The 57,671-nt window shown below is 57.9% G+C and carries 45 protein-coding genes and 2 pseudogenes (2 of these 47 cut by a window edge); 35 read left to right on the top strand and 12 right to left on the bottom strand.

What is annotated here, in order from left to right:
- Positions 1-446 carry the 3' portion of a response regulator gene (locus IDH41_RS04620; protein ID WP_190858744.1) on the top strand. The gene continues 205 nt to the left of window position 1, outside the view, so only the last 446 of its 651 coding nucleotides appear in the window; the start codon falls outside the window, past its left edge; it ends in the stop codon at positions 444-446.
- A gap of 16 nt (positions 447-462) precedes the next feature.
- Here the strand turns inward: IDH41_RS04620 and mobB are convergent, their stop codons facing one another.
- A complete protein-coding gene (gene mobB, locus IDH41_RS04615) occupies positions 463-978 on the bottom strand; it encodes a molybdopterin-guanine dinucleotide biosynthesis protein B (RefSeq protein ID WP_190858712.1) in 516 nt (171 codons plus the stop codon).
- Positions 979-1,119: 141 nt separating this feature from the next.
- Here mobB and IDH41_RS04610 point away from each other — a divergent pair, with 141 nt between their 5' ends.
- Positions 1,120-2,445 carry a molybdopterin molybdotransferase MoeA gene (locus tag IDH41_RS04610; protein WP_190858710.1) on the top strand — a complete coding sequence of 442 codons (1,326 nt, stop codon included), beginning with the start codon at positions 1,120-1,122 and terminating at the stop codon, positions 2,443-2,445.
- Between the two features lie 104 nt (positions 2,446-2,549).
- On the opposite strand, the gene IDH41_RS04605 is transcribed toward IDH41_RS04610, so the two are convergent.
- Together IDH41_RS04605 and IDH41_RS04600 are read right to left on the bottom strand one after the other, a co-directional pair.
- On the bottom strand, positions 2,550-3,200 hold the full coding sequence (locus tag IDH41_RS04605; protein WP_190858708.1) for a hypothetical protein: 651 nt from the start codon (positions 3,198-3,200) through the stop codon (positions 2,550-2,552).
- A 146-nt stretch (positions 3,201-3,346) separates the two neighbouring features.
- Positions 3,347-3,706, bottom strand: coding sequence for a hypothetical protein (locus IDH41_RS04600; RefSeq protein ID WP_190858706.1), 360 nt, complete (start codon positions 3,704-3,706; stop codon positions 3,347-3,349).
- 117 nt (positions 3,707-3,823) lie between these two features.
- Here IDH41_RS04600 and IDH41_RS04595 point away from each other — a divergent pair, with 117 nt between their 5' ends.
- From IDH41_RS04595 to IDH41_RS04555, 9 genes are all read left to right on the top strand, one after another.
- Positions 3,824-4,678, top strand: coding sequence for a YwmB family TATA-box binding protein (locus IDH41_RS04595; RefSeq protein ID WP_190858704.1), 855 nt, complete (start codon positions 3,824-3,826; stop codon positions 4,676-4,678).
- 114 nt (positions 4,679-4,792) lie between these two features.
- Positions 4,793-6,349 carry a glucose-6-phosphate dehydrogenase gene (gene zwf, locus IDH41_RS04590; RefSeq protein WP_190858702.1) on the top strand — a complete coding sequence of 519 codons (1,557 nt, stop codon included), beginning with the start codon at positions 4,793-4,795 and terminating at the stop codon, positions 6,347-6,349.
- Between the two features lie 39 nt (positions 6,350-6,388).
- Positions 6,389-7,975 carry a peptide chain release factor 3 gene (locus tag IDH41_RS04585; protein ID WP_190858700.1) on the top strand — a complete coding sequence of 529 codons (1,587 nt, stop codon included), beginning with the start codon at positions 6,389-6,391 and terminating at the stop codon, positions 7,973-7,975.
- A gap of 232 nt (positions 7,976-8,207) precedes the next feature.
- The gene (locus tag IDH41_RS04580) at positions 8,208-9,275 is read left to right on the top strand and encodes an undecaprenyldiphospho-muramoylpentapeptide beta-N-acetylglucosaminyltransferase (RefSeq protein ID WP_190858699.1); all 1,068 of its coding nucleotides are present in this window, start codon (positions 8,208-8,210) and stop codon (positions 9,273-9,275) included.
- Positions 9,276-9,356: 81 nt separating this feature from the next.
- Positions 9,357-9,638 (top strand): AAA family ATPase, encoded by a 282-nt coding sequence (locus IDH41_RS04575; protein WP_190858697.1) that lies wholly within the window; start codon positions 9,357-9,359, stop codon positions 9,636-9,638.
- A 483-nt stretch (positions 9,639-10,121) separates the two neighbouring features.
- Positions 10,122-11,138, top strand: coding sequence for a LacI family DNA-binding transcriptional regulator (locus tag IDH41_RS04570; protein ID WP_317890678.1), 1,017 nt, complete (start codon positions 10,122-10,124; stop codon positions 11,136-11,138).
- A gap of 22 nt (positions 11,139-11,160) precedes the next feature.
- Complete coding sequence (locus IDH41_RS04565) at positions 11,161-12,324, top strand: Gfo/Idh/MocA family protein (RefSeq protein WP_190858695.1); 1,164 nt, start codon at positions 11,161-11,163, stop codon at positions 12,322-12,324.
- 42 nt (positions 12,325-12,366) lie between these two features.
- Positions 12,367-13,089: a ThuA domain-containing protein gene (locus IDH41_RS04560; protein ID WP_190858693.1), complete on the top strand. Its 723-nt coding sequence runs from the start codon at positions 12,367-12,369 to the stop codon at positions 13,087-13,089.
- Between the two features lie 47 nt (positions 13,090-13,136).
- Positions 13,137-14,237, top strand: coding sequence for a Gfo/Idh/MocA family protein (locus IDH41_RS04555; RefSeq protein ID WP_190858691.1), 1,101 nt, complete (start codon positions 13,137-13,139; stop codon positions 14,235-14,237).
- Positions 14,238-14,303: 66 nt separating this feature from the next.
- Here IDH41_RS04555 and IDH41_RS04550 read toward each other — a convergent pair whose 3' ends face one another.
- From IDH41_RS04550 to IDH41_RS04540, 3 genes are all read right to left on the bottom strand, one after another.
- Positions 14,304-15,170, bottom strand: coding sequence for a glycine betaine ABC transporter substrate-binding protein (locus IDH41_RS04550; protein WP_317890677.1), 867 nt, complete (start codon positions 15,168-15,170; stop codon positions 14,304-14,306).
- A 140-nt stretch (positions 15,171-15,310) separates the two neighbouring features.
- Positions 15,311-16,147 (bottom strand): ABC transporter permease, encoded by an 837-nt coding sequence (locus IDH41_RS04545; protein WP_190858689.1) that lies wholly within the window; start codon positions 16,145-16,147, stop codon positions 15,311-15,313.
- Entirely contained in the window at positions 16,134-17,342 is a 1,209-nt protein-coding gene (locus IDH41_RS04540) for a quaternary amine ABC transporter ATP-binding protein (RefSeq protein WP_190858687.1), read from the bottom strand. Before IDH41_RS04540 ends, IDH41_RS04545 begins: the two co-directional genes overlap by 14 nt.
- A 239-nt stretch (positions 17,343-17,581) precedes the next feature.
- Here IDH41_RS04540 and IDH41_RS04535 point away from each other — a divergent pair, with 239 nt between their 5' ends.
- The 3 genes and pseudogenes from IDH41_RS04535 to IDH41_RS04525 all read left to right on the top strand — a co-directional run bounded on the left by IDH41_RS04535 (position 17,582) and on the right by IDH41_RS04525 (position 20,713).
- The gene (locus IDH41_RS04535) at positions 17,582-18,136 is read left to right on the top strand and encodes a GbsR/MarR family transcriptional regulator (RefSeq protein WP_190858685.1); all 555 of its coding nucleotides are present in this window, start codon (positions 17,582-17,584) and stop codon (positions 18,134-18,136) included.
- Positions 18,137-18,263: 127 nt separating this feature from the next.
- A pseudogene (locus IDH41_RS04530) lies at positions 18,264-18,597 on the top strand (thioredoxin reductase); the annotation flags it as partial.
- 115 nt (positions 18,598-18,712) lie between these two features.
- Positions 18,713-20,713 carry a glutaminase family protein gene (locus tag IDH41_RS04525; protein ID WP_190858682.1) on the top strand — a complete coding sequence of 667 codons (2,001 nt, stop codon included), beginning with the start codon at positions 18,713-18,715 and terminating at the stop codon, positions 20,711-20,713.
- A 68-nt stretch (positions 20,714-20,781) separates the two neighbouring features.
- Here IDH41_RS04525 and IDH41_RS04520 read toward each other — a convergent pair whose 3' ends face one another.
- Positions 20,782-22,320: a sulfatase family protein gene (locus IDH41_RS04520; protein ID WP_190858680.1), complete on the bottom strand. Its 1,539-nt coding sequence runs from the start codon at positions 22,318-22,320 to the stop codon at positions 20,782-20,784.
- Between the two features lie 171 nt (positions 22,321-22,491).
- On the opposite strand from IDH41_RS04520, the gene IDH41_RS04515 reads away from it, so the two are divergent.
- Complete coding sequence (locus IDH41_RS04515; protein WP_223829442.1) at positions 22,492-23,721, top strand: alpha-D-ribose 1-methylphosphonate 5-triphosphate diphosphatase; 1,230 nt, start codon at positions 22,492-22,494, stop codon at positions 23,719-23,721.
- Here the strand turns inward: IDH41_RS04515 and sspI are convergent.
- Positions 23,715-23,948 carry a small acid-soluble spore protein SspI gene (gene sspI, locus IDH41_RS04510; RefSeq protein WP_190858678.1) on the bottom strand — a complete coding sequence of 78 codons (234 nt, stop codon included), beginning with the start codon at positions 23,946-23,948 and terminating at the stop codon, positions 23,715-23,717. The two genes, IDH41_RS04515 and sspI, sit on opposite strands and share 7 nt — an antisense overlap.
- An 84-nt stretch (positions 23,949-24,032) precedes the next feature.
- Here sspI and IDH41_RS04505 point away from each other — a divergent pair, with 84 nt between their 5' ends.
- The 4 genes from IDH41_RS04505 to IDH41_RS04490 all read left to right on the top strand — a co-directional run bounded on the left by IDH41_RS04505 (position 24,033) and on the right by IDH41_RS04490 (position 29,149).
- Positions 24,033-24,755: a potassium channel family protein gene (locus tag IDH41_RS04505; protein WP_397327446.1), complete on the top strand. Its 723-nt coding sequence runs from the start codon at positions 24,033-24,035 to the stop codon at positions 24,753-24,755.
- An 8-nt stretch (positions 24,756-24,763) separates the two neighbouring features.
- Positions 24,764-25,573: a TrmH family RNA methyltransferase gene (locus tag IDH41_RS04500; protein WP_190858674.1), complete on the top strand. Its 810-nt coding sequence runs from the start codon at positions 24,764-24,766 to the stop codon at positions 25,571-25,573.
- 246 nt (positions 25,574-25,819) lie between these two features.
- A complete protein-coding gene (locus IDH41_RS04495) occupies positions 25,820-27,850 on the top strand; it encodes a tachylectin-related carbohydrate-binding protein (protein WP_190858672.1) in 2,031 nt (676 codons plus the stop codon).
- A gap of 252 nt (positions 27,851-28,102) precedes the next feature.
- A complete protein-coding gene (locus IDH41_RS04490) occupies positions 28,103-29,149 on the top strand; it encodes a chitobiase/beta-hexosaminidase C-terminal domain-containing protein (protein WP_190858670.1) in 1,047 nt (348 codons plus the stop codon).
- A gap of 38 nt (positions 29,150-29,187) precedes the next feature.
- On the opposite strand, the gene IDH41_RS04485 is transcribed toward IDH41_RS04490, so the two are convergent.
- Positions 29,188-30,081: a LysR family transcriptional regulator gene (locus IDH41_RS04485; protein ID WP_190858668.1), complete on the bottom strand. Its 894-nt coding sequence runs from the start codon at positions 30,079-30,081 to the stop codon at positions 29,188-29,190.
- Positions 30,082-30,277: 196 nt separating this feature from the next.
- Between IDH41_RS04485 and IDH41_RS04480 the strand changes: the two genes are divergently transcribed.
- The 4 genes and pseudogenes from IDH41_RS04480 to IDH41_RS04465 all read left to right on the top strand — a co-directional run bounded on the left by IDH41_RS04480 (position 30,278) and on the right by IDH41_RS04465 (position 36,836).
- Positions 30,278-31,018 carry a sulfite exporter TauE/SafE family protein gene (locus tag IDH41_RS04480; protein ID WP_190858737.1) on the top strand — a complete coding sequence of 247 codons (741 nt, stop codon included), beginning with the start codon at positions 30,278-30,280 and terminating at the stop codon, positions 31,016-31,018.
- Positions 31,019-31,118: 100 nt separating this feature from the next.
- The gene (locus IDH41_RS04475; RefSeq protein WP_449867040.1) at positions 31,119-34,460 is read left to right on the top strand and encodes a DUF5107 domain-containing protein; all 3,342 of its coding nucleotides are present in this window, start codon (positions 31,119-31,121) and stop codon (positions 34,458-34,460) included.
- 280 nt (positions 34,461-34,740) lie between these two features.
- A pseudogene (locus IDH41_RS31195) lies at positions 34,741-35,385 on the top strand (DUF2278 family protein); the annotation flags it as partial.
- Between the two features lie 512 nt (positions 35,386-35,897).
- Positions 35,898-36,836, top strand: a complete 939-nt coding sequence (locus IDH41_RS04465) for a phosphotransferase family protein (protein WP_190858663.1) — start codon at positions 35,898-35,900, stop codon at positions 36,834-36,836.
- A gap of 87 nt (positions 36,837-36,923) precedes the next feature.
- Here IDH41_RS04465 and IDH41_RS04460 read toward each other — a convergent pair whose 3' ends face one another.
- Entirely contained in the window at positions 36,924-37,835 is a 912-nt protein-coding gene (locus IDH41_RS04460; protein WP_190858661.1) for a DMT family transporter, read from the bottom strand.
- A 100-nt stretch (positions 37,836-37,935) separates the two neighbouring features.
- On the opposite strand from IDH41_RS04460, the gene IDH41_RS04455 reads away from it, so the two are divergent.
- From IDH41_RS04455 to IDH41_RS04420, 8 genes are all read left to right on the top strand, one after another.
- On the top strand, positions 37,936-38,826 hold the full coding sequence (locus IDH41_RS04455) for a LysR family transcriptional regulator (RefSeq protein WP_190858659.1): 891 nt from the start codon (positions 37,936-37,938) through the stop codon (positions 38,824-38,826).
- Between the two features lie 201 nt (positions 38,827-39,027).
- Positions 39,028-40,443, top strand: a complete 1,416-nt coding sequence (locus IDH41_RS04450; protein WP_190858657.1) for an alpha-L-fucosidase — start codon at positions 39,028-39,030, stop codon at positions 40,441-40,443.
- Positions 40,444-40,594: 151 nt separating this feature from the next.
- The gene (locus tag IDH41_RS04445) at positions 40,595-42,832 is read left to right on the top strand and encodes a helix-turn-helix domain-containing protein (RefSeq protein WP_223829448.1); all 2,238 of its coding nucleotides are present in this window, start codon (positions 40,595-40,597) and stop codon (positions 42,830-42,832) included.
- Between the two features lie 385 nt (positions 42,833-43,217).
- Positions 43,218-44,099, top strand: coding sequence for an ABC transporter permease (locus IDH41_RS04440; protein WP_223829447.1), 882 nt, complete (start codon positions 43,218-43,220; stop codon positions 44,097-44,099).
- Positions 44,100-44,112: 13 nt separating this feature from the next.
- Positions 44,113-45,015, top strand: coding sequence for a carbohydrate ABC transporter permease (locus tag IDH41_RS04435; protein ID WP_190858653.1), 903 nt, complete (start codon positions 44,113-44,115; stop codon positions 45,013-45,015).
- 107 nt (positions 45,016-45,122) lie between these two features.
- Complete coding sequence (locus IDH41_RS04430; RefSeq protein WP_190858651.1) at positions 45,123-46,763, top strand: ABC transporter substrate-binding protein; 1,641 nt, start codon at positions 45,123-45,125, stop codon at positions 46,761-46,763.
- Positions 46,764-46,917: 154 nt separating this feature from the next.
- Positions 46,918-47,625: a response regulator transcription factor gene (locus IDH41_RS04425; RefSeq protein ID WP_190858649.1), complete on the top strand. Its 708-nt coding sequence runs from the start codon at positions 46,918-46,920 to the stop codon at positions 47,623-47,625.
- The gene (locus tag IDH41_RS04420) at positions 47,622-48,623 is read left to right on the top strand and encodes a sensor histidine kinase (RefSeq protein WP_190858647.1); all 1,002 of its coding nucleotides are present in this window, start codon (positions 47,622-47,624) and stop codon (positions 48,621-48,623) included. Before IDH41_RS04425 ends, IDH41_RS04420 begins: the two co-directional genes overlap by 4 nt.
- A 14-nt stretch (positions 48,624-48,637) precedes the next feature.
- Here IDH41_RS04420 and IDH41_RS04415 read toward each other — a convergent pair whose 3' ends face one another.
- Positions 48,638-49,492, bottom strand: coding sequence for a deoxyribonuclease IV (locus IDH41_RS04415; RefSeq protein ID WP_190858645.1), 855 nt, complete (start codon positions 49,490-49,492; stop codon positions 48,638-48,640).
- 178 nt (positions 49,493-49,670) lie between these two features.
- Here IDH41_RS04415 and IDH41_RS04410 point away from each other — a divergent pair, with 178 nt between their 5' ends.
- The gene (locus IDH41_RS04410; protein WP_190858643.1) at positions 49,671-50,441 is read left to right on the top strand and encodes an ABC transporter ATP-binding protein; all 771 of its coding nucleotides are present in this window, start codon (positions 49,671-49,673) and stop codon (positions 50,439-50,441) included.
- Positions 50,416-52,338 carry an FtsX-like permease family protein gene (locus tag IDH41_RS04405; protein WP_190858641.1) on the top strand — a complete coding sequence of 641 codons (1,923 nt, stop codon included), beginning with the start codon at positions 50,416-50,418 and terminating at the stop codon, positions 52,336-52,338. Before IDH41_RS04410 ends, IDH41_RS04405 begins: the two co-directional genes overlap by 26 nt.
- A 414-nt stretch (positions 52,339-52,752) precedes the next feature.
- Here the strand turns inward: IDH41_RS04405 and IDH41_RS04400 are convergent, their stop codons facing one another.
- Entirely contained in the window at positions 52,753-53,220 is a 468-nt protein-coding gene (locus IDH41_RS04400) for an SRPBCC family protein (protein WP_190858639.1), read from the bottom strand.
- 490 nt (positions 53,221-53,710) lie between these two features.
- On the opposite strand from IDH41_RS04400, the gene IDH41_RS04395 reads away from it, so the two are divergent.
- Entirely contained in the window at positions 53,711-56,689 is a 2,979-nt protein-coding gene (locus IDH41_RS04395; protein ID WP_190858637.1) for an extracellular solute-binding protein, read from the top strand.
- Positions 56,690-56,702: 13 nt separating this feature from the next.
- Positions 56,703-57,671, top strand: partial view of a carbohydrate ABC transporter permease gene (locus IDH41_RS04390; protein WP_190858635.1) — the 5' portion only. Its footprint extends 9 nt past the window's final position; the window shows 969 of its 978 coding nt (coding positions 1-969); its start codon is at positions 56,703-56,705; its stop codon lies beyond the right edge, outside the window.

The following is a 57,671-nucleotide window of genomic DNA, read 5'->3' as shown; positions in this document are numbered from 1 at the left end:
CGGCGAAGCTGCTGGAGCTGTACCCGGACTGCAAGGTCATCGTCCTGACGAGTTACCTCGACGACAGCAAGCTGTATCCGGTCATCGAAGCGGGTGCGTTCAGCTATTTGCTGAAGACGTCGCGCGCGACCGAAATCGCCGACGCGATCCGTGCGGCGGCGCGCGGGCAGTCGGTGCTGGAATCGCAGGTAGCCGCCAAAATGATGAACCGCTTCCGCCAGCCGAAGCAGCAGGAGCAGGCTCCGCTGCACGACGACTTGACGGATCGGGAGATGGAGGTGCTGAAGCGCGTCGCGCAGGGGCTCTCGAATCAGGAAATCGCCGACGAGCTGTTCATCGGCGTGAAGACGGTGAAATTTCATATTACGAACATCTTTAACAAGCTTGAAGTGGAGGACCGCACGCAGGCGGCCATTTACGCCCATAAGCAGGGCATTGCCGATTAACGCGAGTCCGGGCCGGTTAACGGGCTAGCGATACCGCCAGGCTGTACAGCTCGTCGACGCGGTCGATGCCGATCGCCGGCACGCCGAGGGAAGGCGCGTCCGGGGGCAAAGCGCCGGGCCAAACCGCCGCCGCGACCGGACGGGATACAGCCTGCAATAGCTCGAGGTCGGAGACGGAGCGGATCATGACGATTTTCGGGTAATCGTCCGTTTTGAACCCTTCGACGAGGATGACGTCCGCCTCCCGCAATTGATCGATCAGCCGCGCCAGCGGCTCGGGGCTCCGCTTCATGACCGCGGTTCTCGTAGCCGAGGTGATGGCGGTCATATCCGCCCCGGCTTCCTGGTGCTTCCACGTATCGGTGCCTGGCGTATCGATTTGGAACTCATGCGCGTCGCGCTTTATCGTCCCTACTTTGTAACCCGCTTGTTTAAAATATTCGATCAGCCGGCAAACCAACGTGGTTTTGCCGGTATTTTTGTATCCGACGATTTGGACGACGATCGGGGCTTGCGAAGCTGGCTGCGGCATGGGGCCTCCTTCTGCGGAACGGTTATGAGATGATAACGATGCAAAAATCCGCTTGGTTTTATTTTATCATACATAGTAAACTATTCGTAAACGGCATGTCAGAGTAAGTGACATGTAAAAAAGCGGCGGGAGGTTTGCAGCGTGGCAGAGGAGTGTGGAACAGGGACGTCCGGCCGATTCAACCGGCGGGCGGTCAAGGTTGGGGAAGCGCAGCGGCTCGTGCTCGCCGCGGCGGACGGGCTTCGCTGCGGCAGCGAGCTCGTGCCGCTGCGGGAGAGCGGCGGCCGGAGGCTTGCGCAGACGCTGTGCGCGTCAAGCGATTGGCCGCCTTTCGCGCGCGCGGGGCTCGACGGCTACGCCGTGCGCGCGGCGGATACGGCGCAGGCGTCGCCGGAGATGCCGGCGACGCTGCGCGTCGTCGACTCGGTCGCGGCGGGCGGGATCGCCCTGGCGGCCGTGGAAGCGGGCACGGCCGCGCGCATCATGACAGGCGCGGCGGTGCCCGAAGGAGCGGACGCGGTCGTCATGCTCGAGCAGACCGCGGAAGCGACTCTGCCGGGCGGGGCGGCGGCGGTGCTGATCAAGCGCGCCGCCCGGCCCGGCCAGAACATCGCGCCCCGAGGCGAGGAATTCCGCCTCGGGGCCGCGCTAGCCGCGCCCGGCACGGTCGTGCGGCCGGGGCATGTGGCGCTGCTCGGCACGTTCGGCTATGCCGAGGTGCCGGTGCAGAAGCGCCCGCGCGTCGCGGTGTTCGCGACCGGCAGCGAATTGCTGCCGGTTGCGGCGCCGCTTGCGCCGGGCCGGATCCGCGACAGCAACAGCGCGATGGTCGCGGCCATGATCGAGCAAAGCGGCGCCGAGCCGATGCTGTGCGGCGCGCTGCCCGACGACCCCGACGCGGTCGCGGCCGCGCTCGAGCGCGTCTGGGACGACGCCGATCTGATCGTTACGACCGGCGGCGTATCGGTGGGCGATTACGACGTCATGTCCGACATCATCCGGCGAGTCAAGAGCGGCAGCTGGACGGGCGCCGGCCATGACGAGGGGAGGCAGGCTTGCCGCGTCTTGTTCGACCGCGTGGCGATGCGTCCGGGAAGCCCGACGTCGGCGGCTATGCTGGGGGACAAGCTCCTGCTGTCGCTCTCCGGCAATCCGGGCGCCTGCTTCGTCGGGTTCGAGCTCCTCGTCCGGCCGGCGCTGCAACGCATGCAGGGCGTGCGGGATGCCCTGCCGCGAGCCGTAACCGCGCGGCTGGCGGCGGCCGTCGACAAGCCGAGCCCCCATGACCGTTACGTGCGGACGCGGCTAATCTATGAGGCAGACGGGCGGATCGCCGCCGATCCGCTAGCCTTCTCCAAGTCGAGCATGATGGCTTCCATCGCCGAGTCGGACGGGCTAGCGGTTATCCCGTCAGGCTCGCTCGGAGCCAAGGCCGGGGAGCTGGTCGAGGTGCTGCTGATTCCTTGATGGCCGGCAAGTGCTGGGGGAATCTGTTTATTTGGAAGGAATTTACGGTCGCTCGGCCGAATAATAGACGTATGACGATGAGGGGAACGCGGAGCTGGCGAGCGTCAAACGGTCCGGTTGAGCAGCAGCCCGGCGCAGGGAAGCGGCCAAAAGCATTGCGCGGCTCCGTAATATACGGCGTATGGCAGTGTATCCGTCAAGCGGGAACGCAGCAGATCTGCGGTTTTTACGCCGTCGGCATACGTTAAGGCATGCTTGATGCCGCCAAGCAGCCCGTCCGCGCCAAGCAGCAGCCGCTCGATTCCGCGGAGCCGCTCCGCGCCGTACGACCCGGCCGCATCGGCGGACCATGCGCCGTCTGTCGCGCCGCGGCGCAAACCGATCGCTTTCGCCCCTGGATGAACAAGCGAAAGCTCGACGACGGCCCACAGCTCGGGCAGCAAGTAGGCGGCATGCCGGCCGTGCGCCTGCTCGAGCCGGTTCAGCAGGTCGGCCGTCCGGCCGCCGATCCGCCCGCGATCCGGCTCGCGGGCCAGCTCGTCAAGCTCGAGCCGTGCGCCTTGGGCGGCCCGAATCCATTCCGAAGCGGCTGCCGCGGCGAGACGGAAAGTCCGGTTCATGTCGTGCTTCGCGCTTTGCGGGAGCTGCGGGTCGCCCTCCCGGTAAGGGGAATGGGCATAGGGAAGAATCGCCTGGATCGGCGCGTAGGCGGCCGTCCGTTCGATTCCGCGAATCCGGCGGATGGACGAGGTCATCGAGGCTCATGCTCCTCTCAAGGTCGGGATAAGCGGAGCATACTACACAATCGAACGAAAAGGCTGGCGAAACCTGTCGCGCCGCAAACTTTGAAAAAACGAAAAGAGCGGCGACGCTTCTTGCGGGCATCGCCGACTCCATCCCGTCAAATCAAGAGGAACAATAACGCGATCAGCGCAAAATCGAGCGCCAGCGCGCCTCCCCACGGATAATAGCCTCCGTAGCCGTACGGATCGTAAGGATACGCTTGCGTTTGCGCTTGCGCTTGGCCTTCGCTTGCATGCTCTTCTTTCTTGCCTTTGCCGCCCTTTTTCTTCTTCTTGTCCTGCGGCTGCACTTTGGCAAGCTTTGCCTCTTCTCCGCCCAAGTGCGCGTTCAAAACCAGCCTGCCTCCTTCGCAGGAGCTTAATATCCCGACGTGGCGCGTACCGTCATTCATGACGACGCATACCGGCAGCCCGCATAATTGATGAACGATATCTTCGCGTAACGGAACCCGTTCCATTGACCGGTGACACCTCCAATAAAATTGAACTTAGTTCATCCTGCAACCAGTGTATTCACCTAAAGGCAAACGTGTATGGATGTTCACCCATTCCAAGGAGAATAGGAGATGAATTTCATGTACATTCCAAAAGGAACGATGCCCGGCAGGAAGTCGCCGGCCGGCCGAAGGCGGGCGGGGCGCACGAGGGCGGGCATCGCGCTGGCGCTGCTCGTCATCGCGGCCGGCGCGGCATGGGGGTTGATCGAGGACGGGAAGGAGGGAGGAGAGGCGACGGCCGCCGTGCAGGCGCTGCGACATGATCTGCAGACGCTCTGGGAATGGGGCGACGGGCAGTTCGAAGGGGGCTCGAAGGCTGCCGACTGGACGATCCGATGGGACGTATCCGGGCGATCCGGGACGATGGCGGCGCTCGCGCCGAAGCTGTTCACGGACGAGAAGGGGGAGTCGCTGGACAAGCTCGTGCAGAACGAAGGGAAAACGGTATCGGGCGTCGTCCCGGCATACGGAGGACGCCTCTCGCTCAGTCTCGTACAGGAGGATGAAGCGGGCGAGCGGCTAATGCTGCTGCTGCAGACGGAGCGGACGCTGCTGCGAGACCGGAGCATGCTGCTCGAATCGGCCGCTTCGTTATCGGAGGAGCTGGCGAGGGGCGGGGGCGATTTCGCAAGCAGTCTGAAGGCGCAGGGCAAAGCGGAGAGCGAAGACCCCGTCCGTCAAATGATGAAGCTGGCGAACGCGGAGTCCGTGGACCGGTACGAGGACGGGGGGACGGTGAGCGAAACGTTCTATACGGGCAAGCTGCGCTCCGGCATCGAAGCCGGCAGAGGGAAAACGGCGAACTTGCAGGTTGCCGCCCACCGGGAGACGGAGACGGGAAAAACGGCGCTCGCCCTTGGCATACCGGTTATAACTGGCGATTACGGCGGCATGGGGGAAGAGGGGGATTCAAGCATGCCGCGCCCCGAATAGCCGGCGCCGATTCCGCTATTTTTTGTGGCCTGCCGAATAGCGAATTAAGGATGAATATGTTAAACTACATACCATGTAAAGCTGTCTAAAAATTCACAGGAAAGAATGAGGCAAATGACCTACGAAAATCACGTGGAATCCGTCTCCGCAGAAGGAGCCGTTTACTACCTATTCGGCGCGACAGGCGACTTGGCAAGGCGCAAGCTGTTTCCCGCCCTATTCAGTTTATATAAAGAAGGCAAGCTGTCGGAAAACTTCGCCGTCGTCGGGCTGGCAAGGCGTCCCCGGACGAACGAGCAATTCCGCGCGGACCTGTACGAGTCGATCGTCGAGTTTTGCCGCTACAAAGCGGACGACGCCGAGCTGTGGAACCGCTTCGCGGAGCATTTCGTCTACATGTCGCTCGACATTAACGACGTGGAAGGCTTCCGCGAGCTGAGCCGCCTGTCGGATCAGCTGGACGCGAAGTACAGCATCCCGGGCAACCGGCTGTTCTATCTGGCGCTTGCTCCGTCGCTGTTCGGCCCGGTATCGTTCAATCTTCGCGACGGCGGATTGCTGGAATCGGCCGGCTGGCACCGCGTCGTGATCGAGAAGCCGTTCGGGTACGATCTGCCGTCCGCGCAGAAGCTGAACGAGCAGATCAGCCAAGTGTTCAAGGAAGAGGAAATTTACCGGATCGACCACTACTTGGGCAAGGAAATGGTTCAGAACATTCAGGTGATCCGGTTCGCCAACGCGTTTTTTGAGCCTTTGTGGAACAATCGCCATATCGCGAACGTACAGATTACGTTGTCCGAGACGGTCGGCGTCGAAGACCGCGGCGGCTACTACGACAAGTCCGGCGCGCTTCGCGACATGGGGCAGAACCATATGCTCCAGATGCTGACGATGATCGCCATGGAGCCGCCAAGCCGCCTGCACGGCGAAGATATCCGCGACGAGAAGGTGAAGGTGCTTCGCTCCTTGCGCGGCTATACGTCCGGCGACGACGTGCGCGCGAAGGTCGTCCGCGGCCAATATACCGAAGGCAGCCTGAAGGGCAATGCGCTCCCGGGCTACCGCCAGGAAGATTCGGTGAACGAGGAATCGACGACGGAGACGTATTTTGCCGCCAAAGTGTTCGTCGATAACTTCCGCTGGGCCGGCGTTCCGTTCTATATCCGGACGGGCAAACGTCTGCCGGTCAAGACGACCGAGGTCGTCATCGAGTTCAAGTCGATGCCGCAGAACGTGCTGTTCGCGCAGCGCCACGACCTGGCGCCGAACCTGCTCGTCATTCGCGTCAATCCGCTTGAAGGCATTTATATTAAAGTGAACGCGAAGACGCCCGGCGAGAACAATTCCGTTCAGCCGGTCGCGATGGAATTTTGCCAAAGCTGCCAGATCGGCCTCAACACGCCCGAAGCGTACGAGCGCCTGATCTTCGACGCGGCGCGCGGCGATTCCACGTATTTCACCCGCTGGGACGAAGTGTCCCAGGCTTGGGAATTCGTGGACCGAATCGCGCAGGCGTGGCGCGAGGACAAGAGCGATTTGTTGCATTACCCGGCAGGCTCCTGGGGCCCGGAAGCGGCAAGCGAGCTGCTGGCCGAGGACGGCTTCCACTGGTGGCCGGTCAACGGGCAAGAGGAAGATAACGTGATTTGGGTATCCAACAGCGGGAAATAAGCGCTGGCGGATGACCGGCGGAATGAAGGGAAGGCAAGCATGAGTCAATCGTTAAACGAAGAAATTAAACGGGAAGTGGACAAAAGGCGCACGTTCGCCATTATCTCCCACCCCGACGCAGGGAAAACGACACTGACCGAGAAGCTCCTCCTGTTCGGGGGAGCCATTCGGCTAGCGGGGTCGGTCAAGGCGCGCAAAGCAAGCCGCCACGCGACGTCCGACTGGATGGAAATCGAGAAGCAGCGGGGCATTTCCGTTACGTCCAGCGTCATGCAGTTCGATTACTTGGGACATCGGGTCAACATTCTCGATACGCCGGGCCACCAGGATTTCAGCGAAGACACGTATCGCACGCTCACCGCGGCGGACAGCGCGGTCATGCTGATCGACGTCGCCAAGGGCGTCGAGGCGCAGACGATCAAGCTGTTCCAGGTATGCCGCAAGCGCGGCATTCCGATCTTCACGTTCATTAACAAGCTGGACCGCGAAGGGCAAAGTCCGTTCGACCTGATGGAGGAGCTCGAGCGCGTGCTCGGCATCCGTTCGGTTCCGATGAACTGGCCGATCGGCATGGGACGCGAGCTTTGCGGCGTGTACGACCGGATGAAAAACCAGGTCGAGCTGTTCCAGGGCAACGACCATTCGACGATCGAGGTTCGTCCCGTCGCCGATTACAACGACCCGATCATCCGCGAGATGGCGGGCGACTATTTGACGGACCAGTTGATTCAGGATTTGGAGCTGCTCGACGTCGCGGGCGATCCGTTCGACTTCGATAAAGTGCGGGAGGGCGAGCTGACGCCGGTCTTCTTCGGAAGCGCGGTGAACAACTTCGGCGTGCAGACGTTCCTCGAGAACTTCCTGCAGCTGGCGCCGAAGCCGACTTCCCGGATGAGCACGACGGGCGCGGTGGAGCCGACGAGCGAGAAGTTCAGCGGCTACGTATTCAAAATCCAGGCGAACATGAATCCGGCGCACCGCGACCGGATCGCGTTTCTACGCATTTGCTCGGGCCGCTTCGAGCGCGGCATGAGCGTACGCCACGTACGCAACGGCAAAGACATCAAGCTGTCGCAGCCGCAGCAATTTCTGGCGCAGGACCGCGACATCGTCGATACCGCCTATCCGGGCGATATCGTCGGCTTGTTCGATCCGGGCATTTTCCGCATCGGCGATTCGCTGTCGCAGGGGTCGGAGATCGTGTTCGACGAGCTGCCGACATTCTCGCCGGAAATTTTCGCCAAGGTGACCGTGAAGAACGCGCTGAAGCATAAGCAGTACCAGAAGGGGCTCGACCAGCTGACGGAGGAAGGCACGATTCAGGTGTTCTACTCGACGGGCAACTTCGACGAAACGATTCTCGGCGTCGTCGGCCAACTGCAGTTCGAAGTATTCGAGCATCGGATGAAGGCGGAGTACGGCGTCGATATTCAGCTGCACCGGATGACGTTCCAATTCGCGCGATGGATCGTCGACGAGAAGATCGATCCGGCCAAATTCCGGATCAATACGACGCTCGTGAAGGATAAGAAGGACAATTACGTCGTCTTGTTCGAGAACGAGTACGCAATGCGTACGGCCATGGACAAAAATCCGACGTCGAAGTTTCTGGAAACCGCGCCGTAAGCGGCGGCGGTTACGGGAGGCAGCAAGCATTCCCGGCTCGCAGGGCGCAGCGCCGCCCGCGGCCGGGGATGCTTTTTGCGTTTCTTCGCGGAACGGGCTCAGGCCGCCGGGTGGACGGCTCCGGTTTTTTTTGCATGCCGGTGCCTTGCGGCCTGCGCTCGCGGCCATAGTGCTAAATCGAAATTTTATCCGTATAATAAATGGATACTAGACGATAGGTGGCTTGTCATCCATGAAAACCATAATGTTCACCGGGGGAGGCTCTGCCGGTCACGTAACCGTAAACCTGGCGCTCATCCCGAAGTTTCTGGAGGAAGGCTGGTCGGTCCGGTACATCGGCTCGGAGAGCGGGATCGAGCGGCAGCTCGTCGCGACGATTCCGGAGGTGCAGTATTATCCGATCTCGACCGGCAAGCTGAGAAGATATATGGATTTGCAAAACGTGAAGGACCCGTTCAAGGTCGTCAAGGGGCTGTTCCAGGCTTACCGGCTCATTAAGAGGCAGAAGCCGAACGTCATATTCTCCAAAGGCGGGTTCGTGTCCGTTCCGGTCGTGATCGGAGCTTGGCTGAACCGGGTTCCGCTGCTCATTCACGAGTCGGATCTGACGCCGGGGCTGGCGAATCGGATTTCCATCCCGTTCGCAACCGGCGTATGCACGACGTTCCCGGAGACGGTTCAAATGCTGAAGCCGGATAAGTCCCGCCACGTCGGGGCGGTCATTCGCGAGGAAGTGAAGAGGGGCGACGCCGAGAAGGGCAGGGCATATTGCGGCTTTACGAGAAGCAAGCCGGTCATTCTCGTCATGGGCGGCAGCCTCGGCTCCCGCAAAATCAACCAGATGGTACGGCAGGCGCTACCCCGCCTCTCCAAGTCATTTCAAATCGTACATCTATGCGGGAAGAAGCAGGTGGATCCGATCGTAACGGCGCCGGGCTACAAGCAGTTCGAATACGTGAACGAGCAGCTGCCGGACGTGCTGGCTATGGCCGATCTCGTCGTTTCGCGCGCGGGCTCCAACTCGATTTTCGAATTTTTGGCGCTGAAAAAGCCGATGCTGCTCATCCCGCTGACGAAGGAGCAGAGCAGGGGCGATCAAATATTGAACGCGCAGTCGTTCGAGAAGTCGGGCTATTGCGAGGTGCTCTACGAAGAGAAGCTGACGGCGGACAGCTTGATCGAAGGGATCGAGCGGCTGTACGAAGGCCGCCGGACCTACATCGACCGGATGAGCGAGAGCCGCGACGCGAACGCGCTTGCGGCCGTGTACGATTGGATTACCGAAATCGCGAGGAAGTAGGCGAGGCTGCTTATGGTCAGCTAGGTTAGTCGACCCGGACGCGGATGGCAGCTGCCGGGTCTTATTGATGAAGGAGGCGCTATGCCGACAATATTGGTCACCGGAATGTCCGGAACGGGAAAGACGACAGCCTTGGAGAAGCTTGCCGAGAGAGGCCACCGGACCGTCGATACCGACAGCGACGAATGGAGCCATTGGGTCCGCTTGCCGGACGGTTCCGACGACTGGGTCTGGCGCGAAGACGCGATCAAGGAGCTTCTGACCGGACACCGGGAAGGCAAGCTCTTCGTTGCCGGCTGCAAATCGAATCAGGGTATATTTTATTTAGACGAAGTCGTCCGGCAGCTCGAGCGATTGGCATGATGCTAATGGAAATCGGCGGAACGCCATATTTACGAGATCGTAATACAAGCGGCAGTCAAGGACGGGGAAACCTGTACCGAGGCTGTCTTTTTTTTGAATAGGCAATCCGAAGCCGGCGGTTTCGGACCGGACGATGTCGTTCGCCGGAGAGAGAGCTGCATTCTAAAGGACAGAGCTGCCCTTATTTCGATGAAACAGGCAACTTTGCCTTTTTAAAGGACGCGGGAGACGTTATTGGCTTGAAATTTTACTTTTCATGCTTCGATTTGGCGAAATAAGGACGCTCATGTCCGTTACGTTTGCCGGAATGGCTAAGTTCGGTTGAATAACGGCACAGGTGTCCGTTACGCAGCGGATGTTCCATAGTCTTCCCGGTCTCGAAAGTGCCAGTTGACGATGAAACGGTTTCATGCCATAATGTACGCGTGTACATTAAATGATGAGGACAGCCTAGAACATTCACTATTCAGGAGGCTTTGGAACATTAGCAGGAAAGAAGTCGCGAAGCTGGCCGGCGTCTCCGAGGCGACCGTGTCCAGGGTGTTGAACAACGTCGGTCCGATGAAAGAAAAGACGCGGGAGCGCGTCTTGAAGGCGGCTGCCGAGCTCGGCTACGTGCCGAGCGCGCTCGCCCAGCAATTCGCCCGCCGCCGGAGCGGGAATGTCGGCGTCATTTTGCCGGCGGTGCCGAAGGTGCATCTGTTCTCGACGTATTATTTCTCGGAAATATTGAGCGGAATCGGCGAGACGGCGAAGCGGTGCGGGTACGACCTGCTGCTCATCTTCCGGGAACCGGAAGGGGCGAGGGATTACGCGAAGCTGTTCCGGATGCAGAAGATCGACGCGTGCATCGTGCTCGGCTCGCGGGACGTACCCGAGGAGCGGGCGGCGCTGGCCGAGCTGAAGGCGGGCGGCCATCCGTTCTGCCTCGTCAATCAGCGCTATGACGACGAGCGGTACGAGACGGTCGATGCCGATCACTTGGCCGGCAGCCGGGAAGCGGTCCGGCATTTGCTCGCGCAGGGCAAGCGCAAGGTGGCGTTCGTGAACGGTCCGGAGGAGTATTCCAACAGCGCCGACCGGCTGGAAGGCTACTTGGCCGCGCTGGCGGAAGCCGGCGTCGAGCGGGAGGACGAGCGTATCTTCGCCGGCAACTACAGCCGCAAGAGCGGCTACGAGCTGGCGGGGACGATCGCGGAGAGGATCCGCGGCGGCGGCATCGACGCCGTATTCGCGGCCAATGACCGGATGGCGATCGGGCTCTTGCAAGGACTGCGCGAGCGGGGAATCGAGGCAGGCGATCACTACGCGCTGGTCGGCTACGACGATTCGGACGGCTCGCGCATTACGAGTCCGCGGTTGTCGACGGTTGCGGTGCCTTTCTACGAGATGGGCCGCATGGCCGCCGCCAGGCTTCTCGAACCGGAGCTAGGCGACTCGGCCTTGCAGGACGGCGGCACGATGCTGCCGGTCAGCTTCATTCGAAGGGAAACATCTTAAACCAGGGAGAGGTGGCTGTTCAATGGATAAAGTAAGAGTAGGGATGGTCGGTTACAAATTTATGGGCAAGGCGCACAGCAACGCTTACCGCGCGCTGCCGATGTTTTTCCCGAATTCGATCAAGCCGGAGATGAAAGCGATCTGCGGACGCGATCCGGTCGGGCTCGAGCAGGCCCGGGCCCAGTTCGGGTGGGAAACTTCCGAGACGGACTGGCGGAAGCTGATCGCCCGCGACGACATCGATCTGATCGACATTAACGCGCCGAGCGACGCGCACAAGGATATCGCGCTGGCCGCCGCGGCCGCCGGGAAGCATCTGTTCTGCGAGAAGCCGCTGGCGCTGACGCTTGCCGATTCCCGCGAAATGCTCGAGGCGGCGGAGAAGGCCGGCGTGAAGCATATGGTCGGCTTCAACTACCGGTTCGCGCCGGCGGTGCAGCTGGCGAAGAAGCTCGTCGAGGACGGCCGCATCGGCAAAATTTATCATTTCCGCGCCGTATTTCTGCAGGACTGGATCATCGACCCGAGCTTCCCGCTCGTATGGCGCCTGCAGAAGGAAATCGCCGGCTCCGGCTCCCACGGCGACCTGGGCGCGCACTTGATCGATATGGCGCGCTTCCTGGTCGGCGAATTCAACGAGGTTATCGGCATGAGCGAGACGTTCATTAAAGAGCGCCCGATCGCGTCGGCGATGACGGGACTTAGCGCGAAGGGCAGCGACGATGCGCCGCGCGGCGAGGTAACGGTCGACGACGCGACGCTGTTCATGACGCGGTTCGCAAACGGAGCTTTGGGAAGCTTCGAGGCTACTCGCTTCGCGGCCGGACATCGCTGCACGAACGGCTTCGAGATCAACGGCAGCAAAGGCAGCATCAAGTTCGACTTCGAGCGGATGAACGAGCTTCAGGTTTATTTTGCCGACGATGCCGAGGACGTGCAGGGCTTCCGCCGCGTGCTGGCAACGGACCCGGCCCACGCTTACATGGACGCATGGTGGCCAGCGGGTCATACGATCGGTTACGAGCATACGTTCACGCACGAGGTGCATGAGCTGATGCAAGCTTTCGCGGATAACCGCCAGCCGGTGCCGAACTTCGTGGACGGCGTGAAATGCCAAGAGGTGCTGGAAGCGGTCGATCGCTCGATCGAGGAGCGCCGCTGGGTATCGATCAGCGAGTTGTCGTAGGACGAGAGGATAAAGCGGATTCGGAGAGGACGGTAGCGGCAAATGAAAAAAGCTTTGATCGTATGGGGAGGATGGGACGGCCACCAGCCGAAGGAGGTGGCGGAAATTTTCCGCCAGGTGCTCGTCGGCGAGAATTTCGAGGTTGAAGTATCGGACACGCTGGAGGCGTTCGCGGACGCGGAGAAGCTGAAGGGACTCGATCTGATCGTTCCGGTATGGACGATGGCACGGATCGAACAGAAGCTCGTCGACAACGTATCGGCCGCGGTGCAAAGCGGCGTAGGCCTCGCCGGCTGCCATGGCGGCATGTGCGACGCGTTCCGCGAGAACGTCGATTGGCAGTTCATGACGGGCGGGCAATGGGTCGCGCATCCGGGCAACGACGGCGTGGAATACACCGTGAATATCAATTATTCCTCCAGCCCGCTAACGGCGGGCATCGAGGACTTTGCGGTGCGTTCCGAGCAATATTACCTGCACGTGGATCCGGCGGTCGAGGTGCTGGCGACGACGCGGTTCCCGCTGGCGCCGGGCCCGCATTCGCTCAACAAGGCGGTCGACATGCCGGTCGTATGGACGAAGCGCTGGGGCGTAGGACGGGTTTATTACAATTCGCTCGGCCATCATGCCGATATTATCGAAATACCGACGGTCAAAGAGCTGATGAGACGGGGCTTCCTGTGGTGCGCGGAAGGCAAGTCGCTTGCGGCGGAAGCCGGGGCGGGAGCGGCCGCGTACAGCGGTATGGCGGACAATCAGCTATAGTCCGTTAAACGGACGATCTATTATGAGTGGGCGAGGGAAGGGCGAACATGGATAAAATTAAAGCGGGCATTATCGGTACGGGGAACATCAGCGGCATTTATTTCGAAAACGGGGATCGCTTCGACGCGCTTCAGGTCGTCGCTTGCGCGGATTTGGACGTCGAGCGGGCCAAGGCAAGAGGAGAGGAGTTCGGCGTGCGCGGCTGCTCGGTGGATGAGCTGCTTGCCGATCCGGAAATTCAGCTGATCATCAATTTGACGATTCCGCAGGCGCATGCTACGGTATGCTTGAAGGCGCTGGAAGCGGGCAAGCACGTATATACGGAAAAACCGTTCGCGGTCACGCGCGAAGAAGCGCAGGAGGTGCTGACGCTCGCGGAGAAGAAGGGGCTGCTCGTCGGCAGCGCGCCGGACACGTTCCTCGGCGGCGGCATTCAGACATGCATCAAGCTGATCGAAGACGGCTGGATAGGCACGCCGATCGGCGCAACCGCCTTCATGGTCGGCGGCGGTCACGAATCCTGGCATCCGTCGCCGGAGTTCTACTATCAGAAGGGCGGCGGCCCGATGTTCGATATGGGGCCGTATTATTTGACCGCGATGGTCGCCATGCTCGGGCCGATCACGCGCGTGACGGGCTCCGCGCGCATCTCCTACCCGGAGCGCACCATTACGAGCAAGCCGAAATACGGCCAAAAGGTCGAGGTTGAGGTGCCGACCCATATCGCCGGCGTCATCGACTTCGCTTCCGGTCCGATCGGCACGCTGCTCACGAGCTTCGACGTGAAGGGCGGCTCGACGCTTCCGCGCATCGAGGTATACGGCAGCGCGGGAACGCTGCTCGTGCCGGATCCGAACGGCTTCGGCGGCTCGATCAAAATATGGCGGGCCGGCTCCAAGGAATGGGCCGACATTCCGCTCGCTTACGGCTATACGGAGAACGCCCGCGGCGTCGGCGCCGCCGACATGGCGAAGGCGATCCAAACCGGCCGCAAGCACCGCGCGAACGGCGAGCTCGCCTACCATGTGCTCGAAGCGATGCATGGCTTCCACGACGCCTCGGAGCAAGGCGTGCATTACGTCATGAAGAGTACCTGCGAGCGTCCGGCTCCGTTCCCGCTCGGACTTGCGCCTTACGCGCTCGACTAGCACGGAAGCCGAACGGCAAAAAAAAGGAGCAGGCGGGTTATGACCGCTCTGCTCCTTCTTTGTGCGTTACTGCAACCACGCGTCTACTTTGTCCGCGTTTTCCTCTACCCAGGCTTTCGCCGCTTCTTCCGGCGATTTGCCTTCCTGGATTTGAATCATGACGGCGGCCATGTCATCCGGCGTCCAGTTGAACTTGTCGAGGAAGGCGTAAGCCTCCGGTTGGTCGTTGTTAAGGCCTTTGCGGGCAATCGTATGAATCTGCTCGTCTCCGCCGTATACGTTTTTTGGATCCTCGAGATATTTCAGATCCATCTTGGCGAATTTCCAGTGCGGCGTCCAGCCCGTAACGATGACCGGCTCCTGGTTGTCGTAAGCCTTCTGCAGCTCTTGCGTCATCGCGGCCGAAGAGCTCTCGAGCAGCGTCCACTTATCGCGCAGGCCGTATTCGTCCAGCACCTTCTCCGTGGCCATCATAATTCCGGCGCCCGGCTCGATGCCGACGATCGTATAATCGAGCGTTTCGCCGACGGCGTCGTTCAACTCTTCGATGCTGTTAATTTCCATATATTGCGGAACGACCAATCCGACCTTCGTGCCTTCGAGGTTGGGGCCAAGATCGTCGTATTGGCCGTCGTATTTCTCTACATAGGAAGCATGCGTGCTCGGCAGCCAAGCTGCGACCATCGCATCGGCGCTGCCGTCGGATACGCCGGCCCACATCGGACCCGCGTCGACCTGCATCAGCTCGACCTCGTAGTCAAGCTTCTGCTCGAGCACTTCCTTCACGACATGCGTGCTCGCGATCTCGGAGTCCCACGCTACGTAAGCCAGAGTAACTTTTTTATCTCCGCTACCGCTGGCGGAAGAGCATCCTGCCAGTAAAGCGACCACCATTGCCGCTGCTGCGACGAATTTCCATTTGTACGATTTCAAACTATCACTCCTAAAATTTTTTGCGAAGCAAAAAATTGCTTCGGAAGGTTAGGCTTAATTTTTTGCGAAGCAAAAAATCGCTTCGGAAGATTAGGCTAAAATTTTTTGCGAAGCAAAAAATCGCTTCGGAAGGCATTCGATTATGCCGTTTTCTTCTTGTTTATGACTTGCTGGGTCAGCCGGTCGAGAATGATGGCCAAAATAACGATGGCCAGCCCGGCCTCGAAGCCTACCCCCGTCTTGCCTTGGGTAACGGCGCGGTAGACGTACGCGCCGACGCCCTGCGCGCCGATCATCGAAGCGATGACGACCATCGACAGCGACAGCATGATCGTCTGGTTGATGCCGGCCATGATCGTCGGCATCGCCAGCGGCAGCTGCAGCTTGAACAGCTTCTGCGAAGGCGTCGAGCCGAACGCATCGGCCGCTTCGACGAGCTCGGACGGCACTTGGCGGATGCCAAGGTTCGTGAGCCGGATCGTCGGCGGAATCGCGAATATAATCGACGAGATGACGCCCGGAACGACGCCAAGCGAGAAGAAGGTAATGGCCGGGAGCAAGTAAACGAATGCAGGCATCGTCTGCATGAAATCGAGCACCGGCGTGACGATTTTTTGAACGGTGCCGCTGCGCGCGCATAAAATGCCGACAGGTACGCCGAAAATAACCGATATGAAGGCTGCTGTCAGCACGAGCGCCAGCGTCTGCATCGTCTGGCTCCACAGCCCGAGATTATCGATCAGAAACAGACCGACTAACGTGAACAGCGCCATTCTCCACTTGCCGATATACCAGGCAAGCGCGGTAAAGATCAAAATAAGAATAAGGGGAGGGATCGCGTTCAAAACGGTTTCCAGCCCTCCGACCGTCTCGCCTACGACGATTCGTATCAGTTCAAAAAGCGGCTCCAGATGGTTTTCGAGCCAAGCCTCAAGCCATTCGATCCAGTCCGCGAGCGGAATTTTAGGCAGATTCATGATGTTCACCTGCCTCCGGCGTGGAATTGCCGGCCAGCGCGGCGAGAACCGCGCCTTTGATCACGATGCCCTTCAGCCTGCCTCCGGCGTCGATGATGCCGACCGGCAGCTTGGAGCTGCTCATCATCTCGAACAGTTCATGAAGCATCGTATCCGGCGCCGCGGAGGGCGCTTCTCTGACCATGACTTCCTCGAGCTTAAGACCGTTCTTGATGGCGTTCGAAGCGTCTTCGGCCGTAACGACGCCCAGCAGACGCATCCCTTTGTCGACGACGTACAGGCTGGATATCCCTCTGTCGCGCATAAATTGCAAAGCGACGCGAGGGCCTTTGTCCGGCGTAATGGTCTCCGCCTTCACCATGACATGCGACGCGGTCAACACCTTGGACAGATCGACGTCTTCCACGAAGCGCTCGACGTATTTGTTGGCCGGCTGCATCAGAATTTCCTCCGGCGACCCGATCTGGACGATGGCGCCGTCCTTCATCAAGGCGATTTGATCACCGATTCGCAGCGCTTCGTTCAAATCGTGGGTAATGAACACGATCGTCTTTTTCATCTTGGATTGCAGCTCGAGCAGTTCGTCCTGCATATCCTTGCGGATTAACGGGTCGAGCGCGCTGAACGCTTCGTCCATAAGCAGGACGTCCGGATCGCTGGCCAGCCCCCTCGCAAGCCCTACGCGCTGCTGCATGCCGCCGCTCAGCTGATCGGGGTAGCTGTTCTCCCAGCCGGCAAGCCCGACCAGCTCGAGCGCGCTCATCGCCATTTCCCGGCGCTTGTTTTTGTCGATGCCCTGTACTTCGAGGCCGTATTCAATGTTCTGAATGACGGTGCGGTGCGGGAATAGCGCAAACTTTTGAAACACCATGCCGATATTTTTTCTTCTGAATTGTCTGAGCTGCTCGGGCGACATGCGGAGCACGTCCGTTCCGTTGAAAAGCACTTGGCCCGATGTCGGCTCGATCAGCCGGTTAAGAAGACGCACGAGCGTCGACTTGCCGCTGCCGGACAAGCCCATAATAACGAAGATTTGTCCTTCCTCGATCGCGAAGTCCGCCTGGTTAACCCCGACCGTAAGCTTCGTTTCCGCGAATATTTTCTCTTTCGACCATCCTTTATCCATCAGCGGGATCGCCTTTTTCGGATCGGTTCCGAAAACTTTGGTCAGCCTCTTGGCTTCTATAATCGCCATGTTATGCCCCCTTGTGGAATATTTCGACTCTACAAGTGTAGCTGGTTAACTTTGTAAGGGTCAAAAGGCGTGAGCCTCCGTATAATTTGTACAGTTATAACTTTACGAACTTTATGTACGGTATCCTCCTGATAACTCCCTTTTTCGTACCAAAAGCTTTCTTTACATATGGAGACGCATTTGTTTACAATACTTGTTGTAGGATTGATAGGGAACGACACTCCTCGGGAGGAACATTCATGAATGAACTTGCGGTTTTGACAGAGGAACAACGCGTTAAGCTGAACAGTACGCGCAGGCGGGTTATCGAATCGATCGGCAAAAACATGGACTTATACGGCATTACGCTATCCATCGGCCATTTATATGGAAATATGTATTTCAACCAGGAGCCGGTCACGCTCGACGAGATGAGCGAGACGATGGGCATGAGCAAAACGTCGATGAGCACGGGCATGCGCACGCTGCATGACCTCAAGATGATCAATAAAGTATGGGGCAAGGGCTCGCGGAAGGATTTGTACGAGGTCGTGCCGGATTGGCATCAAAATTTCGCGGACTTCTTCTCTATTAAATGGAGAAAGGCAGTCGAGCAGAATATGGCCGCGCTAGCACGTTCGCTGAAGGAAATCGAAGCGCTGAAGGAACAGTATGCCGGAGAGACCGCCTTTGTGCAGGTGCTGGACAGCGACGCGCAAAAAATCGACGAGGCGCTGAAATACTACAAATGGCTGGAGAGGCTGATCGATTCCTTCGAGACCGGCGAGATTTACCGGTTCATCCCGAAGGAATAGCAGGACATGCCGTGAAGGAAGCCGCAGGGATAACAAGCCTTGCGGTTTTTTTTCGTTTAACGCGGGGAGATGAGCCGGTTAGCGTTCTTTCCGGTTCGGGCGTATTGAAAGTGGGCGGCGGAACGTGCAGAAGATGCATTTGACCTACCGCAAAAGCGCGTTGACGGGCCACGAGGCGCAAGTAAAGCAGCTGCTGGACAGCTCCGTCTCCTGCCACTTCCATACGACGATTACGAAGCTGATTGCCGGCGCGAATCATGAGTCGATCGAACGCGTGGAGCTGACGAACCACGAGACCGGCGAGGCGACGATGCTGCCCGTCGACGGAGTCATTATCAACCACGGCTACGAACGCGATTCCGCCTTGCTGGAGAACAGCTCGCTACGCATTGAACGAAGCGAAAATTTCTATATTGCAGGGCAGCCCGAGCAGCGAATCGTCCATCGAAGTGCTGTACGCGCTATTTCTTGACTTCATTCGAGTGACGGTAAAGGAAATGGGCGTTGCTTGACGAATCCTATTTCGTGACCGAATAAAATCAAGCATCCATTTACTTTTACAAAGGAGCTGTTCACATGTCTTCAGCCTTTCGTCCCCCGTCGGTGCCTCTCATTACGGTGGATCCTTATTTCAGCGTATGGTCGGCGGCGGATCGCCTCTACGACGATCACACGGTGCACTGGACCAATAAGCGCAACAGCATGGCGGGCCTTATTCGAATCGACGGAGTTGCAAGCGTATTCATGGGCAAAGCCGAGCTTGACGGCCGCGGCGGGGAGCCGCCGGAGACGATGCGCCAAATCCGCGTGCAGGTCGATCCGCTGACGACCCGCTACGTGATGGAGAAAAACGGCGTAGAGCTTACGGCCGACTTCACGACGCCGCTGCTGCCGGACGACCTGGACCTGTTGTCGAGGCCCGTCACCTACGTCTCCTTCCGCGTCCGTTCCGTCGACGGCAAGCCGCACGACGTTCAGCTGTACGTGGATATGTCCGCCGAGCTGTGCGTGCATACGACGGATCAGACGGTCGCCTGGTCCCGCGATAAGCTGCGCGGCGGGCTGACCGCCATGCGCATCGGAACGGTGGAGCAGCCGATTCTGCAGCGCACCGGGGACGATACGAGAATCGATTGGGGCTACTGCTATCTGGCCGTGCCGCAAGAAAACGGCGTACAGACGGCCATTCAGCCTTCCGATGTCAGAAGGCGGTTCGCGGACACCGGCCAACTGCCGCCCAAGGACGATGAGCGCCAGCCTCGCGCGGCGGCGGACGAGACGCCGGTCATGGCCGCCGCGATCGATTTCGGCCGCGTCGATGCGGAGCCGCGGTCCCGATTCGTCATGGCCGCGTACGACGATATCCGTTCCATTGAATATTTCGGCGAGCCACTGGAAGCGTATTGGCGCCGAAACGGGATGTCCTTCGAGGAGATGCTTGCGGCCGCGGCGGAGCAGTACGGGGACATTTTGGAACGATGCGAAGCATTCAACCGTGAGCTTAAGCGGGACAGCGAGGCTGCGGGAGGAGCGAAGTACGAGCAGCTGCTTTCGCTCGCCTACAGGCAGGCCGTCGCGGCCCATAAGCTGGTGACGGACGGGAAGGGCAATACGCTGTTCTTCTCGAAAGAAAATTTCAGCAACGGCTGCATCGCGACGGTAGACGTCAGCTATCCGTCCATCCCGTTGTTCCTGCGGTACAATCCCGAGCTCGTCAAAGGCATGATGCGGCCGATCTTCCGGTATGCCGCCAGCGAGGCGTGGGTATTCGAGTTCGCCCCCCATGACGCAGGCTGCTACCCGAAGGCGAATGGGCAGGTGTACGGCGAGAACGCGCGGGAGAGCCAAATGCCGATCGAAGAATGCGGCAATATGCTCATCATGGCCGCCGCTGTATGCTCTTACGAGAAAGACGCGCGATTTGCGGAGGAGCATTGGTCCCTTCTGAGCGATTGGGCCGATTATTTGCTGAAGCACGGCCTCGATCCTGACAATCAGCTGTGCACCGACGACTTTGCCGGCCATTTGGCGCATAACGCCAATCTTTCCGTCAAAGCCATCCTCGGCCTCGGCTCCTACTCGATCTTATGCGGCATGCTTGGCAAGAAGGAAGAGGAAGCGCGCTACGCCCGGGCGGCGAAGGAAAATGCGGCACAGTGGGCGGAGATGGCTGGTGCGGGCGATCATTACAAGCTGACGTTCGACAGCGCGTCGGACACTTGGAGCATGAAATACAATCTCGTATGGGACCGTTTCTTCGGCCTGGAGCTGTTCCCGAAGGAAGTCGTCGAACGGGAAATTTCTTATTATTCGGCCAAGCAGAACCGGTACGGCATCCCGCTCGACAGCCGGAATACGTATACGAAGTCGGATTGGCTCGTCTGGTGCGCGGCGCTTGCGCCGACCAAGGAAGGCTTCGAGCGGATGATCGAGCCGCTGTGGCTGGCCATGCACGAGTCCGGCAACCGCGTTCCGATGACCGATTGGTACGATACGTCGACGGCGAAGCAGATGAACTTCCAGAACCGGTCGGTCGTCGGCGGGCTGTTCATCAAATTGCTTAAGGAGTTCGCTTAGCGGCGTATAGAATCATAGAAAAAACAGACCTCCGCCCGCAGAAACCGCGGGACGGAGGTCTGTTCGCGTCAGGCGTGCCAGATGCGCGGCATCGGCATCGATTCTTTGCCGAGCTCGGCCCAGATGTACTTCAGCATCAGCTCGGCCTTCAATCCGGCGCTTGCGGGATCGTCCCACAGGTTGCGCAGCTCCTGCGGATCTTCCCGCAAATCGAACAGCTCGCCGTACGTTTGGTTGTAGTAAACCGTTATTTTGTAGCGGTCGTCTACGTACGTCTTCTGGTGGATGGTCGTCGGCTCGTGGCGGAATTCGACGATGGCATGGTCGCGGGCGCTTGACTTCGCGCCGTTCCATACCTCGCTCTGATCCACGCCGGTCATCGCGTGCGGGACCGGGATTCCGCGGTAGGAAAGCAGCGTCGGCGCGAGATCGACGAGCGACTGGATCGCGTCCGATTGCGCCCCGGCGGGCACACGCCCCGGGTAACGAACGATGAACGGAATCCGGATCAGGTCCTCGTAATGGAAGCCGCCCTTGGCCTGCAGGCCGTGCTGGCCGAAGAAATGGCCGTGGTCGGACGTGAAGACGACGATCGTATCGTCGGCGAGGCCCAGCTCGTCCAGCTTATCCAGAATGCGGCCGATGTATTTGTCCATCATGCTGACCATGCCGTAGTAGACGGAGACGAGCTTCTTGCGGTCGTCCTCCGTAAGCTTGAACTTGTTGCCGTACTCGTAGTAGTGATGGGAACGGTAGCCGTGAACGCCGTAACCGGACTCCAGCAGGTCGGAGAAGTCGGGGTTGTCCTCCTGCGTTTTGCCGAAATGGGGCGGATTGTTATCATGCTCGCCAGGCGTCAGGCCCGGGATCGTTAACGTTTCGGGATCGTACATCGTATCCCAAGGCTCCGGCACCAAATATTCCGGATGCGGATCGAAGAAGCTCGACCAGAGGAAGAAGCTGTCGCCGTCCTTGGCATACTGCTCGAGCAGCGCGTTCGACCGCTCCGCGATCCAGGTGTTGTAGTGGTATTCCTCCGGAATCGGCCATTTGTACGTGAGGCCGGGATCCATCGTGCCGGTCGGCGGAAGGAAATAGTCCCGCCAGTTCGCGCAGCCCTTCTCCTCCATCCATAAGGCGTAATGCTGGCCGACGTGGCTCTCGTTCGTATGGTTGCGGGCGAGCTCGACATGATCGAAGCCGTAGAACGGGCCTTCGAAGCCGCGCCACAGGTCCAAGTCCTGCAGCGTCGGATACGCTTCCATGGACGGATATTCGTCCGTCGAACGGAGCGGCTGGAAGTGGGCTTTGCCGATGAGGGCGGTCTTGCAGCCGTCCGCCGCGAAGTCGTCGCCGACGCAGTGCCGGTCCTCCAGCAGTTTCGTTCCGAGCGTCCAGGCGCCGTGCTGGCTCGGGTACATGCCGGTTATGATGGACGCCCGGCTCGGCGTACACGTCGGATTCGGGCAATAGGCTCTGGTGAAAGTCGTCCCTTCGCGGACGAGCCGGTCCAAATTCGGCGTATGCACCTCGCTTTGAAACGCGCCGATCGTATTCCAATGCTGCTGGTCGCTCGTAATAAGCAAAATGTTCGGTTTCTTCTTCACTGGATAATCGCCTCCTTCCCTAAGAATAACGCAGGTTAGCGGGAGCTGGAATGGCGCGGCGTGGGACATTTTTATCATTTTGTCGGGTTAGGCGCAGCGCGGCGCTTTCCGCTCGCCTGCGGATGATTTTCGCCTCCTGGATATGGTAAGCTTATTTGGATGAAACGACGTATGGATAAGGGGACGACCGAACCGATGAGCAATGGGATGAATTCGATAATAAATCCGCTAATCGTAAAAAATGGAACGGTAGCGCTGCCGGATCGGCTGCTTGAGGGAGCGGTTGCCGTCAAGGACGGGCGCATCGACGCCGTGCTTGGCGACGAGGAAGGCGTGGCGGAGTGGCTGCGACGGCATCCGGACGCCGAATCGATCGACGCGAGGGGGCGCTACGTGCTGCCCGGCTTGATCGACATTCATTGCGACGCGATCGAGAAGGAGGTGCAGCCGCGTCCGAACACGCTGTTTCCGCTGGATATGGCGCTGCTCGAATTCGAGCGGAAGCTGCCGGCGCACGGCATTACGACGATGTACCATTCGTTGTCGCTGGGGGTCGGGCTTAGCTTGCGCGGCGACCATCTGCTTACCGGCATGGTCGAGCATATTCGCGCCTACCGGAGCCGAAGGTCGATGGTGCGCAACAAAATTCATTTGCGGTTCGAAGTATCCCATCTGGCCGGCATGGCGATCGTGGAAAACTATTTGAACGGGAACGCGATCGATTATTTGTCGTTCATGGACCATTCGCCGGGGCAGGGCCAATACCGGGCGCCGGGTTCCTTCGAGCGGTACGTGATGAAAAATCAAGGCGTGAACGCCGAAGAAGTTCGCGAGATCGTGGCCGATCTGACGGAGCGGAGGAAGCGGGTGGATTGGGAGGGGCTGCGGCGGCTCGGCCGACTTGCCGGCGAGCGCGGCATTGCCGTCGCCTCGCATGACGACGATTCCGCGGACAAAGTGGAGGAGTCGATCGGGTACGGCGTTTCCGTATGCGAATTCCCGATCAATCTGGAAACCGCGATGCATGCGGCGAAGCGGGGGCTACACGTTTGCGTCGGCGCCCCCAACGTCGTAAGGGGCGTCTCGCATGACAAAAACTTGCGGGCGCTCGACGCCGTATCCGCCGGAGCGGCGGATATATTGTGCTCGGACTACCACCCGTCCTCGATGCTAGCGGCCGTCTTCAAGCTGGCCGACGAAGGGGTGGCCGCTCTGCCGGAAGCCGTCCGGATGGCGACGCTCCATCCGGCGCAGGCGCTTCGCGCGGATGGCGAGCTCGGTTCCATCGAGCCGGGCAAAGCGGCCGATCTAATCGTCGTCGACCGTTTTGAAGGGCTGCCTTGGGTGACGGATACGATCGTCGGCGGGCAGGCCGTCTACCGGGCGTCGACGCGTTATTGAGACGGGTTCGCGCGTTCGTTGTGATGTAGATGCTTGTACAGCGAATCGACCATGCGATGCTGCTCCGGCTCGGTGGAATGCTGCCAGATCATCTCGAACAGCACGCCCAGGCCGGGCAGCGTCTGCTCGTCCGCCCCGATCGAATCCTCGATCACCTCGGAGAGCTCTTGCGCGGAATTGTCCTGTACGCGCATGACGATCGCTTGACGCAAATCAATGGTATTCAATTGAATGTACCTCCTGTCGCATTCTCATTTTTTTACCCGTTTACTATATCCGGAAAATGCCGTTTTCATCCAAACCCGCCGGCTATGGTATACTGTGGAGAAGAACGCGGCAGTCATCCCTGCAAGGAGGATACGGTAACAATGGCGAAAAAACAGTACGCGGTCATCGGCATGGGGCGCTTCGGCTCCAGCGTTGCCAAATCGTTGACGGATATGGGCTTCGAGGTGCTTGCGATCGACTCCAGCGAGCAGCGGGTGCAGGAGGTCGTAGGTAGCGTAACGCATGCGGTAGCGGCGGATTGCACCGATGAGGAAGCGCTCAGGGCGCTCGGCATCCGGAATTTCGACGTCGTCGTCGTGGCGATCGGACAAGATATTCAGTCGAGTATTCTGACGACATTGATCTTGAAGGATCTGGGCGTGAAGATGCTCATCGTCAAGGCGCAAAGCGAGCTGCACGGCAAGGTCGTCCATAAAATCGGGGCGGACAAGGTCGTTTTCCCGGAGCGGGACATGGGGCAGCGCGTTGCGCATCATCTGGTATCGCCGAACATTCTCGACTATATCGAAATATCGGATGATTACAGCATCATCGAGCTTAAGGCGCCGGAGCAAATGATCGGCAAAAGCTTGAAGCAGCTCGACATCCGCGCGAAATATAAATGCAACGTCATGGCGATCAAAACAGGCACCTCGATGAATATCGCGCCTTACGCGGACGATTTGATCGGCAAAGAGGACGTGATCGTCGTCGTCGGCAAAAACTCGGATTTAAAAAATCTGGAAATCGCTTATTCGGAAGGTTAACGAAAACGATGAACGAATATCAAGATCAAATGATCGCCTCCGTCCAGAACGAGAAGGCCAAGCAGTGGGCCTCCCTGCTGGACAAAAAATACCGAGACCGCGCCGGCCGATTTATCATTGAAGGCATCCATCTGATTCTGGAGGCGCTGAAGGGCAAGGCGGACGTATCGGCCATCGTGTACGATGCGGAGCGCGGCTTGCCGGCCGAGCTGCTCCGGGAGAGGACGCGGACGGACGTCAAGGCGGATTGGATTCAAGCTTCGCGGGCCGTCATGGCGAAGTGTACCGGGACGGATACGCCGCCGCCGGCGTTCGCCGTCGTCGCGAAGCTGTCGGCGGACCCGGAAGCGTTGTTCGGCGGCGATTGCCTCGTCGTCGCGCTGGACGGCGTTCGCGACCCGGGCAACGCGGGTACGATCATCCGCAGCGCCGACGCCGTGGGCGCGGACGCTGTCGTGCTCGGCAAAGGCTGCGTCGACTTGTACAACCCGAAGACGGTACGCTCGACGATGGGCTCGCTGTTCCATCTGCCGATCATCGAGGCCGATCTGACGGAGCTTCTTCCGAAGGCGAGGGCAAGAGGCGCGAAGCTCGTCGGGACGAGTCTGCAAGCGGAGCATACTTGCTACGGCTACGACTGGACGCAGCCGACCTGGCTGCTCATGGGCAGCGAATCCGACGGCTTGTCCGAGGCGGTGCGGGCGCTGGTCGACGAATCGGTCATCATTCCGATGGCCGGCGAGGCCGAATCGCTTAACGTGGCCATGGCTTCGACCGTTTTGCTCTATGAATGCTTGCGGCAGCGGCGATACCGGTAACGGCCGATAGGCATCGAACCCTTTGATAGACAAGGGGTTCGATGCTTTTTTTTGTAGCGGATGTCCAGCGTACCTCGGTTAAAATCCCGGTTTATTTTGTGGATAAAAATGGGTATTTAAGTTGATTGACGACTGCCACTTCGGAATGATAGACTCTCACCGAATTGGCGCCGTTCAATTGCGTACTTAGCGGGGATTGTCACGGGAGCTGCGTTCAAACGATTCCACCTTAAGGAGGATTTGTTTATGGCAGGGTTTACGGAAAAAGGCTTTAAGCTTGAAGCATCCGTAGCGGGCACGATGGCGGGCATGCTGCCTGCCGCCGGCCCGGCCGGGGCCGCGATCGCGACGGTCATCGGAGGCGTCGCGTTTATTATGGAGGTGCTGGAATGGTTGGAGAACGACACTTCGGTCCAAGATGCGCTGCGGGATATGCAGAAGCAGATCGACGGCATCATTTTCGTTCTTAACCTGCTCGACCAGCGGATGGACGAACTGGTCAATCAAGTCGCCATCGAGTCGAACCGGCAAACGAACCGCGACCTGCTGGATTATCTCGATGAGATTCGAACGGCCAATCTGGCGCTGCAATCTCCGGCCCGGGACTTGGAGGCGGCGGTTCGGACCGCCAATGAAGCCGGCATTACGCTCGACAAATTCATCCGCAACGACTTCGACATCTGGAGATGGACGGATGTCGTGTCGAAGGACGTCTTTAACCCGCAGACCGGCAGCACGCACGCCGTCACCTCGCTGGCCCCGCAGCAATTTAAACATTTGCCGACACTCCCGGTGTACGCGATGGCGGTTCTGACCTGGCTGGCCGCCCGGGAGAAGGTCGTACAGCTCGGGGCCAAGGAGCGGCTGGACGACGACGCGGGCCGGATCGCCCGTCACCTTGCCGCGGTATCGGTCCGGCCGGGCTTCGATAAATACGCGGACGGGGAGCTCGGAGCGCCTGAGTCGATCGCGGAGAACATCAAATGGCAAATCCGGGCCTTCGCGATCGCCGGCAGCGCGCATCCGGTCAACCGGGTGTGCAACTGGTTCTTCGAGGTTCAGAACTGGATGGACGGCGACCTGAAGCGCGGCGATCACTTCGATTTGACGATGGAGAGCGACCATGTGCTGTGCACGGTGGATCCCGCAACCCTCGGAGCGCCTTCGCTGGAGCTTGATGCCGAGAGCGCTTCCGGGATCGATATGCTGCAAGGACTGGCGGAGACGCTGGAGCATGTCTCGAGCGCAGGTACCCTTAAGAAACCGTTTATCGGGCAATTTCCGACGACGGAGGTTTACGCACCGGCCGTTCTCTACGTGATCGCGCAGAACGCCGATCTCCACTGGTACCGCAACGAGGAAGCAAGCCGTCCTGGCGGTTCCGCCGAGTGGAAGGGACCGGTCAAGATCGGCAACGGCTGGGGGGATTTTACTTCGGTGTTCTCGGGCGGCGGGGCCGCCGTCTACGGCATTCGTCCGGACGGCAAGCTGATGTGGTACGGACACGACGGCTTTTTCGAAGGAACCGGCAAATGGCGGGGGGAACCCCGGGAGGTCGGGCACGGCTGGCAGGGCTTCAAATCGGTCTTCTCGGGCGGCGAGCACGTCATCTACGGCATACAGCCGAACGGCGACTTGATCTGGTACCGCCATGACGGCGCATCGTACGGGGGAGACGTTACCACTTGGGCTCCATCGGTTAAGGTAGGAAACGGCTGGGGCGATTTCGTCAAGGTGTTCTCCGGCGGCGGCGGGGTCATCTACGCCATTCGCCAGGACGGCGTACTGGAGCGGCACGTGCATACGGGCTACCTGCAAGGGACGCTCGAATGGGAGGCGCGCGATGAAATCGGCACCGGCTGGAACGGATTTCAAGCGGTCGTTGCCGCGGGAGACGGCGTGATCTATGCGTTCACGCGCGACGGCAAAGTGTTGTGGTATCGTTACGGCAAGCGGAAAAAACCGGCGGCAGGCACGAAGTGGGACTGGAAGCATATACGGGAGATTGCCTATTTGGAGCCCGCCCCGACAAGGGAGACGGCCGTTACCGATGCCGTATGGAAAAAAATCCGGTTTACGGATATCCCCGTATTGCCGGATACCGCGACCGACGCGGCGGATTGGAAGAAGCGGCAGTTCATCGAGCTGGAAAGAAACCCGCTGATCACCGAGCTCATGACGATGACATGGGAAGGGCCGGTCGAAATCAAGCGCGGCCTGCCCGGCTTCCGCAGCGTGTTTCCGCTCATGAACGCGCCGTTCCGCGGGCCGAACTAAGAAGGAAGGGATAAGAGAAGCGGCTGCCGGGGCAGCCGCTTCTCTTGTTCCTGCCGGGAACGGGCATCGCCATGCTAGCTTTTTCGCATGAATCGGCGTGAAGCAGGTCGTTATACTGCCGAGCGAGAGGGAAAAACGATCATTTTTTTGCATGAAATTCATGTTAATTATCAATTATGCAGAAGCGGCGGCGCCAATTATAATGGAGGAGCCACGGAACGGATTTGATCCGGGTGATAGGGGGACGCTCGTATGGAACAATATTTATTCGAAAACGGGGAAAAGGTTGCCGCTCTGACGGCATCGCCCGCCCCGGGCGCATATTATACGGATCAGCATGTGCGGTTGCGCTCGGCTGCTCCCGATGCGGCGATTCATTACACGCTCGACGGCAGCGAACCGTCTGTGGGATCGACGCGGTACTCCGGACCCATTGCCGTTAAGCGAACGACGACGATCAAGGCCGTCGCGATAAGACCGGAAGACCGCCAGCCTGTCGCAGGGGCGCTTAAGGGACAAGCGGTCAGCGAAACGGCGACCTTTCGCTACGAATTCGAATCGAGGGAAACGATCGCTTCCAGATTTCTAAGCTTTACTTATCGATCGATGCCCTATCGGTTGTACATACCGGCGCAATACGAACCGGGCGGCGAGCCGTATCCGCTTGTGTTGTTCCTGCATGGCGGCGCTGAGCGCGGCGACGACAACGAAAGGCAGTTGCTCGCCAGCGACGGTGCCGTCATCTGGGCAGCGCCGGAGCATCAGGCGGCAAACCCTTCGTTCGTGCTGGCTCCGCAAGCGCGCAACGTGCCGGGCGGGGGATTCGGCTTGACGCGGGACGCGGCGAACGACGACGTGATCGAATTGAGCCGGGTATTCGAAGTCGGCGAGGATGTGCGGACGGCCGTCGAGATCGTCCGGCTCGTCGCGGAGCAATACGGCATCGACCGCGACAGGCTGTACGTGACGGGCTTGTCGCAAGGGGGATTCGGCACCTTCCATACCTACGCGATAGCGCCGGATTTGTTCGCGGCCATGGTTCCGATTGCGGGAGGCGGCGATCCGGACAAGATGCCGGCGCTGGCCGGCAAGCCGATCTGGGCTTTCCATGCGGAGGACGACGCCGTCATTCCCGTCTCGTATACCCGCGAGGCGATCGAGCGGATACGGGAAGCGGGAGGAGCTCCCATTTATACGGAATACGCTGCCGATTTGAATTACAATCATGGCTCGTGGGTGCCGGCTTACGCGAACAAGCAAATGATCGAATGGTTGTTCCGGCAGCGGAAACAAGGCTGAGAGGCCGATACGTCGAATGAGCCATGCCGAGAGCCGTTCTACGGGGAAGAAGTCTCTTCCTTAAAGCGCGCAATCAGGAAGCTCCTGAATCGCTCGGCGGGGGGAGACAAGTAACCGTCCTTGTGCCAGGCAAGGCCGATACTGCGTCTGCTGCCTGCGCCCGCGATGCGGAGCCGGACGGCTCTGCTCTGCACCAGATCGGGCATTTCGGGCAAAATGGACGTGCCGAGCCCCGCCGACACGAAGCCGAGCACGGTGACCACTTCTTCGCCTTCGAACGTAATCTTCGGCGCGATGCCGGCTTGTTCGAACAATCGGTCGGATATCGTCCTCAATCCGTATCCTTTCTTGACGGCGATGAACGGCTCTTCCGCCAGCTCGCCGATTTCGATCGACGGCTTCGAGGCCAGCGGATGCCCTTCCGGTACGTATGCGTACAGCTCTTCCTCCCATAAGCGGCGCCATGCAACGGAGCCGCGGAATTCGGTCATGGACGACAACGCGAAATCCGCCTCGCCCTTCTCCAAGGCGTCGAGCATGTCCCGGGTCGATTGCTGGAACAATTCAAACCGGATATGCGGCGCCTGCCTGCCGAATTCCCTGAGCAAATTCGGGACTGCCGACAGGCCGAGCGATTTGAGGAAGGACAGAATGACGGTGCCGCTATCGGGGTCGAGGTAAGCCGCAAGCTCCTCCTTCCCCTCCTGAATTTCCTTCAGCGCCCGATCGGCCCGCTTCAAAAATCGTTCGCCATACCGGTTGAGCCGTATGCTCCGACCTTGGCGGTCGAACAGCGGCACGCCAAGCTCCGCCTCCAAATTCGCGATGGAACGGCTTAACGCCGGCTGTGAAATCGTGAGCTTCTCCGCCGCGCGCGTGAAGTGCTGCATCCTCGCCACGGTTTGAAAATATTCAAGCTGCTGCCATTCCATACGCATCCCTGCTTTCGATGATGATCGTTAAGTTAGCCGGCTGCAAATCATAACATTAATGCATTGGATCCATTTAAATAATACATTAGACGTCATAATAGGCGCAAGTTAAGATGAATGAAGGGCAGTGCCCTGCTTATCATCTAATATTTGGAAGGTCGGGACAACGTTGACGATTATCGCGATTATTGCCGCCATGTTTGCGGTCGGAATGCTTCTGGGCTTTGTCGGCGCGGGCGGCTCGGGCTTTATACTGGCGATCTTGACGGTCGGCTTTCATTATCCGATCCATGCCGCGGTAGGGACGGCGCTCGCCGCCATGGCGTTCACCTCCCTCTCGGGAGCGATAGGCCAGCTTCGCTCCAAAAATACCGACGTCGCCGGCGGTCTGCTCGTCGGATTGACCGGCGCGGCCGCCGCCTACTTGGGCTCGGGCCTTTCGATCGCGATTTCGCCCGGCGCGATGAAGTGGTTAACCGGAGGTATGCTGGCGCTCTCGAGCGCGACGCTCTGGCTTCGGCTTTCGTTCGGCAAGGAAGGATCGGCGGCGTTCGTCTCGGCAAGGGGCTTCCGGTACTACGCCATGGCCGTCGCCGTTGGGCTAATAACCGGAGGATTGTCGGGGACGTTCGGAATCGGGTCCACGCCATTTATCCAGATCGGGCTGATGTTCCTTCTCGGGCTGCCGATGCGGACGGCGGCGGGAACGTCGATGCTCGTCATCCTGCCGATTGCGGCGGCGGGGGCGGTCGGTTATTACCGCGCCGGGCTGCTGGACGTTCCGCTGCTGCTCACCGTCCTGTGCGGCACCATGACCGGCTCGTATATCGGCGCCAAGTTCACGAAGCATGCGCCGGCATGGCTGCTGAAGACCGGAATGATCGCCACGCCCGTCGTCGCGGCGCTTATTTTATCTTTCCAATCGAATTCAATCTAGAATCCGAATATAATCCATCATGATCAGCGGATCATCAATGGTCGGCTCAGCCTTTCTCCTGTAAGGTATAGCTATAACAAGCTATGAAGGAGTGGATATGGTGAACGAAACGATGGAGCGTTCGCGCGTCTTCGAGGAGGTTGCGCATATTCCTACGTACGGCGTAGGAAAACCAGACAAAAATCCAATGTTTCTGGAAAAGCGGGTGTATCAGGGCAGCTCGGGCAGAGTATACCCGCATCCGGTCATCGACAAAATCGAAGACGACAAGGCGCTTAAGCCTTACAAGCTGGCCGTCCTCGAAAACGAATATTTGCGCATCGAAATCATGCCCGAAATCGGCGGCCGGATTTACCGTGCCGTGGACAAAACGAACAACTACGATTTTGTCTATTACAACCGCGTCATTAAGCCGGCGCTCGTCGGGCTTGCCGGTCCGTGGATATCCGGCGGCATCGAGTTCAACTGGCCGCAGCATCACCGGCCGAACACGTTCGGCCCGGTCGAATACCGGCTGGCGGAAAACGAAGACGGCAGCGCGACCGTATGGGTGAGCGAAATCGACCGCATGTACGGCACGAAGGTAACGGCGGGCTTCACGCTGCACCCGGGCAAAGCGTATCTCGAAATCCACGCCCAGCTGTACAACCGGACGCCGGAGCCGCAGACGTTCCTCTGGTGGGCGAACCCGGCCGTCGCCGTCAACGATCATACGCAGTCGGTGTTCCCGCCGGACGTGAACGCCGTATTCGACCACGGCAAGCGCGACGTATCGCGGTTTCCGATCGCGACCGGCACGTATTACAAAATGGACTATTCCGAAGGCGTCGACATCTCCCGCTACAAAAACATTCCGGTGCCGACCTCGTACATGGCGTACAAGTCGGACTACAACTTCGTCGGCGGCTACGACCATTCGGTGCGGGCGGGCCTGCTGCACGTCGCCAACCACCATATTTCGCCGGGCAAGAAGCAGTGGACATGGGGCAACGGCGAATTCGGCCAAGCGTGGGATCGGAGCCTGACGGACGAGGACGGCCCTTACATCGAGCTGATGACGGGCGTCTATACCGACAACCAGCCCGATTTCACCTGGCTGCAGCCGTACGAGGAGAAATCGTTCAAGCAGTACTTCATGCCGTACAAACATATCGGAGTCGTCAAAAACGCGACGATCGACGCGGCCGTCAACCTTGAGGTCGATCCGAAGGAAGCGAAAGCGACCGTGCAGGCATACGCCACATCGATCTGCGAAGGGGCAACGGTCGAGCTGAAGAGCAAGCGCCGCGTGTACTTGCAGGAGACGGCGGATCTGTCGCCAAGCCGCACGTTTACTTCCGTCGTGCCGCTTCATGCGGACGATGAAGCGCATGACTTGCGGCTGACGGTGAAGGATGCCGCGGGACGCGTGCTGGTCAGCTATCAGCCGAAGAAGCCGGAAATCGAGGAAATTCCGGATGCGGCCAAGCCGCTGCCGGAGCCGAAGGAGCTGCTAACGAACGAGGAGCTGTATTTGGCGGGCCTCCATCTGGAGCAGTACCGTCATGCGACGTTCGAGCCCGAAGCGTATTATTTGGAAGGCTTGAAGCGGGACGGGAACGACGCGCGCATCAACGTCGCCTACGGGACGCTGCTGCTCCGCAGAGGCTTGTTCGCGGAGAGCGAGGCGCATTTCCGCAAAGCGATCGGCCGCATGACGTGGCGCAATCCGAATCCATACGACAGCGAGGCGCATTACCAGCTCGGCGTGTCGTTGAAGGCGCAGGGACGGCTCGAGGAAGCGTTCGCCGCTTTCTACAAATCGGTCTGGTCGGCGGCTTGGCAGGACGGCGGCTACTTCTCGCTCGCGCAGATCGCTTCGGAGAAGGGGGCTTTCGAGGAAGCGCTCGAGCTTGCGGAACGGTCGCTGATTCGCAATGCGCGCAACTACAAAGCGCGGGATTTGAAGGCGGCCATGCTTCGCAAGCTCGGCAGGCTTCAAGAGGCGAAGACGTTCAACCGGGAGACGATCCGGCTCGATATCGCCGACTTCGGCGCTTACCATGAGCTTGTTCTGATCGGCCAAGCCGAAGGGGATGCCGCCGCGGCGGCGCAAGCGCTCGGCGAATTGACGGCGCTCCTGCGCGGCGACGCGCACAACCACCTGTCACTGGCTTCCGATTATGCCGGCGCGGGACTTTACGAGGAAGCGGTTCGGGTGCTTCATCTTGCGGCGCCAAGCGCGGACGCGGATGCGTATCCGATGCTCCACTACGCGCTTGCGTTCGGCTATGCGAAGCTGGGAATGCCGGCGCAATCGGCAGCGCATCTGCAAGCCGGCAGCGCGGCGACGCCGGATTACTGCTTCCCGAACAGCCTGTTCGATCTGGCCGTGCTCCTGCATGCGGTCGAGGCGAATCCGACCGACGCGAAGGCCCATTATTTCCTGGGCAACTTTTACTACGACAAGAAGCGTCACGGTGATGCGATTGCGCATTGGGAAGCATCCGTCTCGAACGACCCGTCGTACCCGGTGGCGCACCGGAACTTGGCGCTCGCCTATTTCAATAAAAACAACGAACCGGAGAAGGCGCGCCGGTCGCTCGAAACGGCGTTTGCCTGCGGTCGCACGGACGCCCGAGTCTTCTACGAGCTGGATCAGCTGTACAAGAAGATCGGCCTTTCGCCGGAGGAAAGGCTCGCCGCTCTTGAAGAGCAGCTATCGCTCGTGAAGGAGCGAGACGATCTGTACCTGGAGTACGCGACGCTTCACAATACGCTGGGCCGTCACGAGGAAGCGCTGCAACTGCTGGGATCCCGCCGTTTCCATCCGTGGGAGGGCGGCGAAGGCAAGACGCTCGGCCAGTACGTGCTCGCGAATGTGGAGTTAGCCAAGCAGCGGCTCGCCGAACAGAACTTCGCGGAGGCGGAGAGGCTGCTGCGGAGCGCGCTTGAAAATCCGGAGAACCTCGGCGAAGCGAAGCTGGCCGGCGCGCAGGAGAACAACGTGCTCTATTACTTGGGCTGCGCGCTCGAAGGGCTCGGCCGGCAGCAGGAGGCGGGCGCGGCGTTCGAAGCGGCGTCGCAGGGCCTCGATGAACCGGCGAGCGCGATGTATTACAACGACCAGCCGCCGGAAATGATTTTCTACCAGGGGCTGGCTTGGCTGAAGCTTGGCAGCGGCAAGGAGGCGAAGCGCCGTTTCAACAAGCTGATCGATTATGCCGAGAAGCATTTGTTCGACGACGTCAAAATCGACTATTTCGCCGTATCGCTGCCGGACTTCCTCGTATTCGACGAAGATTTGAACAAGCGCAACGTCATCCACTGCCGCTTCATGATGGGCCTCGGCCTGCTCGGCCTTGGCCGCGAACCGGAAGCGGCCGAGCAATTCGATCTCGCGATCGCGCTTGACCGCAACCACCAGGGGGCGTCGATTCATAAAGCTTTGGCAGCGAAGTAAGCAAGAGCTCCGTTCTCCCGGCCGGGAGGGCGGGGCTTTCTAATATTTAGGCTATGTTAAAACTTAATGTTGATTTTGTTCCCTAATTTTTCTCTAATATAACAACGGGATCATGATTCGGGCAGGCGGTTTTTTTACAAAAAAGCTACAACGAAAAGGGGTAGGAATTATCTCCTTTGCGTGGAAAGTATAAGTTGAGAGGCTCAGAGCGTAACATCGGTTTTTGCGAACGAATGTCACTAACGGAGCTTGTCGAGTCCGGATCAAAGGAGAGCTGCTTATGCCTATCCACCCCTATGGAGTACTGAAATGCAAAGCGATCGACCGTCGTTTAGGCACAAACCAGAACGCCCATTATCAGGTGCACGTCAGCACGAATGAGGAAAACTTCCGCATCGCGGTCAACGTCAAGTCGCAGCTTAACCCGTCCGAGCTGTTGTATTGTACGATTGAGCATTTTCAGCATGTCATGACTGCCGATTTGCCCGCTTTGCCGTTTGGTTTTACGCCGCTGGCGAGCAAGCCTGACGGTCAGGCGCTCGATTACATTCGCAGCAATCTGTTCGACCGGCGTGACATGGTGCCGCTTGCCTTCGACATACCGGGAAGAGACAACGATCTGAACGAGAAGCTTGACTTCTACATCAGGCGCGCGATGGAAACCGATGATTCCGTTCTGTACGCATTCGGGGAAAGATGGGGGCCGGAACAAGGCAAGGAAGACAAAATTTTCGGATTCGAGCCCGGCAACGGCATTCACAATATTCATATGAATCAAGGCAACAGCGGCAGGTTTGGGAGAGACGACGGCGTCTACCAAGACGGAGGGCTGCTCTTGCATTTCCCGTCGGAAGACAGGTGGATCGCCGTATTCCTCGCATTCCAGTCCCAGTCGTGGCATACGGACGACCAATCGGGACACGCTATCGGCACTTCCGAGGAGGAAGCGGTACCTGATACCGGTGTCGCGCCGGTTCCGGCGAAAGAAGGCATTCGCATCGCAGGTGCCGTCGTGCTGCCTGAAGACGGAGCCGAAACGGTCACGCTGCTGAATGCTACCAACCGCGCCGTCGACTTGACGGAGTGGGCCATCGCCAACAAGGCGAAACGAAGGTACAAGCTGCAGGGCGTTATCCGGCCCGGACAGTTTATGTCGATCCCGGTAACCGAGCCCGGATTCCTTCGGGACAGGGGCGATATTATCACCTTGCTCGATCGCAACGGATTAAAAGCGGCCGGAGTCTCCTATACGAGGCATCAGGTTAAACGAGGCTGGACGATCCTTTTTTGAGTAGGAAAGGGTGGAGTGGCGCGCTGCGGCAGCTGCTTCACTTTTTTATTGAATTAACGGCAGTATAGTTTAGTTATAAACGTACTTTCCAAAAAAGGGTGTGGTAGACTATTCGAAACACGACACTTGAGGGGATGAAATAAACGATGGAAGACTCTGTACTTACACAAGCAGAACGAATTGCAGGCGATTTTTTTCTGGAACAAGTAAAAACTTCATATCAGATCATAGGTAAAGGCATCACAAATCAGATTTGCGCAGTCGAGACGGAGAGTCGCAAAGTTGTAGTCCGCATGAACGATAAAGATGAATTTCCAAGCTTTATCAAAGAAAAATGGTGTATCGAGCAAGCAGCCGCAGTCGGCGTTCCCGGACCTGAGGTGTTGTCCATTGGTATCGTTGATGAAACCGCATATATGATTCAAGCCTTTATTGAGGGAGACAACGGGTTAGACAGTGCTATTCCCAAGTCCGATGTTTGGAGGAAACTGGGCGAATATGCCAAGCTTATTCATTCCATTCAAGTGAAGGGATATGGAGGGCATCTGATTGATCCCGTCGATGGTGAGTTTCAGTCACCTGCTCATGCCGGATCAGACGGCAGTTGGCAAGGGTATGTGCAGTATAATATCAATCGTTTGACGGAGCATGATCGCTTGATTGAGCTTGGGGTAATCACTCAGACGGAATCGTTGAGAGTAAGAAGCCTGTTTGAAAATTTGAAGAGCGAACCGTTCCGCTTCGGTTTAAACCATGGAGATATCTCTTTAAAGAATACGATGGTCAATCAGGCAAACCAAGTTATATTGCTGGACTGGAATGCAGAAGTAAGCGTGGTGCCGCATACAACCGTAGCTCAGTTGATGCACTACCAAATACTCGAACTAGAAGAAAGCGCAAGCGTTGAGGAATTCAAAGCGTTTATGGACGGGTACGGCTTAAGTGAAAAAGACCTTTCGGACATAAGGCGGTTTCTGCTATTAAAGGCTTTCGATAACCTCAGGTGGGCTATTGATCGAAGTCCCGATCTGATCGAACCCTATGCGAAGTTCGCGAAACAAGTTGTTGACATGACTTTGGAATAGCAGAGATACGATCTATCGTTGAAACAAGCGATTATGGAATTTGATAAAATGAAACAGGCGACCCTCTCCCGGGTCGCCTCTTAGGTTTTAATCGGTACTTCCCTCTAGCCTATTTTCCCGATCTTTCATTGATCTCATTTGGAGGTTCACCAGTACAATACCTACGATAATTAAAATAAGTCCGACCACCATCTTAGCAGTGATTGTTTCTCCTAAAAAAATAACGCTAACGACGATCGCAATGAGTGGGACCAGAAAATTAAACGATCCCATTTTGCCGGCTTCGCCTGATCGGACAAGCAGAAAGAAAACGAGCCAGGTCAAGGCCGTACAGAAGATCGCAATAACCGACAACGTCGAGATGAACGGCTGGTTCCAAACGATTTCCGTCCAGTTTTCAACGGCAGATCCCGTAATCAACAATACGATTCCACCGAAGATCATTTGAAGAGTAGTTAACCAGATCGCATCGACTTTAGCAGATGATTTCTTCATATAAATCGTACCGAATGACCATGTAACCGTGCTGGCTAAACCAAGCAATACACCAACGGTCGAAATATTTCCGGAGCCATCGTTTATGCTAATAACAGCGACTCCTATGAAACCTAAAATCAAGCCGACTATTTTGAAGCCATTCATGGATTCACCCAACCACAACCAAGCTCCGATTCCGAGCAGAACTGGCTGCATGAACACGATCGTCGAAAATAAACCGGCAGGCATCATACTCAGTCCGAATGTTTGAAACCCGAAAAAGAGAATGATGTTCAATATTGCGGAAATCAGATAGATGTGCCAAGTATGCTTCAAATTAAGATTTCGATAGCGAGGTATAGCGAAAATAAGCAAAAGGAGACCTCCGATCGTAATCCTTAAGCCAGCAAATAGCAACGGTGTTGCGAATTCAAGTGCGTATTTAGAAAGCGGCCAGTTCACCCCCCACATCGCAACTAAAAAGGTTAGCAGGATAAATGTATTTGTTCTCGAGAGCTGCATGTTTCTTCAAGCTCCTTTCTGTGATGGTGTTTCCTATGGTACAATAGCTCGATACATAAATAAAATGAATGTTTCATATGAGGGGGATATCAGATTTGTTATGAATCATTCTCAACTTATTTTGTTTGCAAAGATAGTCGAGACCGGTAGCTTTACCAAGGCCGGTGAGCAACTGAGTATGACGCAACCTGCCGTAAGTCGCGCCATCTCTACACTTGAATCCGAATTAGGAGTCACTCTTATGATTCGGGATCGGAAAAGCGGGGTTATCCTCACCGACATTGGCGAGCGGTTGCTTGCCCTATTCAGAGAGATTTTGCACGGATACAATAAGGTTGAGCAGGAGGTCACGGCTGAAAAGGGGTTTGAAGTTGGCACTGTTCGTGTTGGGGTGTTTCCGATTGTGTCCGCGCACTTCGTGCCGAAAATATTGCGGGTTATTGGGGAAAAGCATCCGGGGCTGACATTCGAACTGTATGACGGGACCATCGATGAGATTAAAAAATGGCTAGATTCCAGAAGGATCGATGTCGGTTGGATCATTCCGCCGAGCAACGAACTTGTAACGATCCCCTTCTTCCGAGATGAATTATGTCTAATCCATCGGGATGATCATCCATTGCAAAATCGCCGAACCATCCAAATTACGGATCTGAATAATGAACCAATGATTGTGTGCAAAGGCGGGTTTGTAACGCCGATTTACGAACTGTTTCAGCAATATGGAGCCACGTTGAACACCAAATATAACGGTCATAACATAAACACGGCGTTGAGCCTGATTCAAGAAGGGCTAGGCATCTCGATCGTATCGAAAACTTCTCTATCGCTATCTGCAATTCCACCTAATGTCCGTATCCGGACAATTGATCCGCAGCCTTATAGAGAAATTCACCTGGCGGTTCCTTCATTAAAAGAAGCTTCGCACGGGGTCAAACTGTTCATTCAAATTGCAAAAGAGCTTTTTTTATCCAGTGATCCAAATGACTAAACGAAAAAGGAGAACTTCAAGAAAATCGTGTACTTGGCCTCGCCTTCTTTTACAATTCGTTAAAGAAAAAGGTGGAGTGGCCGGAAAGATACGAATTGCGCTCCGAACCGAAAATATCCAATATAGAAAGAAAGGCTTGGCAGCAAGCGCGAACGATTGCAGACGAAACGATATTGTATCCCTGAAGGAGGAACTGGATTAATGAGCAACGATGCGATTCAAACCGGCGACAGCGCGCAGGTGACGGAAGCGGAGGAGACGCAGCACGGCGTTCACAATTACAGCAGCGAGGACGAATGGGTAAGGCCGACCGATCCGCTCCTTCTCGAGCGGCTGGAATGGTTCCAGGACCAGAAGCTCGGCATCATGATGCACTGGGGGCCTTATTCCCAGCTCGGCGTCGTGGAGTCGTGGGCGCTCAGCGACGAGGACGGCGATTGGTCCCGCGGCGGGATCGACTGGGTGACGGACGGCGAGGAGCTGAAGCGGCAATATTTCGACCTGAACAAGACGTTCAATCCCGTCAGGCTGCAGCCGGATAAGTGGGCGGAGATCGCCGCGGACGGCGGGTTTAAGTATTTGATCTTCACGACGAAGCACCACGACGGCTTCTGCATGTGGGATACCGGCACGACCGATTACCGGATTACGGGCCCGGAATCGCCATTCCGCGAGCACCGGCACGCCGATATTTGCAAGCATGTCTTCGACGCCTTCCGGGACAAGGGGCTGGCGATCGCGGCCTACTTCTCCAAGGCCGACTGGCACACGCCATCGTACTGGGCGCCGGGCATGGCGCGCGGCGACTATATGTGGCGCGGCCCTTCGTACGACCCGAAGGAGCATCCGGAGCTGTGGGAGCGGTTCGTTCAGTTCACGCATGAGCAAATGACGGAGCTGCTGACGAAGTACGGGCGCATCGACGTGCTGTGGCTGGACGCCGGCTGGGTAAGGGACGGGGGCAGGGTGCCGCAGGATATCCGGCTCGGCGAGCTGGTCGACCGCGCGCGTCTGACCCAGCCTTGGCTGCTGTCGACGGACCGAACGGTGGGGGGACCTTACGAAAACTATGTTACGCCGGAGCAGACGATTCCGGACAAGCCGCTTCGCGTGCCGTGGGAAAGCTGCATTACGCTCGGCACGTCGTTCTCCTTCTGCTACGAGGACCGCTATAAGCCGCTGCGCGAAGTGGTGCGCATTCTGATGGAGGTCGTCGCCAAGGGCGGGAATCTTGCGCTGAACGTAGGACCGCAGCCGGACGGCCGGCTGCCGCAAGGCGCCGTCGCGTCGATCAAGGAGCTTGGCGCATGGCTTCGTACGCACGGCGAGGCCGTATACGGGACGAGAATTTGCGCCCCTTACTTTACGGGCGATTACGCGTTTACGAAAAAAGCGGACCATGTCTATGCTACGCGGCTCTACGAGAACGACGATACGCCCGTCGCGGGCATGCTGCTTATTCCATACAAAGAGCCGGTCGCAAGCGTCGAGCTGCTCGGAACGGACGGCAAGCTGGCGTTCGAGCGGACTTCGGAAGGACTGCAGGTACGGCTTCCGGAGAGCGGCCTTGCTGGCCTCACGCCTGCGGCGCACGTGTTCCGCCTCCGAATTGAATAGAGAGCGCATGATGAAACTGACGTCTGACTCGAGGCGTCAGTTTTTTGGATAACGAGGACAATGAGCAGGCTCGGAGCCGCTTGTCCGGCTTTGACGAATGGGGTATAACAGAGAGATAAGCACAGGGAAAGGGGATGCCAGGTTGAACAAAATGTGGTTTCGCCGTTTGTTGTTATCGTATCTGCCTGTTTTTTTTATCGTGACCATGATTTTGTTCGTCGTGTTTTTTCAAACGCTGAACGAGCAAAACCGCAGGGAAGCGATCAAAGCGAACGAGTTTCTCGCGCAGCAGGTCATCCATTTCACGGATACGTCGCTGCGGGACATCGATTACCGGGTCGTGCGCGAAATTTTAACGAACGCCGACGTGAAACGTTTTTTCAGCCGAAGCAGCATGGACGTCCATGCCAACATCCAGGCGCTTAAGGTCATCGACGAGCTGAAGTTCAACTATCCGATCATCGATTCCGTCTATTTCGTCCGCTTCAGCGACGGCTTCGTATTCGGCGATTCGTCGAATACGGCGGGCGAGTTCCAGGACGCCGCGTTCATCGACGGCTACAAGCCGGGCGAGCCCGGCGTGAAATGGACGGGACAACGGGAGTTCAAGGCGTTCCTGCTGAGCGAGTCCGAAAGCGTCATTACGCTGGTGAAGGAAGCCCCCTACAACATGAGCGCGAAGCAGGGCTATTTCGTCGTCAACGTCAGCCTGAGCAAGCTCCGCGAAATGATCGGGCGGATGTACAATCCGGAGATCGCGTTCGTGAATATGCTCGACGGCTCGGGCCGCAACGTGCTCGCAGGCGAGGAGGCCCGGCAGCCGGAGCCCGTCGGTCTCGCAGGTATATCCCGCTCCGAAGCCGTGCTGTCCTCCTACACGTCCCCTTACACGGGATGGGAAGTGAGCAGCGGCCTGGTCGACAAGAACGGGCTGAGGCTCGCCCTTACGTTCTATAACGTCTGGTTCGTCTTCGCGATCGCGGCCGTCCTCTTCGGCGTCTTATGGGTCATCTACGTGACGAAGCGCAACTACAAGCCGATCCAGCAGCTCGTTTCGCTCATCGAAACCTATTCGCTGCGCAGCAAGGGAGAGAAGGGGGCGAAGGAGGGCGAGTTCGGATTTATCCAGAATACGCTCGAGAGCCTCATGAACGAGACGAAGCAATATCAGCAGCAATACCGGGAGAAGCTTATTTTGCAAAAAAAATACCATTTCCATCAGGTGCTCGAAGGCAGCGTGGAAATAAGCGACGAGAATTGGATCTCCGAGCTGCGCAATTACGAACTGGACGTGGAAGGCAAGCTCGCGACCGCCCACGTGATGGAGATCGATTCTTATCCGGCCTTCGTCGAGACGTACAATAAGCGGGATCAGTCGCTTCTCAAATTTACGCTGTACAGCATCATTCACGAAACGGCCAAAACGAGCGGAGCGGCCGTATGGGCGGAATGGACGACCGACTGCCGCGTCTCGATCATTCTATGGATGCCGCCGTCGCCGGACGCGGCGAGGCGATGCGAAGCGATCGTCGAAGCGTGCCGCGCCTGGATCGAGCAGAACGTGCGGTACAATATTACGGTCGGGCAGGGCGAGCCGGGCGAGACGCTCGAGGAGCTGCGCCGTTCGTACGAGATGGCGAATTATTGCCTGCAGTTCAAGGCGGTGCTCGGCGCCAACCGGATTATCAAGGCGAAGGAGACGGTCCGGCCGCAGCAGGAAATCCACGAGTATTTCAAGACGATCGCCCAGCTGTCACAGTCGCTCCGCCTCGCCGAGCCGGATTGGCAAAAGCCGCTTGACGCGTTCATCGGGCAAATCCGCGAATCGCGGCTGCCGCGCAAGGAGATCGAGAGCCTGCTGCATTTTTTCATCCATCACCTGGAAGGCGAGATCATGGAGCTCGCAAGAGAGTACCGCAACATATGGCGGAACGTCCAGAACGAGCTGCGGCGGCTGGCGAAGCGGTGGGATACGCTTGGCGAGCTGCGGGAGGAATTGATCCGCATCTTCGATGCGATGGCGGGGCATATGAACGAGCAGCGCGAGGCGAACGGCAGCAAAGCGCTCATGCTGGAAATCCGTTCGTACATCGAAGCGAACTACGGCAACTCCGAGCTGTCGCTCGACTACTTAAGCGGCAAATTCCAGCTGAACGCCAAATATTTGAGCAAAGTGTTCAAGGAGGAGTTCGGCGAAAATTTCGTCGACTTTCTGATCGGCCTGCGCATCGACTCGGCGAAGAAGCTGCTCTCCGAGACGCAGAAGCCGATGCAGGCGATCAGCAGCGAGGTCGGCTATTACAATTACAACTCGTTCAACCGGGCGTTCAAGAACGTTGTCGGCTTGTCGCCGCGGGATTTCCGCAAGCGGCTAGCGGAGGCGAATTGACGCTATGCCTTGGGAACCGCGATCGCCGCGGCTACTCAAGGCTTTTTTTGTTTTCATAAGCGCGAGAAAAGGGAAGCGGGCGCGAAAAACGCAAAGTCGGGCGATATTGCGCGGCTTAGGCGGCTTTTTCGAAAATCGGGAGAAACGCGAATCTTACGAATTGATGAAGGTTTTGTAAAGAAGCTAGAATCGGGATGCGGCCAAGATGCCGGACGGATCGCGAAACGGGCATATGCCGCCTAAGAACGGGATCGGCCGTTTATGCTTGTCCGGACAAGATGGGAAGGGGAACTGCAAATTGGAGCATGCACGGGTAGAACCGCTCAGGCGGGAGTTTCAAGGCAACAAGCGTTACGTCGGCAAGCAGACCGTCCTGCAGAAGATCATGAGGCATTGGGAGCTTTACTTCATGGTTCTCCTGCCGGTCGCCTACCTTATTATTTTTAAATACGTGCCGATGTTCGGCGTGCAGATCGCCTTCAAGGACTTTAACGTCGTGCAGGGCATATGGGGCAGCGATTGGGTCGGGATGAAGCATTTCACCGCGTTTTTCGAATCCCCGAATTTTTGGCTGACCATTCGAAATACGATCGGCGTCAGCTTCTACTCGCTGCTGGCCGGCTTTCCGATTCCGATCCTGCTGGCGCTTGCGCTGAACGAGGTCCGGACGGGCAAGTTCAAAAAATCGGTGCAGATGGTCACGTACGCGCCGCATTTCATCTCGACGGTCGTCATGGTATCGATCGTCATGCTTATGCTTACGCCCCATGTCGGGGTCGTCGACCGGCTGTTCGCGATGTTCGGGGCCGAAATGACGAATTTCATGGGCGTGCCGGAATATTTCAAATCGATCTACGTCTGGTCCGGCGTCTGGCAGGAAATGGGCTACGCCTCCATCGTCTATATCGCCGCGCTCGCCGGCGTCGATCCGGCGCTGTACGAGGCGGCGAGGGTCGACGGGGCCAGCCGGTGGAAAAAGATTTTGCACATCGATCTGCCGTCGCTCATTCCGGTCACGGTCATCATGCTGATCCTAAGTCTCGGCAACATTATGGGCGTCGGCTTCGAGAAAATTTATTTGATGCAAAATCCGCTCAACTTAAGCTCCTCCGAAGTCATTTCGACTTACGTCTACAAGGTCGGCCTGGTCGGCGCCAACTTCAGCTTCTCGTCCGCCGTCGGCTTGTTCAATTCCGTCGTCAATCTGATCCTGCTCGTCATCGTCAATTTCATCGCGAGACGGGTATCCGAGAACAGTCTTTGGTAAAGGGGGGAGCCGCATGCAGGCCGTCAAAAGAAGAATAAAAGAACCGCTGGGCGACCGGCTGTTCCTGCTCGGCATTTACGTTTTCTTAACGCTGGTCACGCTGGCGGTGCTATACCCGCTTCTCTATATAATCAGCTCATCCTTCAGCTCGCCGAGGGCGGTCGTTACCGGCCAGGTATGGCTGTACCCGGTGGAATTCAGCCTCCGGGCGTACAAATCGATCTTCCAAAGCTCGCAGCTGATGGCCGGCTATTACAACACGGTCGTCTATACGGTGTTCGGCACGCTGATCAATTTGCTGTTTACGGTGCTGCTCGCCTATCCGCTTTCGGTCAAACGATTTTACGGCCGCAGTGCGTTCATGATTTTGCTTATGATTACGATGTTTTTCAGCGGCGGGCTCATCCCGACCTACCTGCTCGTCAAGGATTTGGACATGCTCGATACGCGGTGGGCGATGTGGCTGCCGGGCGCCTTGTCGGTCTTCCAGGTCGTCATCGCCCGGACGTTCTTCCAGACGTCGATTCCGCAGGAGCTGTACGAGGCCGCCCAGATCGACGGCTGCCGCGACACGCGGTTTCTGCTCAGCGTCGCGCTGCCGCTGTCAAAGCCGATCCTCGCCGTCATGACGCTTATGTACGCGGTCGGCCACTGGAACGCCTACTTCGACGCGCTCATTTACTTGCGGTCGGAGAATCTGTTCCCGCTGCAATACGTGCTGCGCAACCTGCTTATTCTTAACGCGTCCGATCCGGAGATGCTGGCGAACACGGCGGGCAAAATGCGCGAGCAAGGGTTCGAGCAAGCGCTCAAATACGCGCTCATCGTCGTTGCTTCCGTGCCGGTGCTCGTCATGTATCCGCTCGTCCAGCGGCATTTTGTAAAGGGCGTCATGATCGGTTCCTTGAAGGGGTAAACTTCGGATGCGCTACCGAGAGGGGGGATGCCGTCGATAGCGCGGCGCTTGTCAACGGCCGCTGGAAGGTTCATCATTAACATTATCTTCATTCAGGAGGGGTAACCTTGCGAAAAACGTTTGTTTCCATGCTTGCGCTCGTGTTAAGCGTTACATTGGTGCTTTCGGCATGCGGTAAAGGCAGTGAAGGCAATGCTGCGGACAATGCGGGAGATACAAATACAGACTCCGGGCCGGTATCCATCACGTTCTTCGCTCCACAGGGCAAGGCGCCGCTCGAGGATAACAGCTATACGAAGCATATCGAGGAGAAATTCAACGTCAAGATCAAGTGGGACCTGGCGCCGACGGACGCCCTGGTCGACCGCCGCCAATTGCTGCTCGCCAGCGGCGATTACCCCGAGGTGTTCCTGGAGGGCAAATTCACGAATACCGATTTGCTGACGTACGGCAAGCAGGGCGTCTTCCTTCCGCTGAACGATCTGATCGAGCAGCACGCGCCGAACATTAAGGCGATGATGGAGAAGAAGCCTTATTTCAAAGACGCCATGACGTCGACGGACGGCAACATTTACGCGCTTCCGCGCTTGAACGAGTGCTACCACTGCACCTTCTCGCAAAAGTACTGGATCAATACGGAATGGCTCGACAAGGTCGGCCTCGGCATCCCGACGACGACCGACGAGCTCTATACGGTGCTCAAGGCGTTCAAGGAGAAGGATCCGAACGGCAACGGCAAGGCCGACGAAATTCCGCTGACGGGCGCGCCGAACAAGTACGTATGGAACGGCAACATCGACGCGTTCCTGATGAACGCCTTCATCTATAACGACAACAGCAAATATTTGATCCTGAAGGACGGCAAGGTGGAATTCGCCGCCAATCAGGAGGGCTGGAAGCAGGGCTTGCTCTACATGAACAAGCTGTACGAGGAAGGGCTCATCGATCCGGCATCGTTCACCCAGAACGACCAAGCCGTCGGGCAGCTTGGCAACCGCGAGGGCGACGAGCTGGTCGGCTCGATCACGACGGCGCTCGTCAGCTATTTGGTCAACCCTTACGACGAGAAGCTGACCCGGCATAAGCACTGGGCCATCGTGCCGCCGCTCAAAGGGCCGGAGGGCGTGCAGCTGGCCGGCGCGTCGCAGGGCATCGGCGAATTCCAGTTCGCGCTGACGAACAAGGCGTCCGAGGCGCAGCAGATCGCAGCGATCAAAATGATGGATTACGCCTTCGGCGAGGAAGGCGCGCTGCTCAGCGAATACGGTACGGAGGAAGGCTTCGGCTGGAAGAAGGCCGAGGAAGGCGAGAAGAACATCGACGGCGAGCAGGCGAAGTACAGCTTCACCGGGCTGCCGGAGGTCGATCCCGACCTGATCCGCAACGACAGCTGGTCGCTTATGGGGCCGAAGGACCTTTCCAAGGAGTTCCGCGACTTGTTCGCGGTAGGCCAGGACCCGCTCAAGGCCGACGGCTACGAAACCCGTCTCGCGCAGGCGACGAACACCTATGCGCCGTATTCGCCGAAGGAAATTTACCCGACCGGCGTATTCATCCGGCCGGAGGACACGGACGCCGCGTCGCAGCTGACGACCTCGATCCAGGATTACGTCATGTCGAGCATGGCCCAGTTCATCATCGGCAGCAAGGACATCGAGAAGGAATGGGACGCCTACGTGAAGGGCTTCGAAGGACTCAATTTGGCCAAATACATCGAGATTTACGGCAACGCGATCCAGAAGCAGTAGCATGAACGGAGCGGGACAGGGAGCAGGCCCTTCGGGGAGGCTTCCTGTTTTTGCGTTGTCCGGCTATTGCCGGAGCGGGAAAAGGTGACTTGGGGCCTTTCGATTCTTTATAATGAAAGGATATCACTCTCATTGAAGCGGCAGGTGTCTGGCGTTGTATACAATCATGATCGTGGAAGACGATGACAAAATCGCGCAGCTGTTGAAGGCGCATATCGAAAAATACGGAAACGAGGCCGTCGTCACGACGGACTTCGGCCGCATCCTCGAGCAGTTCGAGCGGATCAAGCCGCATGTCGTGCTGATGGATATTAATCTGCCGAGCTTCGACGGCTTCTATTGGTGCAGGCAGATCCGGACGGTGTCGACCTGTCCGATCATCTTCATCTCCGCCCGGGGCGGGGAGATGGACCAGGTTCGCGCCATCGAGAACGGCGCGGACGATTATTTGACGAAGCCGTTTCATTACGAGGTCGTCATGGCCAAAATCCGCAGCCAGCTCAGAAGAGTATACGGCGATTACGCGGCGTCGGCCGGCGAGCGCACGGTCGAACGGTCGGGGCTGGCGCTGTACCCGGAGCGGATGGAGCTGCGCCTGCACGGCCGCGCCGTCGCCTTGACGAAGAAGGAGACGGTGCTCGTGGAGACGCTGCTGGAGCGATGCCGGCGGCTGGTTAGCAGGGAGACGATACTGGAGAAGCTGTGGGACGACTATACGTACGTGGACGATAACGCGCTTAGCGTCAATATTACGCGCGTCCGCAAGAAGCTTGCGGAGCTCGGCATCGAGGACGCGCTCGAGACCGTCCGCGGCACGGGCTACCGGCTGAACGACACATGGCTGCGCGAGGCCGAGCGATGAGGCTGTTCTGGCGCGACCAGTTGGCGCTTATCTGCTTTACGGCTTTGCAGCTTGCCGCGGTCGCCGTCGTCTTCTGGCTGGACGGCTACCGGGATTTCAATGTCGCGTCCTACGCGCTTCTTCTCGGCGCGGCGGTGTTCCTCGGATACTTGGCCTATCGCTATTACACCCATCGCAGATTTTACGCGCTACTGGAGCGGGGGCAGCCGCGGCTGGAGGAATCCATCCGGAGCCTGGAATTCGCGCCGCTGCCCGGCGCGCTCGGCGAGCTGCTGCAAGCGCAGTACCGCCATTACCAGAACCGGATGATCGAGGGCGAGCGGGTCCGCCGGAACCATATTACGTTCATGAACCAATGGGTTCATCAAATGAAGACGCCGCTGTCGGTGCTGGAGCTGCTGCTGCAAGACGGCGGCGAACCTCGCGACGAGAGCATGCGGGAGGAAACCGAGCGCATCCGCAAAGGGCTGGAGATGGTGCTGTACATGGCGAGGCTGGAGACGTTCGAGCAGGACTTTTCCGTCGAGACGGTATCGCTTCGCGAAGCGGTCAACGAGGTCATTATGGACAACAAAAGGCTGTTCATCCGCAGCTTCGTCTACCCGGACATGCAGATCGAGGAAGACTTGAAGGTGGAGACGGACGGTAAGTGGCTCCGCTTCATTATCCAGCAGCTGATCTCGAACGCGGTGAAATATTCGGCGGGCACCCGGACCAAGGTCGCCGTCCGCGCTTACGCGAACGACCGAGCGGTCATGCTGGAGGTGGCCGATTCGGGCGCGGGCATCCCGGCGTCCGATCGGTCCCGCATCTTCCAGCCATTCTTCACCGGCGAGAATGGGAGGCGATTCAAGGAATCGACGGGCATGGGGCTCTACATCGTCAAGTCGGTCCTGGACAAAATGAACCACGAGATCGAGGTCGAGTCGGAGCCGGGCCGCGGCACGACCGTCCGCGTTATTTTTCCGTACGCGGCGAGGCAGGTCGAACCCGAATGAACGGCCGCCGGCCATCAGGTCGGCGGCCGTTCATCGTTCGAAGCGGCGAGCGCGCCTACGTATCGAATCTCCTCCCGGTGCGAATAGCCCGGAGCGCTAGGCGTCTCCAGTATGACGGGAAGCTCCCTGATGACGGGGGAGCGCAAAAAATTCCTCATATTATCCTCTCCGATATAGCCCTTTCCGATATTGGCATGCCGATCCCGATAGGAGCGGCCGGGATGTGCGGAATCGTTCAGATGGACGGCCCGCAGGCTCTCGAAATATCCTAGTCCGATCCCTTTCTCCATGACGGCCGCCCAATCGTGTCCCGACCATAAGCCGCTCGCGAACGCATGGCATGTATCGAGGCAATAGCCGATCCGGTCGGGGAAATCCGTCAGTCCGCGGATTTGAACGAGCTCCTCGAGCGCGATGCCCATTTTCGCCCCTTGTCCCGCATTGTTCTCAATAAGCAGCAGAGCGTCGCCCTTCCAGTCCATAAGCACTTTGTTCAGCATGTCGATCATTAATTTATAACCTTGCAGAGGATCGCGGCCGCCGTATTTCCCGAAATGCACGACGAGGCCGATCGATCCGCACGCATCGGCGATAGCCAAATCATTGATAACGGATTGGATCGTCGCTTGCCTAAGCCCGGGCTCTTCAGACGACAAATTCGTCGGGTAGGGGGCGTGAGCGACGGAGAGGAGGCCGTGCTCGCGGCAAAACCGCTTGCAGTTGTCCGCATCCCGCTCGTCATAGGCTTTCACGGACAAGCTGCGCGGATTTTTGGGGAAATATTGAAAGGCTCCTCCTCCGAGGCTTAATGCCTCCCGGGCCGCGGCGCAATAGCCGCCCCGGATGCTGACATGACTTCCAAGCTTCATTTTGTGCGCTCCTGCCATTTTTATCCTTGCGCTGCTTTGCCTATAGGCTTCCAAGCGCGAAAGGCAAATATTCTCGAAGCTTACAAAGTTGTTAGGGAAATGAAAGCCGGACCGTTAGGAGATCGATGCTCGCATGGTCTACACTAGACGTAACGACAAACCGCGAGGAGAGAGGGCTATGGAGCTGCTGAAAGCGCGCAATTTGAACAAGGTTTATCCGGGCAAGGTTGCCTACAAGGCATTGACGAATATCGATTTAACGATCAACAAGGGGGAATTCGTCGGTATCATGGGGCCTTCCGGGAGCGGCAAAACGACGCTGCTCAACATGGTGTCGACGATCGACCGTCCGACGTCGGGCGAGCTGCGCATCGGCGGGGAGGATCCGTACGAGCTGTCGCGGGAGAAGCTTGCCCACTTCCGCCGGCGGGAGCTGGGCTTCGTCTTCCAGTCGTTCAACCTGCTGGACACGCTGACGGTGCGCGAAAATATCGTGCTCCCGCTTACGCTCGACGGGACGGATTTGAACGAGATGAAGCGCAGAACCGCCTATATGGCCGAGAAGCTCGGCATTGCGGAAATATTGGACAAGCGCACGTACGAAATATCCGGCGGGCAGGCGCAGCGGACGGCGATCGCCCGGGCGCTGATCCATCAGCCGAAGCTCGTGCTCGCCGACGAGCCGACGGGCAATCTCGACTCGAAGGCCGCCCGCGACGTCATGGAGCTGATGGGCAAGCTGAACAAAGAGGAGAACACGACGATGATGCTCGTCACGCACGACGCGATGGCCGCCAGCTACTGCGACCGCGTCCTGTTCATTAAGGACGGGCAATTTTATACCGAGATCCATTGCGGGGACAATCGCCCGGCCTTCTACCAGAAGATCATCAACGTGCTCGCTTTGCTTGGAGGGAACGAGAATGAATTTTCGACAGTTCGCGTTTAATAACGTCCTTCGCAAGAAACGGACGTACGCCGCCCACTTCATGAGCAGCGCGTTCGCGGTCATGATTTTTTTCATCTATGCGGTGCTGCTGTACCACCCGTCCCTGCAGGGGCAGCTGGCCGCCAGCGGCGACACCGCTTCCCTGCTCGGGACGATGGGGCTGAAAATTTCGCAATATTTTATTTTCATCTTTTCGTTCTTCTTTTTGCTCTATTCGGCGGGCGCTTTCCTGAAGGTGCGCAAACGGGAATTCGGCATTCTGATGATGCTGGGGATGTCGGATAAGCAGCGCAACCGGCTGGTCTTCATCGAGAACATGATCATCGGCCTCGTCTCGATCCTCGTCGGGATCGGCGCCGGCATCCTGTTCACGAAGCTGTTCCTGCTCGTCAGCGAGCGGCTCCTCATGCTGGAGGAAGGGCTGCCCTTCTATGTGCCGATTCAAGCGGTATGGACGACGGCGGGCGCGTTCCTGCTTCTGTTTCTCGTCATTTCGCTGCTCACCTCCCGCGTCGGCAAGCGCCACCAGCTGCTGGAGCTGATCAAGTCGGACGAGAAGCCGAGGGAGGAGCCGAAGGCATCGGTCTGGCTGTCGCTTCTGGCGCTGGTCCTGCTGCTGGCCGGCTATGGCATGGTGTTTTATTTCGTGCTGGGGAGAGCATTCTCCCTCATTCTGTTGTCAACGGCCATCGGCTGCGTCGTGCTCGGCACCTATCTCCTGTTCACGCAGCTGAGCGTATACGCCATCCGGGCGCTGAAGAAGAAGGAGCGGCTGTTTTTCCGCAAAATCAACCTGCTGACGCTGTCGGATCTCGCATACCGGATGAGGGACAACGCGAACATGTTCTTCATGGTCGCGACCGTGACGGCCGTCGCCTTCTGCGGCATCGGCTCCTGCCTCGCCATGGGCGACCCGAACCTGTCGGAGAAAGAAAATCCGTATGCTTTCACCTATACGTCGCATTCGTCGAATGAAGACGAGCGGAACCATCTGGGGCAAATCGAAGGCCGCCTGACCGAAGGAGGGTTTTCCTACGAGCGCGGCTCGGCTTACTTTAAATATACGGATGACGGGCTGGCGGTCGCGAAGCTGTCGGATTACAACCGCCTTGCCGAAGCGCTGGGCCATGAGGCGGAGACGTTAAGCGGTCCCGGAGAAGCGATTATCGCGTCCGGCGTCGCGTCGAGGGCGAATAAAGTAACCTCGTTCGACCCGGTCGCCGCGATCGTGCCGGAGACGGCAAACGGCGGAGCGGCAGAGGTTGCGGTCAAGAAAAGAACGTCCTCCTTTATTTTTTCCCAGTACAGCGACACGCTCGTCGTGGCGGACGAATTGTTCGATACGCTCGCCGAGCGCGAAATCGAGGGCTGGGAAGAGCCGACGTATTATTATTACGTCGTGGACGATTGGGAGAAGACGCTGCGCATCGCTCGAGAACTGAACGAATCCATTCCGTCGTCCGAAGACGGGCAATATTTTTTCGATGCGCTCGCGCTGGATTGGCACAAGGACAAGCAGCTGAACGGCATGCTGCTCATCATTAGCGTATTGGTCGGCGTCGTCTTCTTCACGTTCGCGGCAAGCTTCATCTACTTCCGTCTGTACGCGGACCTGGAGCGGGACGAGAAGCAGTATCAAATGATCAGCAAGCTCGGCCTCAGCGGCAAGGAGCTGAACAAGCTCGTGACTCGACAGCTCACGCTGATGTTCTTCCTGCCGCTTGCGATGGCCATGATCCACAGCGGCGTCGCCTTCATCAACATCAAGCTGCTCGTCCAGTTCCCGATGCTCGGCAACGCGATCGGCATTTATGTCAGCTTCTTCCTCATTCAGCTGATCTACTTCTTCATGATCCGTTGGCGGTATTTGCGTCATATGCAGCTTAAGCTGTCATAGGAGGAGGAGTTCGACCACATCCAGAGGCTTGCTGACCGCATTCGATAGTGGTTTCCTAACTGGGGCTGTCTCAAAATACCGTGAAACGGCCTTAGAGACAGCCCCAGTATGGCTTTGACGACCATGAGACGGAGAGGCTAATTTCAAAAAATGAAACTAAATTGTTCTTAACTCCATTCGCACCTTAACTAGTTTCAAAATATGAAATTAAACGATACCATCCGCGACGTACCTTTCAATTTTAACCGATTTAGTTTCAAAATTTGAAACTAAACGCCCAAGAAGCACTCTTCTTTCGCATTTAGTTTCAGTTTTTGAAATTATAAAGGTAAGCCCAGTGGTCGGATGGCTTTCACTTAGTCTCATCACATGAACTCACCTACTATTGGGACAGCTCCGTTATTGGGTCGATTGTTAACGGTTAACATTGGCGTCAGGAGCCTTGTCCGCTACAAGATTCAGCGCGATGCCATGCTCAAGATACGCCTTAAGCCCGCATAACACGATCGTGTATCCGCCCATATCGTCGACGGCTCTATTCACGATATCGTCTCCGCTTCCCGTATATCCCGAGCTTGTAATCGTAACGAAGGTTTCGTTATCCCCTCGGGCCACAAACGTCCACTCTGTCTCGGTCGTGTCCGACCATTCGATTCGAATCCGCTTGTTTTTCTCGATTTCTTTGACAAGGAGATCATCCGCAACGCCGTACATCTCCCACTCCCATTTGACATGACGGCCCGGTTCCAACCTGCCGCTGCTTTTCGTAAACCAAAATTTTGTCGTAACCGCCGGGTCGGCAAAAGCTTCAAAAACGTCTTCGACAGGTGTTCGAATAAGCATTTCCGCTTTAACGACGGGGATTTGATTCAGCGTTGTCATCTTGGTTACTCCTTTCGTTGTCCCGAAGCTTATTTTTATAGCCTTTATTTTAGAACAAACGTTCGCGATAATCAAATGGTTCGCAGCTGTCGCTTAATCGCAAGATTGGATATCGATAGCAATATTGGATATTTTATTTGCGACACGAAACATGTATTAAGAAGAAGAAAATCGATTTATCCGGCTTGTTATTGTCAATTTTCAAAATCTTCAAGTTTGAGGGAAAAAGAATAAGTTAGCAATTTCGGTTAAGTAGTTAGCAATTATCGTTCTATTTTTAATTGGGAAATTCTGATATTTTAAAATTTGGAAACGGTTTCATCGTGTGCTTGGCGCAGAGCGGCATAAGGGGATGGTGAATGTGCGAGAGACGCAAACGCTCGAGTCTCGCCGAAATTAATCACGGCGTTGTAAACGTTATCAAACAAGGGTCGGACATGGCTCGCCGCATCGGATGCGGTTCAGGGATGGAAACGCGGGGGAGGGTATCATGAAACGGTTTTTCCGAAAAAATGCAATCCGGCTGCTGATTGCGGCCTTGCTGCTGGCACCTGCTGCCGTATGGTTTCAATCGCGCGGCTATGACAACGCGGCCATGGCGGGAATTCCAGTCTACGACAACATCGAGGAACGGTCGATTCTTGCGGACGAAGACATTCAAAGCTTGCTGGAGCCGTCCTATTTCGAATACGAAGCCGGCCATCGGCAGAACGGGGCGGGCGATGCCGGCGGGTTCGAAGCGAAAATCCGCTCGATCGACTATTCCGCGGTCAGCGAGGAAGGGGCAGAGAGGGTGACCGATCTTCCCGGCGATTTCGGCGAGGCGCTTGCCCTTACCGATCAGAACGGGTGGGCGGAATACAAGTTCGCCGTGCCGGAAGACGGCTTCTACCAGATCGGCATGGACTATTACGCGCTGCCGGGGAAGCGCTCCGGCGTCGTAAGGAGCGTGCAGATCGACGGGGAATACCCGTTCTTTCAGGCGAAGAAGCTGACCCTCCAGCGCATGTGGCGGGAATCGGGGGAACCGTGGCAAGACAATCAGGGCAATGAATTCAACCCGGCCAGAGAAGAGATTTTCGGGTGGCAGTACAAGGCGCTCCGGGATTCGGAGGCGAAGATTGCCGAGCCGCTCCGCTTTTATTTGACGGAGGGCGAGCATGTCCTTCGGATCGCGGCGGTGCGGGAGCCGGCGGCCATGGGCGACATCCGCATTTTTTCGCCGGCAAGTCCTCCCGACTACGCCCAAGTCAAACGGCAATATGAGGAGCTTGGCTACGAGGAAACGAAAGGGACACGAATCAAAATCCAGGCCGAGGAAGCGTCGCTGCGATCGGATCCGACGCTTAAACGGGTGGAGGACCGCGAGCCGTCGACCGAGCCTTTCAATCAAAAGGCGATCGCGCTCAACGCGTTCGGCGGCGACAGCTGGCGCAGCGGCGAGCAGTGGGCGGAATGGGAATTCGAAGTGCCGGAGGACGGGCTTTACAACATCGGCATGCGGTTCGGCCAGCATTATTTGAACGGCATTCCGACGGAGCGGAAAATAACGATCGACGGGAAGCTGCCCTTCCGTGAAATGAACGGCACGCTGTTCCCCTATAAGGCGGGCTGGCAAATCAAACGGCTGGGAGCCGGTGAGGAAGACTATCTCTATTACCTGGCAAAAGGCAAGCATACGATCCGGATGGAAGTCCAGGTCGGCAGTTTGGGCGGCTTGCTGGATACGGTGCGCGTCACGTCGAATAAGCTGTCCCTGCTGTACCGCGAAATCATTCGCGTCACCGGCACGAGCCCCGATCCGAACATCGATTGGGAATTGGAGGGGAGCGTGCCGAATCTCGTGCCGCGACTGCACATCCTGGCGCGCAATATTCACGACGTCGTCCAGTCGCTCTACGAGCTCGGCGTGGAGCAGGGCAGCTCGGACATCAGCACGCTTCTCGAGGTGCGGGACACGATTCTCGGCATGGCGGACGAGACGAGGACGATTCCCGGAAGACTGGCTTCGATCAACGATCTTCAATCCCAGTTGGGCACGTGGATCAACGGTCTCAGCGGGCAGCGGCTGCTGCTCGATTACATCCTGATTCAATCGCCCGACCAAGCATGGCCGAAGCCCGTCGCGCCTTGGCATGCGAAGCTCAAATCGAGCGCGATGGATCTCGCTTACTCGTTCGTGAAGGATTACGGCGGCGTCGGCAACGTGTACGAGGACGAAGAAGCGCTGGACGTATGGGTCGCGCGGGGCCGGGACTGGGTGCAGATCATCAAGCAGATGATCGACGAGGATTTCACGACGGAAACCGGCATCAAAGTAAACGTCAATCTGATCCCGGCGGGGCAGATGCAGGCGCTGCTGCTGGCGAACACGTCGGGGCTCACGCCGGACGTCGCGCTCGGGGTCGAAGGCGAGACGCCGATCGATTTCGCCGTACGGAACGCGCTCGTCAACCTGAACGAGTTCGGCGACTACGACGAGGTCGCGGACCGCTTCAGGCCGGGGGCGCTTATCCCGTACAAGTACAACGGCGGGGATTACGCGCTGCCCGAGAACCAAAATTTCAACATGCTGTTCTATCGGAAGGACGTCATGTCCGAGCTCGGCATAACGGACGAGGAAATCCCGCAAACGTGGGAGGAGGCGATGGCGCTCATCCCGCTGCTGCAGCAGAACGGCATGGACTTCTACTACCCGCACGCGCCGAACAATCCGGGCGTCGCCGTGAACGAGTTCGCTCCGTTCCTGTTCCAGCACGGCGGGGAGCTGTACGACGAGGAAGGGATGTCTTATTCGCTCGATTCGCCGGAGGCGCTGCAGGCGATGGAAATGTGGACCTCGCTGTTCACCAACTACAAAATCGAGAAGCAGGCGGATTTCTACAACCGGTTCCGCTCCGGCGAAATGCCGATCGGGGTGGCCGACTATTCGATGTTCATTCTGCTCTCGACCGCCGCGCCCGAATTGACCGGTTGGTGGGAGATGCGGCCGCTTCCGGGCATCGCGCAGCCGGACGGGCGAATTAACCGTTCCACGGGCGGGCTTGGCCAGACGGGCATCATTTTCAAAGACTCGGAGATGAAGGACGAAGCGTGGCAATTTCTGAAGTGGTGGACGAGCGCGGACGCCCAGGAGCGATTCGGCACGGAGCTCGAGGCGCTGCTCGGCGTGGAAGCCCGCTGGAATACCGCGAACGTCGAGGCGCTCAACCGGCTTCCTTGGGAGCGGGACGACCTGGACGCCATTTTGGAGCAGTGGGAATGGTTCAGGGAACGGGAGGTGGTCGTCGGGGGGTACTTCACGACGCGCCATATCGCCAATATGTGGAACGAAATCGTCCTGAACGGGAAATTGGTCCGCGAGGCGGTCGAAGAGGGCGTAAGGGAAATCAACAAGGAGCTCCGGAAAAAAAGGGAGGAATTCGGTCTTGCGGCCGCCGGAGACGGGGACGGCCGATCGGATCAATAAGGGGGCATAACCTATGGCTACGAATCCAGCTGCCATCGCCGCGGAGGAGGTCCCGGCGGCCGATCGGCCGCCGTCCGGCACGCTGCTCGCGGGAAGATGGAGAAGGCTGTGGACGGAAATGAAGCGAAGCCGGATTTCGTATCTGCTTCTGGCGCCGTTTCTCATCCTGTTTACCGTGTTTACGATCGTGCCGATCGTAACCTCGGTCGCGCTCAGCTTTACGTACTACAACATCGTCGAGAGCCCGTCTTTCGTCGGCCTGTCGAATTACCGGCTGCTGTTCGTCGACGACGATATTTTCCTGAAGGCGATCGGCGTGACGTTCACGTTCGCCATGGTAACCGGTCCGGCCGGCTACCTCATGTCCTTCCTGCTCGCGTGGCTCATCAGTCAAATTCCGCAGCGGTTCCGGTTTTTTTACACGCTTTGCTTCTATACGCCGTCCATTACGAGCGCGGTCGCGATGTCGGTCGTATGGCTTTATTTTTTCGCGGGGGACCGGAAAGGGCTGCTCAACCATTTTTTAATCAAGCTCGGCGTATTGAACGAACCGTATTTGTTTTTGCAGAACGTCGACTCGATCGTGCCGGTCATCATCTTCGTCTCGTTGTGGATGAGCATGGGCATCGGATTTCTCGCCTTTCTCGCGGGATTGCAGAACGTGCCGGAGCAGCTGTACGAAGCCGGACGAATCGACGGAATCCGGTTCCGCTGGCAGGAGCTGTGGTACATTACGCTTCCGTCCGTCAAGCCGCAGCTGCTGTTCGGCGCCGTCATGCAGGTCGTGTTCTCGCTTCAGGTGTTCGACGTGAGCACGCAGCTCGTCGGCCTGCCGAGCCCGCTCTACGCGGGGCATACGATCCTGTCGCACTTGCACGATTACGCGTTCATCCGCTTCGAGATGGGCTACGCGTCGGCGATCGCGGTCGTCCTGTTCCTGATCATGCTCGGACTGAACCGCTTTATATTCAACCTGCTGGGG

The sequence above is a fragment of the Paenibacillus arenilitoris genome (assembly GCF_014705655.1).
Classification (GTDB): Bacteria; Bacillota; Bacilli; order Paenibacillales; family Paenibacillaceae; genus Pristimantibacillus; species Pristimantibacillus arenilitoris.
Note: the sequence above shows the minus strand (reverse complement) of the source record. Positions and strands in the feature narration are given on the sequence as shown.

What these genes read in the sequence shown, in the direction of transcription:
- IDH41_RS04565 (WP_190858695.1), top strand. Translation starts at nt 11,161, where the DNA reads ATGGATAAAGTAAGAGTAGGGATGGTCGGTTACAAATTTATGGGCAAG.
- IDH41_RS04440 (WP_223829447.1), top strand. Translation starts at nt 43,218, where the DNA reads ATGAGGCATTGGGAGCTTTACTTCATGGTTCTCCTGCCGGTCGCCTAC.
- IDH41_RS04540 (WP_190858687.1), bottom strand. Translation starts at nt 17,342, where the DNA reads ATGGCGATTATAGAAGCCAAGAGGCTGACCAAAGTTTTCGGAACCGAT.
- IDH41_RS04400 (WP_190858639.1), bottom strand. Translation starts at nt 53,220, where the DNA reads ATGACAACGCTGAATCAAATCCCCGTCGTTAAAGCGGAAATGCTTATT.
- IDH41_RS04420 (WP_190858647.1), top strand. Translation starts at nt 47,622, where the DNA reads ATGAGGCTGTTCTGGCGCGACCAGTTGGCGCTTATCTGCTTTACGGCT.
- zwf (WP_190858702.1), top strand. Translation starts at nt 4,793, where the DNA reads ATGACCTACGAAAATCACGTGGAATCCGTCTCCGCAGAAGGAGCCGTT.
- IDH41_RS04455 (WP_190858659.1), top strand. Translation starts at nt 37,936, where the DNA reads ATGAATCATTCTCAACTTATTTTGTTTGCAAAGATAGTCGAGACCGGT.
- IDH41_RS04585 (WP_190858700.1), top strand. Translation starts at nt 6,389, where the DNA reads ATGAGTCAATCGTTAAACGAAGAAATTAAACGGGAAGTGGACAAAAGG.
- IDH41_RS04395 (WP_190858637.1), top strand. Translation starts at nt 53,711, where the DNA reads ATGAAACGGTTTTTCCGAAAAAATGCAATCCGGCTGCTGATTGCGGCC.
- IDH41_RS04435 (WP_190858653.1), top strand. Translation starts at nt 44,113, where the DNA reads ATGCAGGCCGTCAAAAGAAGAATAAAAGAACCGCTGGGCGACCGGCTG.
- IDH41_RS04545 (WP_190858689.1), bottom strand. Translation starts at nt 16,147, where the DNA reads ATGAATCTGCCTAAAATTCCGCTCGCGGACTGGATCGAATGGCTTGAG.
- IDH41_RS04480 (WP_190858737.1), top strand. Translation starts at nt 30,278, where the DNA reads ATGTTTGCGGTCGGAATGCTTCTGGGCTTTGTCGGCGCGGGCGGCTCG.
- IDH41_RS04485 (WP_190858668.1), bottom strand. Translation starts at nt 30,081, where the DNA reads ATGGAATGGCAGCAGCTTGAATATTTTCAAACCGTGGCGAGGATGCAG.
- IDH41_RS04505 (WP_397327446.1), top strand. Translation starts at nt 24,033, where the DNA reads ATGGTATACTGTGGAGAAGAACGCGGCAGTCATCCCTGCAAGGAGGAT.
- IDH41_RS04495 (WP_190858672.1), top strand. Translation starts at nt 25,820, where the DNA reads ATGGCAGGGTTTACGGAAAAAGGCTTTAAGCTTGAAGCATCCGTAGCG.
- IDH41_RS04535 (WP_190858685.1), top strand. Translation starts at nt 17,582, where the DNA reads ATGAATGAACTTGCGGTTTTGACAGAGGAACAACGCGTTAAGCTGAAC.
- IDH41_RS04450 (WP_190858657.1), top strand. Translation starts at nt 39,028, where the DNA reads ATGAGCAACGATGCGATTCAAACCGGCGACAGCGCGCAGGTGACGGAA.
- mobB (WP_190858712.1), bottom strand. Translation starts at nt 978, where the DNA reads ATGCCGCAGCCAGCTTCGCAAGCCCCGATCGTCGTCCAAATCGTCGGA.
- IDH41_RS04490 (WP_190858670.1), top strand. Translation starts at nt 28,103, where the DNA reads ATGGAACAATATTTATTCGAAAACGGGGAAAAGGTTGCCGCTCTGACG.
- IDH41_RS04605 (WP_190858708.1), bottom strand. Translation starts at nt 3,200, where the DNA reads ATGACCTCGTCCATCCGCCGGATTCGCGGAATCGAACGGACGGCCGCC.
- IDH41_RS04405 (WP_190858641.1), top strand. Translation starts at nt 50,416, where the DNA reads ATGAATTTTCGACAGTTCGCGTTTAATAACGTCCTTCGCAAGAAACGG.
- IDH41_RS04525 (WP_190858682.1), top strand. Translation starts at nt 18,713, where the DNA reads ATGTCTTCAGCCTTTCGTCCCCCGTCGGTGCCTCTCATTACGGTGGAT.
- IDH41_RS04465 (WP_190858663.1), top strand. Translation starts at nt 35,898, where the DNA reads ATGGAAGACTCTGTACTTACACAAGCAGAACGAATTGCAGGCGATTTT.
- IDH41_RS04575 (WP_190858697.1), top strand. Translation starts at nt 9,357, where the DNA reads ATGCCGACAATATTGGTCACCGGAATGTCCGGAACGGGAAAGACGACA.
- IDH41_RS04445 (WP_223829448.1), top strand. Translation starts at nt 40,595, where the DNA reads ATGTGGTTTCGCCGTTTGTTGTTATCGTATCTGCCTGTTTTTTTTATC.
- IDH41_RS04410 (WP_190858643.1), top strand. Translation starts at nt 49,671, where the DNA reads ATGGAGCTGCTGAAAGCGCGCAATTTGAACAAGGTTTATCCGGGCAAG.
- IDH41_RS04415 (WP_190858645.1), bottom strand. Translation starts at nt 49,492, where the DNA reads ATGAAGCTTGGAAGTCATGTCAGCATCCGGGGCGGCTATTGCGCCGCG.
- IDH41_RS04460 (WP_190858661.1), bottom strand. Translation starts at nt 37,835, where the DNA reads ATGCAGCTCTCGAGAACAAATACATTTATCCTGCTAACCTTTTTAGTT.
- IDH41_RS04580 (WP_190858699.1), top strand. Translation starts at nt 8,208, where the DNA reads ATGAAAACCATAATGTTCACCGGGGGAGGCTCTGCCGGTCACGTAACC.
- IDH41_RS04515 (WP_223829442.1), top strand. Translation starts at nt 22,492, where the DNA reads ATGGATAAGGGGACGACCGAACCGATGAGCAATGGGATGAATTCGATA.
- IDH41_RS04555 (WP_190858691.1), top strand. Translation starts at nt 13,137, where the DNA reads ATGGATAAAATTAAAGCGGGCATTATCGGTACGGGGAACATCAGCGGC.
- IDH41_RS04595 (WP_190858704.1), top strand. Translation starts at nt 3,824, where the DNA reads ATGTACATTCCAAAAGGAACGATGCCCGGCAGGAAGTCGCCGGCCGGC.
- IDH41_RS04600 (WP_190858706.1), bottom strand. Translation starts at nt 3,706, where the DNA reads ATGGAACGGGTTCCGTTACGCGAAGATATCGTTCATCAATTATGCGGG.
- IDH41_RS04500 (WP_190858674.1), top strand. Translation starts at nt 24,764, where the DNA reads ATGAACGAATATCAAGATCAAATGATCGCCTCCGTCCAGAACGAGAAG.
- IDH41_RS04560 (WP_190858693.1), top strand. Translation starts at nt 12,367, where the DNA reads ATGAAAAAAGCTTTGATCGTATGGGGAGGATGGGACGGCCACCAGCCG.